Below are 55,702 nucleotides of genomic sequence, written 5' to 3'. Positions count from 1 at the left end.
GCCGCGCTCTCGGTGTAGGCCGCCGTGCCGAGCGCACCCGCGACGGGCACTGCCACCAGCACCGCCGCCACCGCGAGGAGGCGCACCACCGCTTCGAGGCGGTCGGATTTGCGCAACAACGGATTCGGGCTCCACGGCTGCGTGGACCACCAGCGAATCACCTGGGTCCACGACCCGTGGATGGGGATGGTCACGTTCTCCGACATCGCCATTCACCTCGTTCCGGCGGCGCCTGCTGTCGACTTCGAGCATCCCGTCCGGCCGCGGACGGCGGCAGAGAAGAAAGTCACCCGGTAGGCGGGCCGAGTGGCCCCGGATTCCGATCCGCCTGAACCGCCGCGGCGACGGTGGCCGAAGGTCCTCCGGTCAGCGTCGTTTCGGCACTGTGCGCCGCCGGAGCCGGGTCATAGCGTCGAGTTCAACGGTCTTCCGCAGGTGCAGAGGAGTGCGAGATGCGGTCACGAGTCGTCTACGAATCCATGTTCGGCAACACCGCCGCCATCGCCGAGGCGATCGCGGACGGGCTGCGCGAGTACGGGCCGGTGGAGGTGCTGAACATCGCCGCGGCCGCCAATGTGCCCGCCCCGGCGGTCGATCTGCTGGTGGTCGGCGGCCCGACGCACGCACTCGGCCTGAGCAGGCAGCGCACCCGGCTCGACGCCGCCGAACGCACCGATGCGCCGGTCGTGGTCGACATCGGCATCCGGGAATGGTTCGACGCGGCGCTGCCCGTGCCCGCGGGTTGCCGCGCCGCGGCGTTCGGCACCAAGGCCGCCAAGCCGCCGTGGCTACCCGGATCTGCCGCGCACGGCGCGGGAAAACGATTGCGGCGCTTAGGTTATCAACTCGCGGACGAGCCGATGGACTTCCTGGTCGACGGAATGACCGGGCCACTCAGCGAGGGCGAACTGGCCAGGGCGCGGGCCTGGGCCCAACGACTCGCCCACGTCGAGCAGGACCGCATCGCGCACCTGCACTGAGCTTCCCGCCGCCGACTGCGTCCTTTGGACCTCCGGGTTCGTGACCAATGACCGGCGTGGCGGACGGCATCCGATTCCTACCGTACAGACATCGCAACAACCGACTCGAAGGGGCGCCAGGCGCATGGCTACGCACAACAATGACGACGCACATGACATCGCCACGGCCGCAGTGGTCGTCGGCGTCGACGGATCCGCGGCCGCCGACCTCGCCGTCCGCTGGGCCGCCGAGACGGCCGCCGCTCGCCATCGCCGGCTGCGCATCGTCACCGGCCTGAATTTCGCAGCGACACAGGCCGTTACGGGCACCTACGACCTGATGATCCCCGCCGTCGTCGAGGCGATCCGCAGCCATGGCGCCGAGTGCGTCGCCGCCGCACGCGACCTGGCCCTGTCCGTCGACCCCACGCTGACCGTGGAAACCGAAGTCTCCGAGGGCAATCCGGCGCGACTGCTGATCGAGCACTCCGAATCGGCGCACCTCGTCGTGATCGGCGCGTCCAGCGACGGCGGAACCATCCGCCACCTCGGATCCACCCTGCTCGCGGTGGCCAGTCACGGCCACGGATCGATCGTGGTCGTCCGCGGCACCGAACGGGCCACCGGCAGTGCGGGTCCCGTCGTGGTCGGCGTCGACGGCGGCCCGGTCAGCGAAGCCGCGATCGGCGTCGCTTTCGCCGAGGCCAGCAACCGCAACGCGGATCTGGTCGCCGTGCACGTATGGAGCGACCTGTACTTCGACACGTTCGGGGGCACCATCACCGATCCCGCCATCCACGAGCACGCACAGGCGACCCTGGCCGAGCAACTGGCCGGCTGGCAGCAGAAGTACCCGGACGTCGAGGTCACCCGCGAGGTATATCAGTCCGGACCGCGCCACTACCTGATCGAGTGGTCCAAGACCGCGCAGCTGCTCGTCGTCGGCAGCCGCGGCCGCGGTGGTTTCCGCGGCCTGCTGCTCGGCTCGACCAGCAACGCGCTGGTCCAACGCGCCCATTGCCCGGTGCTGGTCGCCCACGCGGACTGACCCCCCGCCCATACCTAGAAAGGCACCACCATGTCCGTCAACCCGCTCAACCCGCCGGTCATCGTCGGCACCGACGGTTCCGCCGTCGCCACCGACGCGGTGCGCTGGGCCGCGTGCGACGCGGCACAGCACGGCGCGCCGCTGCACATCGTGTACGCGATCGGCGCGCCGATGGATTTCGGTCCCGGCCTCGCCTTTCCCCAATTCGACTACGAGACCTATCGGCAATCCGGCGAGATCATCGTCGCCAAGGCCCGTGAAGTCGCGGCGGCCGTCGCCGCCCCGCTCGGCGACCTCGACATCAGCACGTTCGTTGTCGACGCACCGCCGATCCCGGTGCTGCGCGACCGATCGGCGAACGCGCGACTGCTCGTCGTCGGTACGCACGGCTACGGCGCGTTGCGCCGCGGCCTGCTCGGTTCGGTGAGCACGTCGCTGGCCAGGCACGCGAAGTGCCCGGTCGCGGTGATTCCCGAGGCGAACGAGGGAACGCCGGTCGGCGCCCACGGCCCGGTCGTGGTCGGCGTCGACGGATCGGCGGGCGGGGAACTCGCGCTCGAGGTCGCCTTCGATGAGGCGTCCCGGCGCGACGCTCCCCTGCTCGCGGTCCTCGCCTGGTCGGAATTCAACCGGTACATCCCGCGCACCGAGATGCAGAAGGAGGGGGAAACGCTGCTGGCCGAGAGTATCGCCGGCTATCAGGAGAAGTATCCGGACGTCCAGGTGTCCCGGCTCGTCACCGAGGCCCGCCCGGCCAAGTGCCTGCTCGGCACCGCCGAGCTCGCTCAGCTGCTCGTGGTCGGCAGTCACGGGCACGGCGGCTTCCCCGGGATGACCCTCGGCTCGGTCGGGCAAGCGGTGCTGCACGGCGCCGACTGCCCGGTCATCATCGCCCGCGCGGCGAGCTGACCGACTCTATTCGGCGGACCCCGAAATCGTCCGACTCTACTCTCATGCTCGCCGAATTCGATTGCGCGGCAGGCGATACCGACGACGAAGCAGCGGGCTCGCGGTGGATTGTCACCGACGCTTTCCGCGAGCTGTGTTCCCCGGGCCTGCTGGAGCATCTGTTCGCCCGGTCGCCCGCCGCGCTGACTCGCATCCTGCTCGAGGGCGCAGCCGACCCGATCGGCAGCGGGGACTGTATCGCCACTTCGTGCATGGATCCCAGTGTGTCGGCCGCCCGCCGGGCGGCGAAGAGTCGAAAGACGATGCCAGAAGTCCCTATCCGCCGGTATCCGTGCGCTCCGGTGACTTTGTGCCCTTCGGGTCGGGCTCAAGTCCCGTATCTGCTGCCCATGGGCGGGGCCGACACTCGATGCATGACCGACAGTGAGGCACTTCCCGAAACGTTCGTACCGGATCGACCGACGATCACGGCCGCCGTGCGGCTGGCCGGGCGGGCGCCTTCGGTACACAACACCCAGCCGTGGCGGTGGGTGTTCGACGGCACGCGGCTGCACCTCTATCGCGACAACGAGCGGTTGCTGACCTCGAGCGATCCGCACGGCAGGCAGCTGGTGATCAGCTGCGGCGCGGCGCTGCACCACCTGCGCACCGCGTTCGCCGCGCGCGGCTGGCACACCGACACCGTGCGGCTACCCGACCCGGCGCGGGCCGACCATCTGGCGGCCATCGAGTTCCGCCCGTGGCCGGACGCGCCGACCGGCGTGCAGGCGCGCGCCCGCGCGATCGAGACGCGCCACACCGACCGACTGCCGATGCTCCCGCCGCGGGGCTGGGCCGAACTCGTGCACCGGGCGCGGATGCTGGCGAACCCGCACGACATCGAACTCGATGTGCTCGACGCCGAGGCGGGACCGCGGCTGGCGGCCGCCTCGCAGCACGCGACCGCGCTACGTCGCTACGACATGGAGTATCAGACCGAATTGCATTGGTGGACCGGGCATTCCCACGTGACGGAGGGGGTTCCCCGAGAGGCGCTCGTCTCGGACGCGGAGTTCTCCCGGGTTCCGGTGGGGCGTACCTTCCCGTCCGCGCCGCATTCCGCGCGCCGCGGTACGGCCGAGGACCAGGCACAACTGATGGTGCTCAGCTCCGACAACGACGCGATGCTCGCCTGGCTGCACGCCGGAGAGGCGCTGTCGGCGGTCCTGCTGGAGTGCACCGTGGCCGGGCTGGCGAGTTGCGCGCTGACCCACATCACCGAACTGCCCACCGCCCGCAAGATCATCGCGAGCCTGCTCCGCCACCCGGTGGTCCCGCAGGTCGTGATCCGCGTCGGCTCGGCGCCCGACGGAGAGGCACCGCCGGCCACGCCGCGCCGACCGGTCACCGACATCCTTGTCTTCGATCAGGGATAGCGGTGCCGGAAACCGGGTACGGCGGCGCCCGTTAGCCGTCGTACCCGGGTTCAGCGCTCAGGCCCGTGCGCGTTCTCGCGCCAGCAGCCGATCTCGCTGCTCTTCGAATCTGGGAATCCGGACCTGCTCCAGGTCGTCGAGATGGGCCGCGAGCCGCTCCCGGACCTGTTCACCTCGCGCGCTGAAATCATTGCGGCCGAAGATATTCCATTGCCGCAGCACCGGAGTCAGCACCTCCTCCAGGTGCTGGCGAAGATCGTAGACACCGTGTTTGGCCATCAGCACACCGTGGCGGCGGAAGTTCGGCATGCCGGCCCCCGGCATCTGGAAGTTCCGCACGATCGCGTCGATGGCCTCGATCGCCTGATCCGGCGCCAGATCGAGGGCCGCACCGCAGACCGTCCGATAGAAGATCATGTGCAGGTTCTCGTCGGCCGCGATGCGCTGCAACAGCTTGTCCGCGATCGGGTCCGCGCAGACCCGGCTGGTATTGCGATGGGTGACCCGGGTGGCCAGTTCCTGAAAGCTCACGTACGCGACCGAATGCAGGAAGCCCGCGCCGCTGTCCACGTCCGCGGCCGTCGCGCCGGAGGCGAAACCGTTGGTCATGTGGATCATTCGCGCCTCCTCCAGCGCGATCGGGTCCACCCCTCGGGTCACCACGAGGTAATCCCGGATAACGGTGCTGTGCCGCATCTCCTCCGCGGTCCAGCGACCGACCCAGGTCCCCCAGGCGCCGTCTCTGGAGAAGTTCTCGGCGATCTCCCGGTGATAGGAGGGCAGGTTGTCCTCGGTGAGCAGATTGGTGATCATGGCCGCCTTGGCCACTGTACTGAGCCTCGATTGCTCGGCGTCCCAGTCGATTCCGCCGAGCATGGCGAAATTGCGCCCCTCGTCCCACGGAATGTAGTCGTGTGGGTGCCAGTCCTTGGTCATCGAAAGGTGCCGGTGCACACAGTCTTCGGCGATCGGCTCCAGCTCGGTCAGGATCTCGCGTTGCTTCAGGTCGCGCGGCAATTGGTTGCCTACCCTTCTCTTTCGACGGATTCATCGGGCGCGATCAGCGCGAGGTCGCCGTCGTACCGGCGATAGAACAGCCGGCCACGGTTGTCGCGCGGATCGGTGCAGAACAGGAACGGTAAGCCGTAGCGGCACAACCGATCCGCGGCCTCGGCCGCGCTAAGGTACGCGGTCGGAAGCGGATTGACGGTGAGCGCCAACGCTTCCCCGGTGGCGGGCAGTCCACGACGGTGCTGCCGGGCAAGCCGGACGCCCCACGGGCCGGCGCGGTGCACGACCGCGTCCATTCCGGTCTCCAGGTCGGTGAACAGGTGAGCGTCGTAATCCATGGCCTCCAGCGCCACGGTCGCCTCGGCCACCGGCACTTTCCGAATCGCGCATACCTTGCGGCGCACGATCGGCCGCACCTCGGTCGGCACCGCCAACTGCGGCCGCCAGGGATCGGGCCAACGCGGCCGCACCGCGCCCGCGGTCACGCCGGCGAGTATCCGATCCAGCCGCTCGGCGGCGAACGCGGTCGCGAACGCGCCCGGTCCGACCGCTTGCGCCCGGACCGGCGTCTCGCCGAAATCGAGGTTCACCTGCACCAGTACCGGCCCCTCGGCACACGGCGCGGCGCTGATCCGCACCCGCGCGTCGTTGTGCGCGTGGTGCCGGCGCATGACTCGCTCGACGGTATTCGCCGCCTGCGCACGCTGCGCTTCGGTCACCGGTCCGGAAGTCGTGACCAGTATCGATGGAGCTTCCGCTCGGATAGACCTCAGTTCGGAAACTGTCATCGGGCCCCGCTTTCGGCTAGTCCGGCATTCTTCGGCGGCCCCAATGCCACCATCGGACGGACCTGCCGGGCAGGGTCCAACGTCCCTCGGGTACAGGGCCGGAGTGCCCGACAAGGTCCTTCGCGCAGCGACGCCAGAACCGGTGACGTTGGACCTCGGATCCGGGGCGAAAAGGCCATCACGACAACCGGCCCGGTGCCCGACACTCCGCGATTCGGCGGGCGACACCGAGTGGGGGCCAATGCTCAGCGGAGCATCGTTTCGACGTCGCCGGCCATCCGGCGCGACGTGCGTGGCAGCGACCCGGCGTTCGCGGGCGCCCAGCCGATCCGGATGACGGACTGCGGATAGCCGCGGTTCTCCAGCACGCTGCGGCGAATACGGCCGCGCAGCTCGGGGCTCTCCAGGGGTTCGAGGAGGGCGCAGGACGCCAGATCCACGTTGGTCGCGGTGAGCAGTACCGCGCTGAGCGCCTCGCCCGCGGACAGCCAGGCCGATTCGTCGTCGGTCGGCGTGCTCAGCACCAGCAGTTCGGTGGAATCGGGTTCGCCGTCCGCGGCCGGCTCCGCCCCGACGTCCCGCAGCGCCAGGGCCACCTGCCCGCGCGTCCCGGCGGCCAACTGCTGGACATGCGCGCCGAGGGTCGTCGCACGTTCATTCGCCAACCCGATATAGCCGTACGGGATCGGCGAGCCCAATTTCCTGGTGTCGCTGTGCCTGCGGGTAATCGCGTTGCTCAAGGACCGTTCGAGCGTGGTGGGACGATGCGGTACCAGTTCGATGGATGCCAAATGGTCCCGGTCCGCCGGCTCCGGCAAGCGCCGTACCACCGCCGACCAGCCGGCCGCGGCGAGCGCGATCCGCAGATGATGCAGCGCGGCGCCACAACTCACCACGGCGGCCCGCCGCATCGCGTCGGTCGGCGGTCGCACCCGCGTCGGGTCGAGGTACACGCCCACGCCTCGATCGCTGATCCGGAACCGCCAGGGTTGCGCATTCTGAACCGACGGCGCCCGCACCGCGAGCGCCAACGCCGCCCGCAAGGTGTGATCGTCGGGCCGTCCGTAGCTCATCGTCTTCACCGTCCTTCTCGTCGTCGGGTTCCACGCTGCCACCGACCCGGCGGTCCGGGTAAGAGGAGGATGTCCCCTGGTCGAGGGACTTCGGGAAACGGTCCGGAAGTCCCTCGACAGCGATGACCTTCGGCCGTGACCGGGGCGGCGCCCGGTGCGCGATCCTGAGTACCGGAATCGGACTTCTCCGCGAAAGGCTGTGTCCCATGCCCGTTTACGGATCGCCCGCCGAGCTGCGGGAAACCCACACCGGGCTGGTGGTGCTGTGTGGCAACCCTCGCCGAGCAGCAGGACGACGTCGGCGACGGAGTTCCTCGGCTACTCCGCGCTGAGTGACCAACTGCTCACCGACTATCGGCTGATCACCGCCGATCCCGCGCCGCGGTCCCTACGTCAAGGGACTTTGGTCACCGATCCAGCGACCAACTCCGTGTCGCCGACCAGAAAAGATTCGTAGGCTGAACTCACCGCTCAGGGAGGTGCATCCGAATGGTCAAAGTGTTCCTGGTGGACGATCACCACATCGTGCGACGCGGGGTCGCCGATCTGATCGACGCCGAAACCGATCTCGAGGTAATCGGTGAGGCAGGCAACGTCTCCCAGGCGCTGGCGCGCATCCCGGCGCTGCGCCCGGACGTCGTGGTGCTCGACGTGCGCCTACCCGACGGCAACGGGATCGAACTATGCCGGGAACTGCTCGATCACCACCCTGAGCTACGTTGCCTGATCCTCACCTCCTTCACCGACGAACAGGCCATGCTCGACGCGATCCTGGCCGGTGCCAGCGGCTACGTGGTCAAGGACATCGGCACGCTGGAACTGATCGATGCCATCCGGGAAGTAGGCGCCGGACGTTCACTGCTCGACAATCGCGCGGCCGCCGCACTCATGGCGAAGCTCCGGGAGGAGACCGAGGCGAAGACCGGCCCGCTGGCGAGTCTGACCGATCAGGAACGCACCCTGCTCGAACTGCTGGGTGAGGGGTTGACCAACCGGCAGATCGCCGGGCGCATGTTCCTGGCCGAAAAGACCGTGAAGAACTACGTTTCCCGACTGCTGGCCAAGCTCGGTGTCGAGCGGCGAACGCAGGCGGCGGTCATCGCCTCCAAGCTCAACACCGCGCAGCCGAAGGAATGAGTCGCTCCCCGCTTGCCGCGCCGGCACCGCCCGATCGGTCTGTGCCCCCGGCGATCCGGCCGTGGAAAGATGACCGGCATGAACGGCAAGGCCAGCACGCCCGGCGAACCCGGTCACAGTCCGGTGATCGAGACGTTGTCTCAGCTGCGACTGCGTGAGCTGCTCGCCGAGGTGCAGGAGCGGATCGCACAGATCGTCGGCGTGCGCGATCAGATGGACCGCCTGATCGAGGCGATGCTGGTCGTGACGGCGGGCTTGGACCTCGACAACACGCTGCGCACCATCGTGCACACCGCGATCGAGCTGGTCGATGCCGGATACGGCGCGCTCGGCGTCCGCGAGACCGACAAGGACAGCTTGCAACTGGCCGAATTCGTCTACGAAGGGATCGACGACCGCACCCGGGTCATGATCGGCGACCTGCCGCGCGGCCACGGCGTGCTCGGCGTACTCATCGAGGAGCCGAAACCCATTCGGCTGATCGATCTTTCGACCCACCCCGCCTCGGTCGGCTTCCCCGAGCATCACCCACCGATGCACACCTTCCTCGGTGTTCCGGTGAAGGTCCGCGACGAGGTGTTCGGCAACCTCTACCTCACCGAGAAGGCGGGCGGTCAGGAATTCACCGAGGACGACGAGGTCATCGTCCAGGCGCTCGCCGCGGCCGCGGGCACCGCGATCGCCAATGCCCGCCTCTACGAGCAGTCCCAGACCCGCCAGCAATGGCTCGAAGCGACCCAGGATGTCGCCACCGAACTGCTGGCGGGCAGCGAACCAGGCGAGGTACTCGAGCTGGTCGCCGACCGGGCCCTGCGGCTCACGCAATCCGCCGTGGCGTTTCTCGCGCTGCCCGAGGATCCGGATATCCCGCACGACGAGGTGACCGAACTCGTGATCGTCGCCGCCGCCGGTGTCGGCGCGGAAGAGCTTCCCGGACAGCGCATTCCGGTCGACCGATCACATTCGGGCACGGCCTTCCGGTCCGGCCGGGTGGTGGTCAGCGACAAGCTGATGTTCCGTCCGCGATTCGGCGACGCCACCGAGTTCGGCGCGGCGCTGGTTCTTCCGCTGCGGGCCGAACAGACGGTCATCGGGGTGCTGGTCACCCTGCGTCCGGCCGACGCGCGCGCGCTCGACATGGCCGGGCAGGCGATGATCACCTCCTTCTCCGACCAGGCGGCCCTGGCCCTGCGATTGGCGGCGACCCAGCGGCGGATGCGCGAACTCGACGTGCTCTCCGACCGCGACCGCATCGCCCGTGACCTGCACGATCACGTCATCCAGCGATTGTTCGCCGTCGGCCTGTCGCTCCAGGGCACGGCGCAGCGAGCCCGCGCACCCGAGGTCAAGACCAGGCTCACCGAGACCATCCAGGACATCCAGTCCATCGTGCAGGAGATCCGGCACTCGATCTTCGACCTGCACAGCAGCACCGCCGCGGACGCGCCGACCCTGCGCAAACGGCTGCACGCGGTGATCACCGAGATGACCGCGGACACCGGCCTGCGCACCACGATCCGGCTGGCCGGGCCGGTCTCGGTGCTGGCGCCGCCGCTGTCCGAGGACGTCGAGGCGGTGCTGCGCGAAGCGGTCAGCAATGTGGTCCGGCACGCGTCGGCGACCACGGTGTCGATCAATCTGTCGGTGCGCGACGACGTCACCATCGAGATCAGCGACGACGGCCAGGGTATTCCCGAGAATCTCTCTCGCACAAGTGGTCTGACGAACCTGGCGGCGCGCGCCGACCGCTCAGGGGGCAGCTTCGGGGTCGAACTCGGCGCCAATGGCGGCACCATCCTGCGCTGGTCGGCGCCACTACCCGACCAGCCACCACGCGACACCTGACGACCGGCAACGCACTGCGGGATCAGGCTGCGGCGCTCTGGTCGCGCCGGTGCCCGATCCGGGGAAGGCGCGACGCTCCTCTGGCTGAGGCCATTGGTCCCTCCACCCCGGGTATCACGGCTCTGACCTGTGCATGTGCTCCTGAGCCAGGCTGGGAACATGGAAACGAAACCCACCAGGATCGCGATCATCTACGCGACCGCACAAGGATCGACCCGCGATATCGCGGAGTTCATCGGCGCGGAGCTCACCGAGCGCGGCGCCACCGTGGAATTGAGCGACTTCGAGCACGCGCCCGAGCTGTCCCGCTTCGACGGAATCATCCTCGGCAGCGCGATCCACAACCGGGACTTCTTGCCCGCCGCAACGGCTTTCATCCGCACGCACCGCGACGAGCTGCGCAAGTCCGACGTGTGGATGTTCAGCGTCGGGCTCGGTCCGGCGCTGCGCGGGCCGATCGGCCGGCGCATCGGCAACACCGTGCCGAAAAGGATTGCGGGACTGTGCCGAGCGGTCAGTCCCTGGGACTATCGACCTTTTGCCGGCCATTACGAACGAGCCGGCGTGTCCTGGCAGGCCAGGATGCTCTACCGCCTGATGGGCGGCGGTCGTTATGGCGACCTGCGCAACTGGCACGCGATTCGCACCTGGTCCACGATGGTCGCCCAATCGCTCGGTCTGCCCGCGGCCGGCGCGACCACTATCCACTCGTAGCCGGGATCGGAGCCGAAATGAGTGACTATGTGGCGGGATTCGGCGAGTTGCGGCTCGCCGACACACTGAGCGCCTACCGCGAGCTCGGCTGAGACACTGCCTCGGCGGTTCGGTCCTCCGCCGTCGGCCAGGACGGGGCTCCCTCTTCGTTCGCCGGTATGAATATCTCCCGCACCAACATTCGGGGCGACGACAAACTGATCTCCACCGTCATCGATTGCTGGGCTTCACTTTTCACCCTGCTCGTGGTGTGACCTACCGAGCCCGATGCCCACCTGCAGGCTCGGCATCACCTCGTCGCTGTGCGGGCAGGCACCGTCGAACCGTCCGGAGTTCACCGAACACCTTGTGCGCATGGGCATTACGTCGATCTCGGTGACCCCGGACGCGGTGCCTGCGGCTCGCCGCGCGGTCGCCGCGGCGGAACGACGGCTGCTGCTCGATCGAGCACTCGCCGACGAAACGGCACCGCCCGTTCCGTAGTCCGGCCTCGCTCGCCTCGCCCGGCCCGGGCCGACCAGACGACCTTGGTCCGGCCCGGCCGGGACCAACGGCCCTGCCGGCGGGAGCGTCGCACGGGCAGATTGTTCATCGGGTCGCGGTGTCCCCCCTGGCCGCGGCCCACCCTCGACAACCACCGGAGGATCCGCGTGCGCGACACGACCTACCACAGCAAGCCCGGCGAGAGCCTCGCCGATACCTACAACATCCCCGGCATCGTGCTGTTCATCGGTGGCGTGGTCGGCCTGGCCTGCACCCTCACGGCCGCCGGCTACGGCTTCGCCGGGTGGGTCGCGATCGGCGCGAGCGCAACCGCGCTGTCGTTCCTCGTGAGCATCACGCTGTTCGTGCTGGAGCACGAACGCCTGCGGCGACTCGCGCAACGTCGGGCGAGCCTCCCGTCCGTGGCCGGACCACCTGCCCGCTCATGACCGCGACACACGCTGCCCACGACACCGGGGAACCGGCCGTGCCGTACCCCGTCTCGGTCGCCCACTCGACGCCGCAGACCGTTCTCGGACTGCGCCGTACCGTGCGCATCGACCACGCCGGAGACGACATCGCCGCAGGCATGGGTGCGCTCTACGCAATGGCCGCCGCCACCGGGTTCGCCCCGGCGGGACCGCCGTCGACCACCTATCTCGGCGAGTTCCGCCCCGGCGCCACGACCGAAGCCGATTTCGGTCTGCCGGTCGTGCCGGAGCCGTTCACCGGCGCGAACGAGGAGGTGACGCTGCGGCGCACCGATCCGGAGCTGTTCGCGCACGTCACCCATCGCGGTGACTATCACCGCATCGGCGACGCCTATCGAGCCCTGGACGAATGGATCCGCGGCTCGGCTTTCCGGCAGGCCGGGCCACCGACCGAGGTGTACCTGGTCGCACCGGACGAGGCGCTCGACCCCGGCGATCTGCTCACCGAGATCCAGGTCCCGGTCGCCCTCGCCGAACTCGCCGTCCGGGTCTCGGCGCCGTTCGCGCAGACCGTGACGCTCGTCCGAGAGGCTCTGTCCGAGCAGGGATTCGGCGTGCTCACCGAGATCGATGTCCGCGCCACCCTGCACGGAAAACTCGGCGTCGAGATGGAGGACTACCGCATCCTGGGCGCCTGCAACCCGAGTCTCGCGCACCGAGCGCTCGACATCGATCGACAGATCGGACAGCTGCTGCCCTGCAACGTGGTGGTCCGCACCGAGGACGACGTCACCATCGTCGAAGCCGCCGACCCCGAGCTGCTGCTACGCGACACCGGCACGCCGGAACTGGGTCCGATCGCGCAGGCCGCGCGGGCCCGTCTGGCCGCCGCGCTCGCCACGGTCGCGCAACGCGCCGACGCCACCCCGTAGGACACACCACGCGTCTGCCCGGGACCTCGGACGGTCCCGGGCAGACGCGTGCGCGGGCTCGATCTGCGACTCTTACTGTCCACATTCGTAATCCGAGCAGGCGCAGCCGACACCGGCCGCCAGGTGGATCGGAAGCACCCGGCGGCCGGTCCTGCACCGCTGATTCGGGGGTCAGCGGTTGCTCGAGGGCTCGAAGGGATCGAGCACGTCCGCGACGGCCCGGCGCGGCGTGGCCGGCAGCGGTTCGGCGCTGGTCGGCACCCAACCGATGCGGATGATCGCCTGCGGGTAGGCGCCGTCGTCCAGAACGCCGACGCGGACGTCGCGGCGCAGTTCCGGGAGCTCGAGTGGTTCGGTGAGCACACAGGTGGCCAGTCCCACGTTGGTGGCGGTGAGCAGCACCGCGCTCAACGCCTCGCCCGCCCGCAGCCGGGACATCCGGTCGTCGGCGGAGGTGCCGAGCACCAGCAATTCCGCGAAATCCGGCTCGTGCGCCGGGTCGTCGAGTTGCGGAGCGACGAAGGCGCGAGCGGGTAGCTCGTCCTCCGGGCGCGGGCTCGGGGTGTTACGCGCGGGCACGCCGTCGTCCGTGCTGTGCCTGCCGCTCCAGTTCGCCAGCTCGAATCGGTACTCGGGGTCCATCGCGTGCCGGACGGCGGCGGCCCGAGTCGCCACAATCAGGTGGTCGCGCGCCCGGTCCGAGGCCTGGCGAACCAACGCGCCGAGGGCGGTCGCGCGCTCGGCGGCCAGCCCCAGGTATCCGGGTGGGATCTGCCACGAGGTGAAATGCCGGCGATCGGTTCGCCGGTGCGAGATCGCCGCGCTCAGCGCGACTTCGGCCGGCGTGGGCCGGTGCCGCAGCAGTTCGACCGACGCCAGGTGATTCGGGTCCGCCGGATTGGGCAGCCGATGCACCACGGCCGACCAGCCGAGGGCGGCGAACGCGACGCGCAGATGGTGCAGTGCCGCGCCGCAACTCACCACCATGTCCCGCTGATCGGGGTCGGTGGCCGGCAACGCGCGGGCCGGATCGAGGTACAGGTGCACGGATCGGCTGCCGATCCGCCAACGCCATGGCTGAGAATTGTGCACCGACGGCGCCCGCACCGCGAGCGCCAGTGCTGTCTTGACGGTGTTGTCGTCGGGCAGTCCGTGGTCCATGTCGATTCCTCCGTGGTGTTTCGTTCCACCGTCTCACCGGCGCGTGGCCGCGGAGAAGAGCCGGACGGGCACCGACGCGGACCGAATGGCCCTCGGCGTCAAGGACCTTCGGCCGCCGCGACCGGCCTGGTCGCCCCTGGTTCCGGAATCCGCCGGTCGACGCGGCGAGTGCGGACCGCGCGATGTAGCGCGTCGACCGTCGCCGGGTCGAAAATCTCGGTGCCCGGCCGCAGGACGGTGGCCGCGGCCGCCGCGACGCCGTACTCGCAGGCGCGCAGACAATCCGCACCCGTGGCCAGCCGATAGGTGAACGCACCGACCAGGCTGTCCCCCGCACAGGCGTCGCTGCGCGCGGGCGAGGGTGGTATCGGGCCGGAAATCCTATGGTGGAAACCGGAATTCGAGTAGACCGCGCCCAGCGCGCCGACCGTGGTGATCGCGTGGCCGGTGGCCCCGGTCTCGATCAGCAGATCGTTCGCGGCCTGGGCATCGGCGAAGCACTCGATCGGCCTGCCGATCAGGACGGTGGCCTCGCGGCGGTCGAGGCGGATGGCGAAGGAGTTGACGTTCAACACCTCCCGCAGCTGGGCACCGGCAATGTCGAGCACGACGCGGGTCGCGGCCGGGTCGATGCGCCGCACTATCCGGGCACAGAAGTCCGCCGGCAGCCCAGGTGGCACGCTGCCGGTCAACACCAGGTACGGAAAGCGTTGCGCGGCAGCGACGATCGCGTCGGCGCAGCGATCCCGCTCGGACGCCGCCAGGCCCGGACCCGGCGGCACCAGCTGGTAGCTGTGCCAGACGCAGGTCTCGGCGACGACCACGGCTTCCCTTGTGTCCGAACCTATCTCGATGCCTTGGTGGGCCAAGCCCTCTTCGTCGAGCAGCCGGTTCAACCGTTGCCCGACCTCCCTGCCGTACGTGTGCAGCGCGAGCGCCGAACCACCGAGCCGACCGACACAGCGGGCGACATTGATGCCCCCACCGCCGCCCTGCACCGACCGCACCCGCGCGCGATTCTTCCCCTCGTCCTTCAGCCGATCCACTTCCAAGCTGATGTCCACGGTCGGGTTCAAGGTAACCGTGAGAATCGGCGGCGGCACAAGCATCGAGGACTCCTCACCGGGGGCGGTGATTCACCTTCCCCCGGCGACACCCGGTTGCCACAGTGGCGAAAGTCCCGAATGACAGGCCGTCAGCAGTTGGTTCTGGCCCACTTTCCGTGACTAAAGGTGTTCTGCCGCAGCGTCACATGTCTGCGATGTCATCGTCGTGCGGCCGTGAGAAGCACTCGTTTGCGTAGTAGTGGAAGGCCAGCTCGGCCGAACATCTGCCTCTTGATCATTTGATGTGATTGACACGCCCCTCGACCGGGCCGGAGTTCGAGTGCATGGTCAGCCCGGCGGTGACGGCGTTCAGGTCGGATCTGAGTCCGGTGGCGAAGGAGGTCCGGCCAGGCAGGTCATCGGCATGGGCGGTGGCGATCCATCCGAGTAGATGTCGGCCCTGCAACATGGTCAGCATTTCGCCGAGGGCACGGACGTGCCCAGCCGTGGCTCGAAGTTCTGGGCACTGATCCAGCACTACTTTCAAGCGTGGTCGGTCATCCCGGGTGAGCTTGTCGGGGTGGCAGGTGAGCCACCTTGTGACCTCTCGGGCGGTCGGTGGCGTTGGTGCGATGGGGTCGGGCCTGCTGCGGCGCTGTTCCAGGTGGGCGCGCACCCGTCCATAGCCGCCGGAGTAGTCGAGTGCAGTGATCTCGCGGTGGAGTTGTAAGGCGTTGTGGCAGCCCGATTCCCAGCGTTGCTGTAGATAGGGTTTGAACCGGTCGAGCTTGCTGAGACGCGGGTCTTTCCATTTGCCATCGACCAGCTCCTGCCATGTGGCGGCGTGAGCGTAGCGCTGCACGGTGCGCTGACCCAGCCCAGCCCGCGAGCGATCCCGCGGATGCTGTGTCCCTGGGCCAGTAGATCGTGCACCGTCGCGTGGCGTTCCTGCGCGCGCTGGGCGGACCTGCCGACGGCTCTCCGCTGGAAGGCCGAGAGATTGTCCGATCGGCCGGCGCAGGCTCTGTGACGTGAAGACAGTCGCGATGGCGAGCCACGCAGCGCTCGATGGCCTTGCCCAAGTTCTGCCAGAGGTGAAATCTGTCCGCGACCTGTATCGCCTCGGGGGCGCCGAGACGAGCTCCCTCCGCGTACGACCCGGAACGGTCTCGGCATACCATCTCCACCCCAGGGTGTGTGGCCGGCCAATTCGCCAGTGTCTGAGCGTCCCTGCCTGGCAACAACTCCAGTGGTGCGCCCGTCTCGCAGTCGATCAGCACGGTGCCGTAGTCCTGGCCGCGCAGCACTGCGAAGTCGTCGACCCCCAGCACTCGCGGCGTTTCCGCCACGGGATCGGGCAACGCCGCCAGCAGCCGCAGCAGAGTAGACCGGCTTACCGACACGTGCCGCGCGGTGGCCAGGCGCGCACCCGCCCGGCCTGCCAACGCGACCGCGATGCTTTCCAGCATCGCCCGCAGTAGTGGCGTTCGCCGCCCGTGCGGTACCGTAACCCCCCTCGATCTGCTCCACGAAGGTATTTACCTCGCAATGTGGCTGATCGCAGAACCAGCGCCGAACCCGAAGCCGGAGCACGAGCCGTCGTCCACCTACCGGCGCGTCGGCCAGGTAGCGTTCGTAGCGGCTGTGCACCCTGGTCGAGTCATACCCGCAGCGAGCGCAGGCCGCAGTCGCTGTCTGCGCGGCTGCTCGGATGCACACCACTCCGCTGGACTCTGCGACTTCCTCAACGGCCACCCCGGCCAGGTGCGGGAACAGAACAGCGACCAACCCAAGATCAGAACACCCGAACCATGATCAAACCTCAAGCAGCGGAACGCATTTGTCACCGATCGTGCCAGTCCGACCAACGCACGAAAAGTAGCCGAGTTCCGGGGCGTTCGGACGAAGGTGACCAGAGGGCTACGACCGATCTCGCGAGGGCTTCTCGGTAACGAAGATCAGCAGGGTGCCAATCGCAGCCGTTTGCATCAACAGCTGCCCCACAGGGTCGGTAAAAACCGTGCCTGTACGGATGATCGACGTGATGATGCCCGCCGGAGCCAGGGCGGCCACGAGCAGCGCGACAGCCATTCTGCTCTTCGAGCGTCGTCTCCGCGGACCAACTGCCACGCCCATTTCCTGCCCGAGTGAAATCAAGCCAAGCAGGCCAGTAACGACACCAGTCAGGCCGAACAGACGACTTGCGGTCAGGTCACCCCAATCCTCACTGACAGCCAACCTGGTCAGGGCAACAATGTAGAGGCCGATGATGACAACGGCGGCGCCCCCTCTGAACTGTGCCCATCGCTTCTTCCGGCCATCTGCGGCAACCGATCCCGCCCCCTGTGTGCTCACAGCCGGAGAGCCTACAAGTCCGATGGTTGCGCCGCCTGGTGTGCGGTGCACGCTCGTGCCGCGGAGCGCGCGATCCCAAGGCCGCGCCCTCAGTCGATGAACGCACTCAAATGCCGAGTTCCGTGCGTTTTCAAGCGAGTTGTGCGCGATCAGACGTGCGGTGATGCCTGAGAGGATGGATGTGGATGATGCCGGTTCTGTGGATTCGATCATTTCCGGGTGGGATGTATGCGGTTGCGTCTATGTTGATCCGGTCTGGTCGGTATCGCTCTGAGGGGGTAGCCCATGTTCGGCACAGCAGGTCCGATCCCGTTCGTGACCCGGATTCCGCAGTGGCCTTCGATGCGATCGCTGACTGCCGCCGCACTGACCGCGACGGTAGTGACAGCACCGCTGGCTCTGGCCGCGAGCGTCTCGGCCCAGCCCACCGAATCCTGTGTCAAGGCCGGTCAACTGATCACAGACGACAGCAACCCTCAGATCTTCTACGAATGCGACGCCGCTCTCGAACCCGACCTGTTCGAATGCCCAAGCGACCTGGTCTTCAACCCGGTCATCCGTGACTGTGACGACCCGGGGAACGTCTCGTCACGTCCTCGCTGAACGGTTCCGTACGCCCTGCCCTGGTAAGTGATTCGACCGGGTGCAGCGCCGGCCTTGAACTCGTTCGATGGCTTGCCAGGAATCGGTCAACGAAAGCCCGCAGCGACCCGGGGCGCGTCGCGCGGTGTCTTCGTGGCGAGCTGGCACGAGATCGACCGCGCCACAGAACATCCGGACATGCCGCTGGGCGGGCGTTCTGCGTGGCGAGATCTACTGCCGCGCAGAACATCCTGTATTGGCTCCCCTTTAGGTCAAGCCCCTAGCAGTGGTCTTGGGGTTAATCTGTTTGATGGGTCCGGGTTGTGGCTTGTCCGAAGGATCGGTGTGCGGGGTCAGGCCGGTCGCGCTGGAGTCAGTAGTCGTTCCCGTTTGCCCTCCCGGGCCCGCTAATTCGTTGCGTTGCTGGTCGGTGAGCATGCGCGTGTAGACGACGTTGGACAGTCGTCGTTTAAGGGCTCGTAGTGCTTCCTTCGAGGTTTTCCCGCTGGTTCGCCGCCCGTCGTAGTAGACGCGGCCGGCGGTGTGGTGGCGTAGTTGGACCACGGCCATGATGTGGAGGACTCGGTTGATTTTGCGGTTGCCGGCGCGGGAGAGCCGATGGCGTTGTTGCTCGCCGGAGGAGGCGTCCAGGGGCGCGGTGCCGTTCCAGGACGCGAAACGGTCCCGGTTGCGGAACCGGCGAATATCACCGGTATCAGCCAAAAGCCTTGCCGCTGAGGAAGGTCCGATGCCGTTGAGTTCCATCAACGTCGAACCGCGCTCGGCCACCAGTTGGCGCAGTTCCTTGTCCGCGGCCCGTATTTTGCGGTCGATGGTTTCGAGGTCCTCGATCAACTCCTCGACCAGGCGCAGGCGAATCCTGACGACCGCGTCCTGGGGTGTGATCGTGTCGATCAATGCCCGTGCTTGCATCGAGGAGAGGAACTTCTTGGCTCCGCCGGGGATCAACTCGAGCAGTAATCGGTGTATCCGGCACAGGGTTTCGGTGCGTGCGCGCCCGAGTTCGTCGCGCCGGTCAGAGAGCATGCCCAAAGCGATCAATTCCGGATCCGCGGTGACTCGACGCAGGTCAGGTGCGTGCAGGGCGGCCAGGGCGACCGAGTGTGCGTCGACCGGATCGGTTTTGCGGCCATTGCCGGTGGCGAAGACCCGTACTTGGGCGGAGAGTTTCGCGGGCACGTCGATCACGGTTTGTCCGTCATGGACCAGGCGGTGGGCGAGGTGGCGGCCGATACCGTTGCAGCCCTCGACCGCCCACACCCGATCGGTGAATCCTTGTGTGGCGGTGAGCATTTCCGTATAACCAGCGGTGTCGGTGCCGTATCTGCCGGTGGCTAGAATCCGCCCGCTCGGATCGATGACTTCGATGGTGGCTGAACGTTTATGCGGATCCATCCCGATGATGACAGTCATCTCGCATCTCCCATACTCGGCAACCAGTGGTGTCCGTGCGGGAGGGCACCGCTAGTTCGAGCCGGGCAAACCCCTTTCCAGCCACTCCCTGCACGGCACCCGGTGGGAGGCAAGCCATTAACGAGCCACACCAATGACAACGGTGGGCAGCCGATTTGAGAGCACCCCACCGGGCACCTAGACCAAATCCTGGCCTGGATCCGGTCCTCACACCAAGTGTCTAACTAGCCGAGTTGAGGATCTTCAGGGCGGATCGGCGAGGACCAACCAACACGACTGGTCGCCGAATATCGTTCGGCAGCTGCCTATCCGGACCTCGCGAACACAGTCACCGAGCTGCTGGCACTGCTACCTTTTCCGTGAAAGATCAACTGCCCGTGTGCGATAGAGGGGACCAACCATGAGTACCGCCACCATTCGCGCTTTGTCCGGTTACTCGGAGCCGCAGCACCTGGACGCCAAGACGACTGCCGTGCTGATCATCGACCTTCAGAACGAGTACGTCGCGGGAGCCGACTACACAGGCAAACTGGCCGTGCCCGACGCCACTACCGTGCTGAGCAACTGCAATCGACTTGTCCAATACGCCGATCATAAGAACCTCCCCGTGTTCTGGACTCGGCAACTCGGCCCCTCGGGCGCTCCTGTGTTCGCTGAGGGCACGAAGGGAGCCGAATTCCACAAAGACATGAAGATCACCCAGCGCCACTCGGTGATCACTAAGGCCACTCCGAGTGCGTTCGTAGGCACCGACCTGGACAAACAGCTGAAGCGGCTGAATATCACGAGGTTGGTTGTCGGGGGCTTGCCGACGCACCTGTCGGTCGATGGCACGGTGCGTGACGCTGTTCCGCTCGGCTACGACGTCATCATCGCCGAAGACGCCTGTGCAACGCGTGATCTGGACGACCATGAAGGAAAGGTACTCGGTCACGATGCGCTCCATCGGAGCACGCTGACCGCACTCGGCGATGTCTACGCCACTGTCTGTCCCACGCAGCGAATCATGAGTATGCCCATCGCTTGAAATAGGCCACTCGGCCTCGGCCACCGATATCGAGTGAACGCACTCGGTGCTATAGGGCGCGGGATGATCAATCGGCCGAATCTTTTGGACGACAAACCTTTCCAGCGCACTCGGGTTTCGCTGCCCTGCGCTGTCCGAACCAGGCAGCGCAGGGCAGGGGACGATCCACTGGCCGTATCCGTCCGGGCCTACCCGGACGCACCCTCATGCCGCGGCCCGCGCGTCCGGACCCAGCCCCACGCTCGGCCGGCGAGTGCACGCAAATGCCGAAGAGCGGGCATTTGATCGGCATTCGAGGTCACCTGACCCTGCGGTGTGGCGAGTTCCTGCTCCCGTCCCGACGAACCGCTCTTTCACGGTCGCGTTGTCCTGATAGAGCCGTTCCACAGCAGTCAAGCCGGTATCTTCTGGATTCCTCCAATGCGCAAGTGATCATCGATACAATGAATCACATTGTGCTGGAGAGTGATTGGGGTCTGGGATGGTAAGCGACGAGCACTACCAGGAAATGCTGTTTCGTGCGCAACTCAGCGCCATCGCCGAACGGTATGACGACATGGCCAAAGAAGTGGACCATGCTGTGCGGTGGGCCTATGCGGAGAAGGTGCCGTTAGAGGCCAGTCTGCGCAGCCTGTTCTTCGACGCCGCACACCGACGGATCGGTGCCCGCAGGATCGGCTGGCGGCGGCTTGGCGCCGAGAAGTACAAGTACAGCTCCGCGGCGGAGGAGTTGCTCGCGATAGTGGTGGAGAAGGCCGACTTGATCGCCGGCGAGATAGTCAGTCTGTGCGCCGAGACGGTGGAGATGATCGACACCTATGTCTCGAGCATCGCGGAGAACCGTTCTGCCGAGTCCGAGGCATTCTTCCTGAGAATGAAGGCGGACTGCTGGCGATACACAGCAGAGGTGCTCACGGGTCAGGACCGAGAGACCGCTTCTGCGAACGCATCCGGCTGTTATGCCGACGCGGCCGAAGCCGCGCAGACACTCGCAGCGACGCATCCTTTCAAGCTCGGGGTCGCGTTGAACTCTGCCGTCTTCCGCTACGACACGCTCGGTGACAGCGTGCAAGCCACCCAGATCGCCACGACCGCCTTCGACGCCGCGGTCGCCGCCATGGACTCGATGTCGGAAGAGCACTACCGCGATTCGACCCTCATCATGCAGTTGCTCCGGGACAATATCGCCCTCTGGCAGGACGGGCCCGGCGCTGAAGAGTCTCAGGAATATCGGGCCGCCAAGGACTAGCTACATCGGTTATCGGATCGAATACAACAGTCGTAGAGACCAACGCGAGAAACGCAAGTAGCCGCTGAGCGCTCGGCCGACGCCGCGGTGAGACGCACTGAAGTGCCGCTGGGCGTCCGTTGGTCGGCTGCCCGAAATCTGACTCGGATCGATTGCGTGGCAGGGACCTTCGCTCGCATCCATTGAGTTGCGGCGGGTTAACTCACATTGACCCTCCGAAGCGCCTGGGTCTATCCGCTGATGCCCAGTGCGACACTCCGGTAGGGCGCTTGACCAGCGTCTTTTCGTGATCGGATCGTGCCGTGACGGCAGTCACAGAATCGGTTGACGGGCTGGTGTGCTGCGGTAGCGTCAGTACTTCACCGAAGTGACTGTTACTCACGGTTACGTGTAGTGGTGAATCTGATGGAGATCGCACGCAACCACCCGCTAGGACGCGGCCCATCCATCGCGCCGCGCCACCGACGACACGGAGGTAGCTCGATGACCAGACCGACACGACGCACCACCATCGCTGTCACAGCGGTGGCTTTGATATCCCTGGGGGCCGTGGCCGGTGCAGGCTCGGCCGGCGCGGAGACACCCCAAAGCGCCGAGCAGGCCCGCGACGGCTGTATCTCGCTGCTCACACAGACAATCAGGGCCTTGCCCGCAGGAACATCGCTCGAGCTCAGGAGCGGCGGAGCCCGCCAAAACAACTGGACCGACCCGGTCAACATGCTGATCCCGCCGCTGCGGACCGACACCTACAGCGCCGAGTACGACGTGCGCGAGTATCCAGGCAGCCCGGACTACGCCGAGGCCACATCCACAGCGTTCACCGACTTCGGCTGGTCTGCCGACACCGAGGTCTCGGCCGACAGAGTCGTCATCAAGGTCTACGCCACCGCACCCGACGGCTACCAGCTGACCGCCACCTCCAGCCCGTATGTCACCTGGTTGTCCTGCACCGCCCCTGCCTACATGGGCTTCGGCCGTGGAGATATCGGCGGCACACCCCAGACCATCACCCAATAACCAAGACCCGCAACCCTTCTCCACGCCATGAGAGGGCGGCATGAGCGGACCAGCCAGACGTCCGCTCTTGCCGCTGGTCGCTCGTGCTGCGCGGTGAGATCGACTGAGCCCGCACCGATTATGTGTCGTTGTCTGCGTATACGTGCACCGGTGCGGGGCTGGAGAATGTCTTGGGTCGACCCGGCGGCAGGCTGCGATGGCGAGTCCGGTTGTCGGGTGCCTCGTTGTGAGTCAGCTGTGAGTGTTTCGATCCCAGCCGGCATGTTCTCGGAACCGAATAGGACGTGAGCGGATCGCTGGCCGTGCTGCTGTCTGGCGATCGGCGTTGCACTACGCCGGGGGCGAGTCTCGACCCGCTCGGCTTATTCGTTCACGACTGGCCGAGATGCGTCATCGGCGATACCGCACAGATTACTCCCGCGGGCGAGCCTCATATAGCCTTGCTCACCCCAGCCTGCGCCCCAACTGTTGCGGACGATCCAGTAGGAATCGCTGTAGCCGACGACGACCACCGCGGAATTAGGGGAGCCCGCACAGGGACCCTCGAAGATGCCGCCTCGGTACCGCTGGGCCTGCTCGCCGAGGTGCATAGTCGCTCGCGTGGGACCTGCGGCGACAGTGGACTGTAGCGCTGCCTCGTCCCCCTGACGGATCTGCTCCCACCGTTGGACGGTACCGGCGGCGGGCGCCTCCTTTTGGTAGGCATCACATTTGGGTGTCCTGGAGCCGCTCTTGGCTTTCGCCTGGTCGTACACGTAGACATAGTTCGGCAGGCTCCCGGACTTGATGGCAACCGCTGATTCCAGCGTTGCCGCGGTGGCGAAGCCCCACGAGTCCTCGCAGTCGGCACCTTGTGTACGGACTGGTGCGACCTTGCCTTCCTCGCGCCAATCGACGGATATCGGTGGCGCGGCCGAGGCGGGTTGAACGCCACTCACTGCGGCGATTGCAGCTGCGAAAATGGCCACAGCAGTCGATCGGGCGCCTGGGCCGGTCCGCGCAACAATGATGCTGTGGTAAGCGCGAGTGTCGGTGAACGCCGCGATTCGAGCACGCACAAAGCTCACAGGAAGTCCTATCTCCTGACGTAGGCCAGGTATTGGTTAACGCTACGTCCATGTATTCGGAGCTGCGGTAACTTCGGACGGGAGCATCATGACGACGTTCGCGCGACGCGGTCCCCCGTATCGACACCTGCATTGAGAATCACCCTCGACCTGTACGTCTCCATCTGCTGACGGGACCCTATCGAGTGCGTCATCGAGATCGATCTGACACTTCCGCAGTCGACGTATATCGACATCTGTTGTGAAACAGAGAGATACGGATCCTGAGCCGGTGACGCCTCGCCTCTCTACTCGACAGCATGGATCCGCGCCTGAGAACATCCGATATTGCCGCGTGGCGCGCTGTCTGGAGTAGTCACGCAGTGGCTACTGTCGGCGTAGGTGCCGGAGATAGACGGTGGGTGTGACTCCGACGACGTGCTTGAAGTCGTTCAGCAGGTGCGTCTGGCTGCTGTAGCCGGTATCAGCGGCTAGGTCGGCCCAATCCGGGCGTGCTGTTCCGGCGGTCGCGCCGATCGCCTTCAGCAGACGTTGGCGTTTCAGCAGCCATTTGGGGCCGACGCCGACATGCTCGGCGAAGGTCGCCTGGAGACTGCGTTCGCTGCGGAAGAGCTCCGCGGCAAGGGCGCTCACGGTGGTGGGGCCGTCCTCTCGCATGATGGCATCGACGGCGTCCGCGATGAGCTGTAGGTGCTGGAGGGAAGGCTGGACCGGCCTGGAGCGCAGGAGTCCGTCCAAAGCATCCGCAATCTGCTCCTCGGGCTCATGCAGGAGCTCGCTGTGCAGACGGGTGCCGGCGTCCGGGAACACAGTGCTCAGGTCGATGTGACCGACGCGCAGTTGACTCATGGGTTTGCCCCAGTACGGCGCGAAACCGCCGGGCTTGAACGCGATCCCGGCCATGGCGCCGACACCGGCCGTGTCATAGCTGAGGGCGCCGTCGGTGATCCCGTGCACGAAAGCGCCCTGTGCGGTGACGAAGGCGTGCACCATCGGCGTGGGGAGCACCTCGACCGGTCGATAGGTCACGTTGTAGGGCAGCCGCCACCGCATGACCCAGTAGTGCGACACGCACGCTGCCAGGTCGGCGGCGGGCTCGAACGCTCGAACGGAGAAGTAGCGGTCGAACATCTCCGGTTCCAGCAGCCCGCCCTGCAGTAAGACCCTGTTGCGGTCGGGCGAGCCTGCGGATTTCTGAGATATCTCACCCACTCGTCTTTTCTACCGTAGGAGGCATCATCCGAGACGAGAGGAAACCACGATGAACGACACCAGTCCGGCCCCGGCACCCAGCCCGGCCATGCAGTCGCTGGGCCGTCTGATCGGCACCTGGCAGCTCTCCGGCGACAGCACCGGCACCGTCAAGTACGAGTGGATGGAAGGCGGCTTCTTCCTCCTTCAACATGTCGACATGCACTTGTTCGGCAGCGATGTGAAGGCACTCGAGGTCATCGGCCACCTCCAGCCCTTCGGTGAGCCGCCGAGCCCCGAGGTCCGCTCGCGCGCATACGACACCCGGGGCAACACACTCGACTACGTATACGAAATGGACGAAGACGTCCTGACCATCTGGGGCGGCGAGCCCGGTTCTTCGTCCTACTACAAGGGCACCTTCGTCGACGAGAACACCGCGGTCGGCCAGTGGACCTTTCCCGGCGGCGGCTACACCTCGACGATGCACAGGATCGCCCGCTGAGGTGCTTTCGCTGGCCCGCTGTTCCTGACAACCGTCCTGCTCCAGGAGGCCAACCGAGTCGGGTTCGACCCGTCTCGCCAGCCGCTCAGTGCCCTTAGTCTCGGCGACTTCGGCTGGATCCACACCGCACGTCCGGTCATGCCGATTACAGCGAGGGCACCGGCTGTCAGGGCAGGCATCGCGTGAGTAGTCGGTGGATCTGTTGTCGGGTGGGGGGTGTGGTGGCGGCCATCCCGCGCAGCGTGATGCCTTGGGCGGAATCGGCGAGCAGGGCTGCGGTCTCGGGGTCGGTGTAACGGGAGTAGAGGGCGCGGGTGGTCTCGGTGAAGCGGTCCGCGATCGGCCGCAGCCCGGGTCGGCGGATCGCGGCGACGTACAGCTCCAGTTGCACGGTGGTGATCGTGCGGTTGCTGGTGAAGCAGTCGATGAGCGCGTCTGCGGTCCGGTCGATGAGGTCCTCGATCCGCAGGTCCGGGTTCGCCCCTGGGATCTCGGCCATCATCGCGGCGTAGTCCGCGACGCAGATCTCCAGGGCGGCGGCCAGGAGGTCTTCTTTGTCTTTGTAGTGGTAGGTGGTTCCGGCGATCGGGACGTCCGCGGCTTCGGCGACCGCGCGGTGGGTCAGCCCTTCGACTCCGCGCTCGCCGATCACCCTGATCGCGGCGTGGGCGATGCGTTCACGCCGGTTCGGATCGAATCTGCGTCGGCGCGTGGGCTTGCCCGAATCAGTGGCCTCGACGGCCATTCATGCCTCCCATAGAGCTGTTATCGCTGTTCAAACCATCTTCAGGGTACATATGTACCTAATGCGACGTGCGTCACTGAAGGGTATGAACTCACCTGAGTTTAAGGTACAAATGTACTTATCAAGTCGTAGCAAACACTCAGTCATCGATCAGAAGGAGCAGGAACATGCCGTTCGCACCCTGTCTCGGAGTGAAGGACCCCGTCGTGAGCAAGGCGTTCTACGAGAAGCTCGGCTTCACCGTGGACTCGCGCACGGCGACCGAGGACAACGACATCCACATGGTCCTGTTCAACGACACCTTCTGCGGGATGATCTACCGCAACGCCCAGCTCGAGAACTGGCTGCCGCCGCTGAAGGGCCAGCCCATCGGGTTCACTGGCATCCTCTACCTAGAAGTCGAAGACTTCCAGGGCATGCTCGACACCGTCGGCGCGGTCACCGAGATCGTGCGCGGCCCCTCGGCCGATCACACCGGCACTCGCGAGTTCTACTTCGCCGACCCCGACGGCTACATCATCGGCATCAACGACGCCGCCTCACGCCAGAACAGCGACCTGGTCGGCGATTTCACCGTCTGACCCCGACCTCGATAGGGAAGCCGCCGATGTCCGCCCCGATCTTCACCTTCCGCCCCGCCGGCGCCCACGATCAGCCCTTCCTGGAACTGATGCTCCTGGAAGCGGCGAACGCCTCGGGAAACACACTGACCCGCGACACCCTTCCCGGCGATGAGCACACCTACCGCTACGTCGCCGGATGGGGACGCGAGTCCGATATCGGAGTCGTAGCCCTGGACGAGCACGGTGCGCGGGCCGGGGCGGCGTGGGCGCGACTGTTCGACGCCACCACTGCCTCACCGGCATTCGTCGGCGAGGCGATCCCGGAAATCACCATCGCTGTGGCTCCCGCGTTCCGGCGCCGCCGTCTCGGTGCGGCCCTGCTCGCCGAACTCGCCACCCGCGCACGCGCCGCCGGGATCACCGGCCTGAGTTTGGGAGTGGAGACCAACAACGTTGCCGCCCAACAGCTCTACCGCCGCGACGGCTGGAGCCTGCACCGCACCGCCGGGGACTACATCATCTTGGTCAAAGACCTGCGAACACCTGCCTGAACGAATGACACACCCCACGAAAGGAATACACCCCATGAGCACCACCGCGCATCCGGTCGCGACAGTGGCCTCCTACGCCATCTGGGCGTCAGACGGGCGCGCGCTGGCCGAGTTCTACGCCGCCGCACTCGGCAGCCACATCGCTCAGGAGTTCCCCGACGACACCGGCACCTCGGTCGCGTTCCTCGTCCCGGCCGGGAACGTGGTCTACGTGTTCTACACCGCCAAGCAGTTCACCCCGCCGAACTGGCCCGCCGACGAACTGCCCTTCCACCTGGACCTGACCTTCCCCGACATCCGCGCCGGAGAGGCCCGACTGCTCGAACTCGGCGCGAGCAAGCCACAGTTCCAGCCTGGCGGCGACCGGTGGACTGTGCTGCTCGATCCTTCCGGCCAACCCTTCTGCATCAGCTCCGCCACCTGAACCGTCGACCCGACGAAGGATCCCGCCAAATCCGCCTCTTCGTTCATCACCCCGCCAAACAAACGGACACATCCGCACATGCCGCATAGCGCTCGGCCGACGGGTGAGATCGGCTGCGTCTCGGGACGTCTGCTCATGCTTGCGGATTCAGGCGGTCGGTACCCTTGGAGTCGATGGACCGACCGGATCAGAGCTCTGCGGGGTACGGCGCCTGCCTTGTCTCGTAGCGAAGCAGATTGAAGAAGTCCGTCATCGCGACGGCGACGGGCGCGTCGCGAGTGAGGATCGCGGTGGCGGTCTGCGGGATCCCGGAGGCCGCCTGACCTGACGCGTACGCACGCAGATAGGACTCGCGCTGATCGCGGCCGGGACCGAAGAGCTCGGTCACCAGCCATTGCCCCGTGTACATGGCGGCGTAGCAGCGGTCGTAGTTACGGTGCCGCTCGAAGAAGGCGAGTTCGTTTTCCGCCAGCTCGAAGCGGGACGAGATCGCGAGTCCATAGTCGGCGAAGTAGAGGCGCTCGCCGTCGGTGAGCAGGTTCTGGAAGTGAGCGTCGAAATGCAGCAGGCCGTTGGCGTTCATGAACGCGATACCTGCCGCTAAATCCTGATCCACCATGGTCAACGCGCGGTCGGCCGCGGCATTGTCGGCCCGAAGCTGCTCACCGAGCCAGTCGAACAGGTTCTGCGGGATGTATTCCAGGAACAGCGCAATGCTCGCCGACGATGAGCGCTGCTCCTCGAGGCGCCGCCGGACCTGTGCCCTGCCTCCCCAATAGTCGACGACCCGATCGACATCGGCCAGCTCCTCGGGCAGCGGCGTCGTATCCGGCAGGACTCGCCAGTGGTACATCAGCGGGAAGCCCGCGAACTCGCCCGCGAGCGCCCAGTTGGTGGTCATGACATGCGCGGCGAGTTCGCGCCACGCTCCGAACGCCGGGCCGCCGATGCCGTAGTGGCAAAACATTGGCAGCTCGAAGAGATTGGCCGTGGAATGGACGTTCTCGGGCCGCAGTTCCAAGTCCGTCAGCGGTATGCGCTTGACGAACACCTGCCTCCCGACGACCTCCAACAACACCGACTTCCCGCCGATACCCGATCCGACCAGCTCCGCAGCGTCCAGCGCCTGCTGCAGCGCGCGATCGCTGAGCAAAGCCAGGGTCGTAGAGACGGAACCATATGCGGCAAGCCGCGTTTCGGACAGTGGGGAGGGCATGGACATCAGACTGTAGTAGCGCTCAGCAACGGTGCACGCTGAACTGACACACGCTCTTGCCGCATCCCACGCGGATAGCAGCGGCCGGCGGGACCAACGGAAGATCAACGGCCTCGGGGCATCTCGGTACCGTCGAAGTATCCGCTCCTGCCGACGAGCGTACGTTCGCGTTTGACCGCTGATAGGGGATGGAATCGGGTGTGCGGAGCAATGTGGGGCGTGTTTCCAGGCCGATCGCGACGCGCTGCCCAGGGTCCGAGTATCCACGGTCCTCGGCGGTAGATTTTTCGGGCCGATACTTCCCATCCGAATGACTCGATCCATCGAATAGTCAAGAGGCGGTGGCCCGGCTGGGCTCGACGCCGCTGGTCGATCCTTCAGAAAGGGATACGCATGAAACGTGTTTGCACACGTACCGCTGCCGCGCTGTTGTCGGCCGCCGCCGTAGGTTCTTTGTATCTCAGTGTCGCTCCCGTCACGAGCGCTGCGGAAAATCCCGGTTACAAATGCCAGCTGGTCTACCGGCCTGACCCGAGTGGTGGATTGTTGTACGGGCACCACTGTGTCGCGCAGGGCGGAGCGCCGGATGCTGGATCCAAATCCGGCAACATCACGATCACCGATGTCCTCAACTCTTCCAAGGAGGGGGCTTTCATCTGCGGCGAGGTGTACGTCGACACAGGCGACCTTGTCGGCCGGCGTTGCTATCTCAAAGACCAGTCGGACGACTCCAGGTAGTCGTAAAGGCAGAGCTGAGGCCGCCATTTCCAGGCCGCAGATGAACTGCTGGCCAGCTGGAGGACCACGGCGGCCCTTCAACGCGCGTCGGGTGGACGGTCGGCCCCGAAGATCGTTGGGGCCGACCGGCGGCCGGCACCACTGTCAAATCCACATTCGTTGCCGCAGACCTCCTGAATGGGAGCGCCACCCGCACGATGCGGCTCCGCGAACAACGGCTCCTCGCATGCTGAGCGAGCCGGGCGCGGCTGCGGATCGTCGACACGCCAGAACTCTCACAGGGCCTCGGCGTCGCAGACTGAGGCCAGCTCGCTGCAATCACACCACGACCCGCCGATCAACGAACGTCCGCACATGCCGCGGAGCGCCCGTTGTGAGCGATCGGTGGCCGGCCTCGAACCGGTCTGCCATCAACGCTTCTGGGACATCCTCTTCTGCCGATTACCGTGCGCCTCTCCTGCACCACCGCCGCCGTCGTCGTCGAGAGGATTAGGCCGGGAGCGGTCAGTCGGAAACTATGGGGTAGTCGGCTTGCTTTGAGATGCCACAGTCGCCAGCTGGATCTCGGGTGACCTTGATATAGCCGTGTTCGCCCCAGTCGGGACCGAAGCTGTTTTTTGCGATCCAGTAGTTTTTCCCGCCTTCGGTGCCATAGCCCACGACAACCATGGCGGTGTCGAGCTGCACCGTGGCACAGCGGAAGATTCCAGAAGTGTATGTGGGCAGATCATTGCCTGACATCCGCACACGAACGGGACCGTGCTTGACCACCGCCGTTTTTATGGCCTCCTCGTCGGTATCGACACCGGTCCAACCACTGACAGTGCCTGCTCGAGGGGCGGGCCACTTGGTGCGGAATTCCGCACACTCCGATGAATCCGAGTAACCCTCGGTCGGTATGTACCCGTAATCGGGCGGGGTGGTTTTGCGTTTGATCGCAACTGCGGATTCCACTGCCGCCGCAGCTGCGAACCCTAGGCTGTCTTCGCACTGTCCCTGGTCACGCACGGGTGTCACCTTGCCCTGTTGTGTCCAATTCCAGGAATCCGGCACCTTGGGTGCGGCCTGCGCCGCTCCGGCTCCGGCCGCGACCAACAGAGCTGCAGCCGAGGCAACGAGGACAACCGTTGTTCGCAGAGCGGGCATCCGTGATCCCATCTGTAGAGGCAGACCGGCGGTCCGATCTACCGTAGCTCCCGGTATTCGGACCTGCGGACTGCGCGGATGGGGACGGAGTGTCGCGTGTGATCCGATCGATACAGCAAATGTCCGCAAATGCCGCTAGGCGGGCGTTGGCCGGTCGCCCAGAATGGTTGGCTGGCACAGCCTCTCAACGTCCGCCCTTAAGTAGCCGCTGTGCCCGCTGAGCGAAGCGGTCACGCGGAGATGGCCGGCAACGCCGGAGCCGTTGAGGCGGACGAGCCGTTGGGTACGATATGGAGCGTTCACGGCGAGCGTCGGTGAGGGGGATCGGTGAAGATAAACACGACCACACTGCGTAATGCTCTATGAACGATGCTGCTTGCGCATACGTTAATCACCTCGGCGGGAGCGAAGACTTGCCACCGCTCGACTGGCGAGTGGATGCCTCAGCACATTTCGGCCGAATGCATGGCCAAACCGGAGGACCGGTTCTGCACATCCGAGGCCAGGTGGGTCCAGAGTTCGTCGAAGGGGAAGCAGCTCGCGTTGCCGAGCAGTGGGCTACCGCATTGGGTCTTGCTGAAGACGACAGAGGGCCTGACTTTGCCGGTGCTCTGTTCTACGTGGGTGTCGTTGAGCCCTGACCGAATCTGGCTCGGATCGTTTGGGCGGCACGGAACTTCGTCGCAGCCATGGACTGGGCGCTCGTCCGGGTGCCGCGGCTCTAGACCTGATCACGGAAAGTGGGCCAGAGCCTAGCAGGAGCATCGCGAAAGAATCGCCATCGCATCGGAACTCGCTCAGCTCGCACCGCCGAAGGTCAGCACGACCAGCGGAATCGGCCGATCGACCTTGGACTGGAAATCCGCGAGCAGCGGGTTGGCGGCCAGCGCCCAAGCCGCGAACTCCGCGTAGTCCGCGCCCTCGAGCACGGTGCCGGTCGCCGGGTAGGTCTTGTCCCGGAACTCGATGGTCACCTGCGGGTTCGCCTTGATGTTGTACCACCAGGCCGGGTACTTGCCCTCGATGAACGAGCTCACGTACATGATGTCGTCCCGGAACAGCGGTCCCAGCGGCGTCGTGTGCCGCTTGCCGCTCTTGGCGCCGGTCGTGGTGAGCAGGATGAGGTCGCCGCCCGCGTACGCACCACCCACCTTGCCCGCGTTCTCCCGGAACTCCTTGATCACATCGTCGTTCCAGTCGGCGATGCTGACGTCCTGGTCCCACGCCTGGTTCCACGGCGCGTTCGGATCGTTGAAGTCGGTGATCTCGGCCTGGTCCCGCTGTCCCGCAGTAGCTTCGGTTTCGCTCATGATCCCAGTATGCCGTGGCCCTAGGACAGTTACGGTCCTAACTAGACAGCGATCTTCCCTCAATCTGCGTTAGATTTTCTGTGGCAGCTGCTTGCACTCTCCTGCCGAGAGTGCTAAAACAAATCTATACCAGATGACAGAGGTTATCTGGTTTCTACTACACAGAACGGAGTGTGTGAGAAGTGGCGACCATGCTGATGCGTACCGATCCTTTTCGTGACCTGGACCGTTTCACGCAGCAGGTGTTCGGCACGGCGGCGCGGCCCGCGGTGATGCCGATGGACGCTTGGCGTGACGGGGAGCAGTTCCTGGTCGAGCTGGACCTGCCGGGAATCGATCCGGCATCGCTGGATCTGGACATCGAACGCAATGTGGTGACGGTGAAAGCCCAGCGCCCGCAGTTGGATTCGAACCGATCGATGATCGCCGCGGAACGCCCGCGCGGCGTGTTCAGCCGTCAGTTGTTCCTGGGCGAGGGACTCGATACCGACCACATTCGCGCCGACTACACCGATGGTGTACTGCGCCTTGTGATTCCGGTCGCGGAGAAGGCCAAGCCCCGCAAGATCGAGATCGAACGCGCCAACGGCAAGCAGGCGATCGACGCCTGACGCAGCCCCGCCCAGGCCGCCTGGGCCGACACCCGGCTAGCGCGACGGACCGCCCCGGGGCGGTCGAGCCGGAAGCCGCGTCGGCCCACGGCTGCTCACCTGACCACGCGAAACGGCCGCCCGCCGGGGCGCCGTGCCGGTACTGTTGGGCTGGCAGTTCGGCCTCCGCGTGGGAGAAGTGTTGGCCAGGGTATTCATCAGTCACGCGCGCGTGGACCACGAGTGGGCCAGTGAGATTCGCGGCTGGCTGGTGGCCGACGGGCACGAGGTCTTCCTGGATCTGCACCCGGTCGACGGGTTGATCGTCGGCGAGGAGTGGGAGCGCGAACTCTATCGGCGGCTGCGGTGGGCCGATGCCGTCGTCTGTGTGGTCACCCGGGCCTATCTCGCGTCGGTCTGGTGCGCGGCGGAGGTCGGGATCGCGAAGGCCAACGGCAGCATGCTGCTGACGGTCCGGGTCGAGGCCGACGTCGTGCATCCCCTGCTGAAATCGCTGCAGCAGTCCGATGCCGCGGCCGAACCCGCGCTGGCCAGGCAGCGGCTCACGGTCGCCCTGCGCAGGCTGGACGCGGGCGGCGGCCTCGGCTGGTCCGACGACCGATCGCCGTATCCGGGCCTCGACGCCTTCGACATCGGCCGGCATCGGGTGTTCTTCGGCCGCGCGCGCGAGGCCGCGGAGATCGCCGAGCTGTTGCGCAAACCCGCCACCCGCGACGAACCCGCGATCCAGCTCGTGATCGGGCCGTCGGGGTGCGGGAAATCCTCGCTGGTGCGGGCGGGCGTCATCCCGCGCATCGCCGGGGAACCGCTCTGGTCACCGCTCGAACCGATCGTTCCCGGCACCGACCCGGTGGGCGCGCTGGCGCGCTCGCTCGCGACCGCCAGAGGACGCGCCGGCTTGGATCGGGAAACGCCGTTCCAGCGCGAACGACTGACCGGCAACGGTTTTCGAGACGCCGCCAATGAACTCCTGTTCGCCGAGCAGGCCGGCGCCGACCGCAAGCTGCTGCTGGTGATCGACCAGTTCGAGGAGTTGCTCCGGCGCACCGCGGCGCCGGAACGCGCCGAATTCGTCGATGTGCTCATCCCCGCCATCGGCGGGCCGGTACAGGTCCTGGCGACGTTGCGACCGGAATTCCTGAACCCACTCGGCGCCGACCCCGCGCTCGCGCGCATCCCGACGCGCACCCACCGGGTGCTGCCGTTACGGAACGAGACATTGCGCGAGGTCATCGAGGGACCGGCCAGGGTCGCGGGGCTGACCATCGAGGACGGCCTGGTCGACGCGCTGCTGGCGGACACCGGGACCGGCGACGCCCTCCCGCTGCTCGCGTTCACCCTCGAACAGCTCGCGTCCGGGCTCCGTCGTGGTGACCGGCTCTCGCATCAGCGCTACACCGAAATCGGGGGTGTCCGAGGCGCACTGGCCCGGCAGGCGGAGACCGCGCTGGCCGAGGCGCGCACGGCGACCGGGCTTTCGCGCGCGGAGATCATCGCGACGCTGCTGCGCATGGTCACCGTCGACGAGCGCGGTGTCCCGACCCGCGACCGGGTTCCACGCGCCCGTTTCGCCGAGCCCGCGCAGCGGGCGATCGACGCCTTCGTCACCCACCGCCTGCTGGCCACCGCCGAGGAGGACGGGCAGATCGTCGTCTCCCCCGCACACGAAGCGTTCCTGCGGAACTGGATGCCGTTGCGCGACGCCGTCGCTCGCGAGGGCGATGCGCTGCGGGCCCGGCGCGCAGTCGAGATCGCCGCGACCGAATGGGCGAACGACAACCACAAGCCGCAGCGGCTGTGGGAACGCGACCGGCTCTCGGTGGCGATGAAAGATATGGGCGCGCGCCTGCGACCGATATCCCGGCCGAACCTGCGGCAGTGGCCGCCCCGCCTGCGCCGCCTCAGCACCACGCGGGTCGAAATAAGTTCGCGGGCGGGGCAATTCCTCGAACGCAGCTACCGCAGGGACCGGTTCCGGCGCGGACGGGCCACCGTCGTGCTTTCGGCGCTGCTGTGCGTGGCACTGGTGGCCGCGGTCATCGCGATCGTGCAACAGCAGCAGGCGGTGGCGCGCCAGCACACCGCGGTCGCGCGGCAATTGCTGGCGCAGGCGGACCAGCTACGCAATCTCGACCCGCGCATGGCGATCCGCCTCGGCCTCGCGGCCGATCGGATCGATCCGGGCAACGAGACGCGCCAGTGGTTGATCAATATGCTGTCCACGACTCGGTACGCGGGCACCCTCGACGGTCCGCCGAAAAGCGTGTCCCGGCTGGCCTTCTCGCCGGACGGGCGGACGATCGCGGTCCAGCAATCGGGCGGGACGGTCGCGCTGTGGGGCTGGTCCGACTCCGGCAGCGCACGGCAACTCGGCGAGCCGCTCACCGAGGTCAGCGACATCACCGACATCGCCTTCACTCCGGACGGCAAGAGTCTCCTCACGGGCGCCGCCCAAGACCTGAACGCCGTCTACGTGCGCATGGGGCTGTCCCCGTCCGACGAGGCCAAGCACAATTCGTCCAGCGTGGACGGCGTGATCCAGTGGGACATCACCGATCCGGCCCGCCCGCGCATCAAAGCGCGCGCGGCCCTGGACATTTGGGAGAAGCTGAGAATCAAGTTCGCGCCGGCGACGATGCTGGCCATCGGTTACGCCGACAAGCAGCCGACGCAGTTGTGGGACCTCGGCGACTTCGAGCATCCGGTGCCGACGGCGACGCTGTCGCCGCCAGAGGAGACGGTCGACAGCGCCGAATTGTCGCCGGACGGAAGACTTCTGGTGATCGCGGCCCGCAACGCCAGCACGCTGTGGGATGTCTCGGATCGGCATGCGCCGCGCTCGATCAGCCGCCTGCCGACCGGGCCGGGGATCACCCAGGATCTCGTGTTCTCCCCGGATGGCGGTCAGCTGGCCGCGTCGGTCTTTCCGGGCGGTCTCACGCGCTGGGACGTCACCGATCCGGTCCATCCGCGCCTGTACCCGAACTCCGGCTCGAGTATCGGTGGCAGTTTCGCCAAGCTGGCATACGGACCCACGGGCACCGAGCTCGCCATCGCGCCCGGGTCCGGCAACGGGGTCGGGCTGTACGAAATCCCCGCTGACGAGAAAACCGCTCGGCTGCGGGCACGGCTGATCGGCGATGCCACCACCGCGACCGCGATCGCGTTCTCGGCCAAGGGGATCGTCGCGGCCGGCGGAGCAGACGGGCGGACGACGCTGTGGACGATCGACGCACACACCCAACCGCAGCCGGTGGGGCGGCCGTTCGCCGGCGAAGTCGACCAGGTCGCCGGTGGGTGCGGTGTCGCGACGCGCGGCGACCTCGTCGCGGCAGGTGGCAAGAATGGGAAGGTCGATCTCTGGGAAACCGGACGACCCGACGGACCGGTGCGCACCGCATCCTTCGACGCCGAGCATCTCGACTATGTCAACGATATTCGAATCAGCTGTGTCGCACTGTCCTCCGACGGCAAGACGTTGGCGACGGGCGGCCCGGATCGCACCGTGTCGCTGTGGGACATCGGTGATCGCCACCACCCGCGGCGGCTCGGTCCTCCGCTGACCGGCCTCGACGGGGTCGTGTCCACCCTCGCGTTCGCGCCGGACGGCACCCGGCTCGCCGCAGGCAGCTACCAGAACTCGCTGGTGTGGAACATCGAGCAGCGCGAGGCACCGAAGCGACTCGGACGCGGTATCCACGACGGACCCATGGCCCAGGTCTCCTTCACCGCCGACGGCCGCCTGCACGCCGTCGGCTGGGTGCACCGGATGCTGACCCTCTGGGACCTGACCGACGCCGACCATCCGGTGCCGCGCGGCGCGATACCGCTCGAGCAGCGCACCCAGATCGCGTACGCACCGGCCGCCGGCGTGCTGGTGGTCATCGAGCACGGCGCGGGCCAGTTCTGGGACGTATCCGACCCGGCACACGCCAAGCCGGTCGGCAATGCCGTGCTGTCCGGAATCGGCAGTGACTTCCGCGCCCAATTCGACTCGACCGGAACGATACTCGCCACCTTCGGCAACGATCAGGTGCAGATGTGGCTGGTCACCGATCCCGCGCATCCGACGCAGATCGGTGAACCTCGCGATATCGGGGCCGGCGACATCGCGGCCGCCACCTTCACCGCCGATTCGGGCCGGCTGCTCACCGGTCACGACAAAGGGGCCGTGGTCGAATGGGATCTGCGCCGGCTCCACGAACTTCGCCGCGGCCCGGCCGAGATCGGCTGCACGACAGTGGGTTCCAGCCTCTCCGCGGAGGGATGGCGACAATACATCCAGGAACTTCCCTATCGCGACACCTGCCGATGACCGGCGGTCATCCCACCGGCGCGAGCCGCACGACCCGGGACGGTTCGCTGTCGGTGTAGTAGATGGTGTCCGCCGCGTCCACCGTAATGCCCCCGATCTCACCGAGATCGGTATACGGCAGCCGCTGCGGTGTCGCCGCCTGTGGCTCGAGCCGCCAGATCGCGGCGGTCCTCGTCGACGTCAGTTCGCCGTTCTCCGAGGCGAATGCGAGCGCGTTGTCCGCGAGCAGCCGGTTGCCCCGATGATCGATCGCGATCGCGTCGACGAACTGCAGGCCGGGGACCGGGGTCGATACCGCGGGCGCCGCTCCGCCGCGGAAGGTCAACAGTGACGTCCCCGGCCCCGGAGCCGGGTCCGACACGAGGGCGACGAGATCGCCGTCGCCGGAGACGGCGAGCACGGGACGCACATGCTCGACGGTCGCCACGACCTCGAAGGAAGCCGCACCCGCGGCCAACTTCAACACCCGCGAGCGGTCGATGTCGGTGACGAAGAGAGTCCCCGAATGATCAACCGCCACACCGATTCCGAGCGATGTTTCGGTGGCCGTCGAGTCGGGCAACAGAAGCGGCGTGATCGTTTTTCGATCCGCCGAGATCTTCAGTACTCGCCTGGTTGTGTACTCGCCGACGTACAGCTCGTCGGCCGGACCCACCGCGACCGCGAAGGGACTCTTCAGCCCTGGAACGGGAAGACGCTCGGGATGAAAGCCGCCGGACGGCAGTCGCTGCACATAGCCGGCTTCCGGCACATACACGTCCCCGTTGCTGCCCACGGCGAGCCCACGCGGGCCCGTCACCAGCATCGGCAGGTCTGTCTGCACCTGCCAGCCGGTGGCCCGCTCCGCCTCGGGCGCGCTCGGCCAGCAGACCCACGCGGCGATCAGCACCGCGGCGACCGCGGTCACGCCGATTGCCCACCGGCCCACCAGTTTCGGCTGCATACGCCGATTATCCGAGCGCGCGGGTCCCTTCGCGGCGGATCGCCGCAACGCCCCGACTGTTCCTAGTTGGGTTTATCCCCCTGGGCGGCCAGATCGTCCACGGCTCCCCCGTGCGTGCGGCGCAGCGCCTCGGTTGCCTCGGTGGCGGTGTCGTAGACGCTCAGCAGATCCGTCAGGCCGGTCACTTGCAGCGGCCGCAGCGTCGCCGAGCGGTTGGCCACGAGCGCCATGCGCTGCCCGCCGGTCCTCGGCTGCGCGCCGGCGGCCAGCACCGCCAGTCCCGCGGAGGCGAGGAACGTCACGGCGGACATGTCCACGACGACGCCGCAGCGGGGCTCGTCGCCGTCCGCCGACAGCGCCTGCTCGATGGCTGCGTCCAAGTGCGGAGCGGTCAGCACGTCGATCTCGCCGCTGACCCGCAGGACGGTCACCCGATCGAGCACGACGGCCTCGATCGACAGCTGTGTCCCGGCCGAACGGGCAGTTCGCGCAGCTGACGGGTCTGAGTCGAAGTCGGTCACACAGCGAGTTTACATTGTATCCTCGCCGCACCGAGTTCAACCTCGACGGCCGAACGGTTCGGTCAGTCGACGGCGAGCATGAGTTCGATCCGGTCGAGCAACGCTTCCAGCGCCTCCTCGAACTCGATGGCGCTGCGGTCCTGCGACAGCTTCGGCTGCAACCGGAACAGCTGCGGAAACTCCGACAACCCGTCGACCGGCGAGCGCTCCGCCTCCCCGGTCGTCGCCGGACCTCGGGCGGCGACCTCCAGCAACAACTGGCCCAGCAGGAATGTCGTGTAGGAGCGGTACGCGCCGACCGCGGCGTCGTCGTCGAATCCGTAGGACAGCAGGGTCTCGAGAAACGTCTCCATCCACCGCAAACTCCGCAACGGCGGCCGCACCCACGGCGCTTCCGGCGGGCGGGTCGCGGTCAACGGGAACAACTCCGGATGATCCAGCGCGATCTTGCGCACCCCGTGCGCCAACCGCACCAGGAAATCCTGCCAGCCGTCTTCCTTGCGGCGGGCGGCGAGCTGGTTGGTGTGCAGATCGCCGATCAGCACATCGACCATGCCGCCGAGCAGATCTTCGCGGCTGTGCACGTAGCGGTACAGCGCCATGGCCTCGACCCCGCAGGCCGAGCCGAGCCTGCGCATGGTCAGCTTGCGCAGGCCTTCCCGATCGACCAGATCGATGGCGGCCTCGAGGATCAGGCGTCTGCTCAACGGTGCGCGCGAGTCGTCGCGCTCGCTCGACTCGGAGTCGCGAGAGTCAGGCGTCGTCGCCGAATCCTCTACGCGATCGTCGTGATGTTCACCCACCGGGACATCCCCTCACCGCACGCGTTGAAGCAAGACCAAAGGCCAGCCTATTTCACCGTGCACCCGGTTGACTCGACCAGGAACGGGTACCGCCTGAGCATACGGTCGTGCGTACGGGCATGGACGAGTCGACGCGCACAGCGGAGGTGCGAATGCGCGAGCGAGAGACGGTGCAGAGTCAGATCAGCGAGGTGATCGCCACCCGGGTGGTGGCGAACGGGGACAAGCGGCTGTTGATCGAGGTGGGCAAGCCCGGACTCGGTCCGGACTCGGGAACGGTGTGCCCGTACCGGATTCAGGATTGGGGTGAATCCTCCGCGGTCGGTGTGGACGCGATCGCGGCGTTGTACTGCGCGCTGGCCGATATCGGCGAGGTGCTGGCCCGGGCGAACGAGGAGGGTCACGCGTACACGGTTGCCGGCCCGGCGCATCTGGGCTTTCCTTCCCCGCACATAGACCGGCTCACCCGGTCGCCCGCCGCGAGCTACGCGCTCGGGGAGTTGATCGCGATCCGCACCTTGACCACCGCCGACGGCCCGCGAACGATCGCCATCGGCAGGCCACTGCGGGCCACGGAGGGCGAGTTCTATCTGTGCCCGTTCCGTATCGACGGCCACCCGCACGCGATAGCGTCCGGTCAAGACGAGATTCAAGCGGTGCTGACGGTGCTGCGCATGATCGGCGCCTGGCTGCACCTGCCCGCGGACTGGCCGCTGAGCCGGGTGTCGTGAACGTCGCGCCGCGTCCCTAGTCCTCGGCGCGGCGGAGCGCCGTCGCCATCTCCACGACCGTGCCGGACGACCCCGGCGTGATAGTCACCGAATCCATCAGGGCCTCCATCACGGGGAGCCCGCGACCTCGATACGTGTTCGCCGGCGCGGCCGGCGGCTGCCACCGGCCGGTGTCGGCGACCGTGACCCGCAGGCGGTCGTCCTGTATCCAGACGCGCAACCGGATCTCACCGCCGTCACCCCGGTGGCCGTGTTCGACCGCATTGGTGCACGCCTCACTGACCGCCAGCACCACGTCGACGCCCTGATCCGCGCGCACCCGCGAACGGTCCAGCCACTCGCGCAGCGCGGCGCGGACCGCGGACAGCTCAGCGGCGTCGGCCGCGAACGCCAACTCCAGCGGAGTCGACGAACCGGACGGCGCCGCTCCGGATGCCGGCGCAGCGTCCGCTGCACGCCGCGCCTCGCCGGAACTCGATGATCGAGGTTCTTGGATCATCGTCGGTGCAGACCTCCTTATCGCCACGCGAAGGTATGCACCGATCCCCTGTGCATTCGCGTGGTAGCGATCTACCACATATCCGCGGTTTCAATCACGAGCAATCACACAGCGCATCCGGCGAGCGCTGCCGTCAGGGTTGCTTCGGCGGTCCCGGCGCCTCGATCACGTGGTCGAAATGGGTACGGAGCGAGGCGATCACCGCGGTCAGCACACGGTGGGCGGCGTGCAGATCCTGGTCGGGTAGCTCGGCCATGGCCGAGCGGGTGCTGGCGCCCACCGGGAGGAAGAAGTCGCGGGCGGCGGCCATGCCTTGCTCGTCGTGATAGAGGATGACCCGCCGGCGATCCGTCGGATCGATCTCCCGGCGTAGATGGCCCGACTGGATCATCCGTTCCACGAGGTAGGTCACCGCGGCGGAACTCATGCCCATCAAGCGGCCGAGCTGCCCCGGCGTGAGCGGCCGGCCGGCGAATTCGGCGGTGGCGATGTGCAGCAACGCTCGGAAGTCGTTGGGGCGCAGGTTGTTCGATCGGGCGAAGACGTGGCCGAGTTGGTCGGAGATCGCGGTCAGCGCGCGGATGTCGGCCGCGATCTCGGTCTCCAGCGATTCGCGCCGCCCGTCCCGCGTGGAGGCGGCACCGGTCGCCGGCCAGTCAGATCCTGTCACGTCGGTAAGACTAACCCGGCCGGTTACCTCCATTGCTTAAATATTAAGTTTCTGAGAGAGGCGTCAAGGGTACCGCGCCGATACGGGCGCCGCCACCCCTGCCGACCTCGATCTCCGGTCGATTTCCGCAGCCGGCACCAATCTCCGGAATGCATCGATTTTGCATCGTTTGTTCGCTACGGTGGGAGAGGTACCGCGCCGGGATGCGCCGGCGCGGTGATCCGCAACCGCACAACAGATTTCGGCGTGACCGCCGGGCTGGACGCGCGCATCGGCCCGGTGAAACCCGGTGGCCACACCGCAGGAGACACCATGAACATCTCATTCACTCGCCGCAGTGCCGCAGCCCTCCTCGGGGCAGGTTCGGCGGCGTGCGCCTTGGCGCTGGCGGCCCCCGAGGCCGCGGCCGCCGACACCGCGTGCCCGGCACCCGGGGCCGCGGCCACCGCGGTGACGGCCGGGGGCGCGCAATGCTCCGCGACCAGCGCCGGCGGCGCCGCCGCGGCGGCGTACGGCCTCAACGGCTCGGCGTCGGCCGACGCGGCACCGACCAGCCTGTCGCTGGCCATCGCGCAGAACGGCGGCTCGGCGACTTCGCGCTCGGCGACGCTGTCCGGGCCCGCCGCGATCGCGGTGGGCCCGGGAGCCACCGTGACCACGGTCGGCGTCCGGCCGGGCCTGGCCATCGGCATCGCCGGACCGGGCGCGAGCGTGGTCGTCGACGGGGTCACCGGCCCCACCTGCTCCGGCGGGGTCGGCTTCGCCGGCGACTTCCAGACCTTCCAGGGTTGCCTGTCGCTCGGCTGACGCCCGAAACAGGTTGCCGGCGGCCCCGTTGTCGCCGGCAACCCGCTCCCCCGTCAGGGGGCTGTGGGCGCCTGCGCATCCCGTCGACGCAGCTGGTACCGGCGTTCGGCGTAGGCCATATCGTCGCGCCACAACCGCGTGGCGGCGTGGTTCATCAGCGGGCGCAGTAGCGGAAGCGCGTGGTGGGCGAAGCGGAATCCGGCCCGCTCGGAATCGGCGATCACGGCCTCGACCACGGCGGTGCGGGCTTGTCCGTCCGGTCCGGAACCCAGTGGCGTGGCATGGGTTTCGACGACGCTGCCCTTCCCCTCCCCCTCGACGATACGCATCACGATGGTGCGCGGATCCGGGCAGGTGAACTCGGCCTCGACCGGGACGCCCAGGCGGCGCGTCACCCGAAAGGTCACCGTGAGCAGGAAGCGGTGCGTTTCCTCGGTGATGCCCTCGCGCGGCGGCGCCTGCGTCACCTCCAGACGGGCAAACGAATAGGGATGGAACCACGCGCCGTGCCACGGGTCCAGGCGGTTGGCCATGATGTCGCGCGGTTCGCAGGTGCCGGTCAACCGGGTCACCGCATGCACCGTCGAATCGGCCGGGCGGGCGCCGAGAATCGGTGCGTCCGTCGGTGTTTCGCCACCGACCGCATCCAGTCGCACCCACGCCAGCACGCCGTCGTCATGGCTGGGGAACGGACACCAGCGGCCGGTGCCCCCGTCCGACCCCACGCGCAACCCGTGCCAGCGGCAGATCAGTGCGGAGCCGTCGACCTGCGCGGCGTCCAATGGCGCGCCCAGGTGCGGACAGGCGCCAGGACCCACGTGCAGCGCGCCCGCACCGTCCCGCCACGCGACGATCTCGACGCCGGCGATCGTCGTGCCGAACGGCCGATCGCCACGAATGCTCCGGCTCGCCGCGAACGCATACCAATTACCGCTCGGCAACTGCTGAGACCACCGCAGGGCGCTCCCGATGATTCGCGGGTCCGCATCCTGGAAGGTGGGCCGCTGCCGCGACCACTTCTCCGGGGAAAACCGTTGCAGCGGTGAACCATTAGCCATCATGACTGCCTTTCCGCGAGGCTGCGCAGCAGCATCGATCGGCCGCGGGCCGGGACGGTCTGCACGGAATGCCCGGCGCCGCCCCACTCGCCGGACAGGAGGTCGGCGGCGAGCCAGCCGGTGGTCGCGGCCCGCTCCATCAGCGCGACCGGCAGCTCCACCCGGATCCCGTCACCGGCGAGCATCAGCCGCGGATGCGGGGTGCGAACCCCTGGGCGGCGCGCGAAATCACCGGGTGCGAACCGCGGACAGTCCTGCCGCCACAGCATGTGCTCGCCGACGATCTCGGCACCGGCGGATTCCGGGTAGATATCGTGCAGACGGGCCACCAGCTTGTCCCGGATCGCCAGCTGCGCCGCGGGTGCCGGCGTTCGCTCGGCCGCGGCGTAGGCGTGCAATTCGACCACGCTGCCGCCGTGGTCCCGGGCCCACTCCGTGGCCGTGCGCTCGTACCGATCCAGGACGCTGATGTTGTCCAGCGGATCCAGATTCCCGGTCGCGAGAAAGCCGGGCCGGTCCGCGCGCAACGGTCGATTCAGCCACAGCCGCAGCACGGCGAACGCCGGCGCACTACCCAATTCCGCTACCCGAGAACGCCATTCGGGATCGCCCAGGGACGGCGACCGGGCCACCAGCGCGCGCAACGCGGCGGCGTCGACGGCGAGCACGACCGCGTCCGCTTCGAGCGTGGCGCCGGTGTCCGCGGTCAGCCGGAACCGGGGGCCGCTCGATTCGACCTCGGTGATGGCCACGCCGGTGTGGAACTCGACCCGGCCCGGCCGGTGCGGCGTCGGTTCGCCGGTGAGATGATCCGCGAGCGGCGTCCACAGGGCGGCATCGAAGTTGTCCCGCGCGACATCGAACACCAGACCCTCGCTGGAGCCGAGGAAATAGATGTGGAACATGGTCGCCAGCTCGGCCGCGGACATGTGCTGCGGCTCGACGAAGAAGCTGCGGGAGAACACCTCGAACGCCAGATGCCGGGCGGCCTCCGGAAAGTTGATGCGCCGCAAGAACGTTTCGGCGTCCACCCGGTCCAACCGGTCATAGATACCCGGCACGGACACCGCCGCCAGCGGCGCTGCCGCCCGCGCATCGATGCGAACGAGGTCGCGCAGCCGGAAGGTGGGGCTGCGCAGCGCGAAGGCGAGCGCGTTCCACGGTGGGGTGCGCGGCAGGTTGCGGAAGGTGTCGCGGCGGCCCGCCGCGTCGATGAGCGGATAGTCGCCGATCCGGTGCAGCGCCGAGAGCGTCGGATCGCTGCGGGACAACAGCTTGCGCAAGTTGTAGTACTGGGCGAAGAAGGCGTGGAAGCCGCGGTTCATGCCGATCGGGGTGCCGTCGGCGAGCCGCTCGGTCCAGCCGCCCACGCGGCCGCCGAGGTATCGCTCCCGCTCGACCACCTCGACCCGGAACCCGCGTTCGGCGAGACCGGTGGCCGCGGCCAGCCCCGCGATGCCGGCGCCGACCACGACCGCCACCGGGCGATGACCGTTCTGCCCGATGTCGCGTCGGCCCGGCCGGGCCGGATAACGCACGCGGCGCGGATCCCGGCCGAGCGGTGCTGCCGTCATGTCCGCTGTCCTTCCTGGTGCTGTCGGGCACGTTCCCAGCTCAGCAGCACCGCGGTCACCAGGGCGAAGCCGAACAGGAAGTCCTCGATCGGGATGTCCCACGGAAACCGCAGGCCGAGAATGTGATCCGGGTTGTAGCGAACGGTCGGCGCGTCGAGCCGGGTCAGCCAGCCGTCCACCGGGATCTGGAAGCCGAGGACGATGAGCATCGACAGCCAGTACGCCCGCTTGCGCAGCAGTCCGGTGCGCAGAACCGTCAGCTCGAGCAGGCAGACCAGCACGACGGCGAGCACGGCGGGCACGGTGTAGCCGATCCCGGCGATCATCGGCTCGCTCCGCGGTCCCTGGTCCGCGCCCGGGCCGGGCGTGCGCGCGCGAGCAGCGTCTCCACGGCGCCGAAGGTCAGCAGCCCGCAGAGCGGAATCACCAGGAAGAACAGGAACTCCTCGACCGGCATGGATCCGGGCAGCCGCACGCCGAGAACGAATCGCGGGTCGTAACTCCAGACCCCGCCGGCGATGGCGAGCAGATCCCACACCACGAACACGACCAGCGCGGGCGCGATCGCGGCCAACAGCAGCCGTGGGCGCCGATAGACGCCAGGGCCCAGGAACTCCAGCGGTGCCGTCAGCACCAGGCAGAGGGCCAGGATCGAGAGATATTGCCAATGCGCCATCTCGGCTCCTAGGTCCGCTCGGGCTGCTGCGACATATCCGGTGCGAGGGGCGAATTCGATGGCGCGTGCCGGGCCCACCAGGCGCGCGCCACGCCCGCGACGCCGACGCGCGCCCGGCGGGCGGTGCTCACCCTGGCCCGCCGGCCGAAGACCTCGAAATCGGCCTCCTCGATGCGCGCCAGGATCTCCGCGTACAGCGTGGACGCGGTGGCCACACAGGGACGCGAGCGCGGCGCCAGTCGCTCGATGCCGCCGCGCGCGAATCGATATATCTCCCTGGTGATTTCGTGCTGCTCGGCCAGCGCTCGGCGGACCCTGGGCTCGGCCTGCCGACGGCGGCTGCACCAGGCAAGCAGGTCTCGGTCGACGCCGTGCGCGGCGAGTTCGTCGGCGGGCAGGTAGACCCGGTCGCGCGCCAGGTCCTCGTCGACGTCGCGCAGAAAGTTGGTGAGTTGGAAGGCTTTCCCCAGCGCGGCCGCGTACGGCGCGGCGTCGGCGATGGATTCGGTGACGCCGAGGATCGGCAGCAACTGCAGGCCGATCACCTCGGCGGACCCGTAGACGTAGGTGTCGAGCGCGGCGCGGTCCGGGTAGTCGGTGACGGTCAGATCCATCCGCATCGATGCCAGGAACGCATCGAACAGGTGCGCGTCGATGCCGTAGCGGTCCGCCGTGTGCAGCACCGCGGCGAGCACCGGATCGCCGCCGCTGTCGCCGCTGACGAATTGCCCGGCGAGCGCGTCCAAGTCGGCCGCCCGATCGCCGGCCGTGCGGGCGGGATCGAACTCGTCGAGGATGTCGTCCGCGCGGCGGGCGAATCCGTACAGCGCGTGCACGCCCGGCCGCTGGTCGGGGGCGAGCAGTCTGGTCGCGAGGAAGAAGGTCTTGCCGTGCTGGGCATTCAGCGCACGGCAGCATCGATAGGATTCTCGAAGCGACGGATCGGTGATGCCCGCCGCGGCTAGTTCCCTGCGCGTCATAGTCTTCCGATCAGGACGAGGGGCGGATGGGTGAGGCGGCACGGCGCCGGATATCGGTGCGTCCGGTAATGCGGTCGGCGGCAAGGCGACCGGAGATCAGCACCGGCGGGATCCCGACCCCCGGCACGGTCGAGCCGCCGGCGAGCACCACATTGTCGAGGCCGCGAATCATGTTGGCCGGGCGGAACGGCCCGGTCTGGGCGAAGGTGTGCGCCAGCGCGAACGGGCTGCCGTCGAGCATGTCCTGCTCCGCCCAGTCGGCCGGCGTGACCACCCGCAACACCTCGAGCTCCGGCCAGCGAGAACCTGTGCGGCGCTGCGCGATATCCAGGATCTGCTCGGCGTAGGCGCCCTGCCGGTTCGCCCAATCGATGTGTCCGCGTCGCAGATTCGGCGCCGGCGCGAGCAGGAACAACAGGTCGCGGCCGGCCGGGGCCAAGGCCGGATCCCCGGCGGTCGAGCGGGTCAGCAGCAGCGACGGGTCGGACATCACCTGCCCCTCGTCGATGATCTCCCGGAACGAGTTGGCCCACTCGCGGCCGAACAGCAGCGAGTGATGCGGCAGATCCGGCTGACGGTCGCAGGCGAGGTGCAGCACCACCGCCGACGGCGCCGAGCGGACCCCGCCGGGACGTCGCGGCCGGTGGCCGAGCAGTTCGTAGGTGCGATGCAGTTCGGTGGTCAACACCACTGCGTCACAGGCGATCCGATCGCCCTGGTCCGTATGCACCGCGGTCACCCGGCCACCCGAGCGCTCCAGTTCGGTGACCGTGCTCCGGTAGTGGAACCGCACACCCGCGGCGGCCGCCGCGGCGGCCAGCGCGTCGGGAACCGAGCGCATCCCGCCCTGCGGAAAGGAGACCCCGGACATCGTGTCCATGTGGGCGATCACCGCGTAGGCCGCGAGCGCCCGGTCCGGGGCGACCCCGGCGTAGAGCGACTGGAAGGTGAAGACTCGGCGCAGGTCCGGATCGGAGATGAAGTCGGCGACCTTGCGGTCCCAGCGGCGAAAGCCGCCCAACGCGGTCAGCCGGGCCAACGCCGGTGTCAGCATCGACAGCGGCGACTCGAAGTTGGCCGCGATGAACCGATCGAACTCGGCGCGATACAGCCTGCTCAGCCAGTCCCGCAGTCGCCGATATCCCGCTGCCTGCTCGGCGCCCGCGAAGTCGGTGACGGCCTGTGCCATCGCGTCCGGGTCGCTGTGCACGTCGAGGGTGCGGCCGTCGGCGTAGACCGCGTGATAGGCCGGCGTCACCGGGTGCAGGCTCAGCCGGTCCCGGGTGTGCTCGCCGACCGCGTCGAACACCTCGTCGAGCAGCTCGGGCATGGTCAATACCGTTGGGCCGGTGTCGATTCGATACCCGTCCAGGTCGAGGCGGCCCATCCGCCCGCCCGGCACGGCCGCGCGTTCCACCACCGTGACCCGGCGACCCCGTCCGGCGAGATGGATGGCCGTGGACAGCCCGGCCAGGCCCGCGCCCACGACCACCACGTGGTCGCTGGATCCGGTCACTGTACGCATTGATCCTCCTCGTCACTGTTGCCGTGCGGTGCACAGCAACGCCATCTGTTCCAGCGCCGAACATCCGTCCCGGTCGAGCCCGGCGTCGGCGAGCGCGGCGCGCGCCTCGGCCACGCGATCGGTGATCATCGCTTCGATCCGGTCCGGGGCGCCGGAGGCCGCGATCAATTCGCGGCATCGGGCAATCGCGGGGGCGTCCAATTCGGGCAGACAGAGCAATTCGGTCAGTTCCCGCCGGACCGTGACATCGCCGGTGTCGAACGCGGCGACCACCACACTGGTCGCCTTGTGCTGCCCCAGGTCGCTGTCCTCCGGTTTGCCGGTGGTCGCGGCGGATCCGAAGATTCCGAGTAGATCGTCACGGAGCTGGAAGGCCTCGCCGATCCGAGTTCCGTAGCGGGCCAGCATCATCAGCGTCCGCTCCGAGCATCCGGCCATGGTCGCGCCCAACTCCAGCGGTCGCAGCACGGTGTAGTTGCCGGACTTCGCGCGGGCGATGGCCAGCACGGAATCCATGGTCGGCAGGGCGCGCACGTCGTTGGTCAGATCGGCGAACTGGCCGATCGCCAGCTCGATCCGCATGGCGTCGTAACCGGCCCACACCCGGCGCAGCGCGGCATCGGAGATGCCGCTGTCCCGCAGCATCTGTTCGGCCCACACCAGGCACATATCGCCGAGCAGGATGGCCGCCGATTCGCCGAACCGGGAGGCGGAGCCGGGCAGGCCGCGCCGGCGGTAGCCGTCGGCGAGGCGCACATGCGCGGCCGCCGATCCGCGCCGTAATACCCCGTCATCCATCACATCGTCTTGCAGCAGCGCGAAACCGTGCAGCAGTTCCAGAGACGCGGCCGCACGCAGCGCGGCCGGATCCGGCTGCGCACCGCAGAGCCAGCCCAGATACATGAACGTCGAGCGCACGCATTTGCCGCCGACCGCGTACTGCCGCAGGATCGCGTCGACACCGGTGTCGCGCAGATCCTCGATGTTCACCTTTCGCAAGAAGGTGTCCAGCTCGTGCAGCACCTTGGCTCGGTTGCTCGCGTACCAGGCCTCGAATCCCGCGCCGGGCGTCAGCGCATCGCCGACGGACGGCGAGCTGGTGTCGAACGGCTTGGTACTCATAGCGATTCCCCTCGCTGCCGGATCGCGATTGCACTGTCGGCGGACACCGCGTGCCGCGACGCGCCTGCGGAAGGCCTGATGTCGTCCAGCACCGCGGCGATGGTCTCGAACGGCGAGTGCCGCGCCATTTCGGCGGCGAGCCGACCGGCCGCGGCACGAAAGCTGTTGTCGCGCACTATTCGATCGACGGCCGCGGCCACCGCGGACGGACTCGGCGAGGCGCTGTCCAGATTGATGCCCGCGCCGGTATACGCCACGCGCGCGGCCACTTCCGGTTTGTCCGCGGTCTCGCCGGCCACGATCAGCGGGATCCCGTGCCGCAACGCCTGCTGCACCCCGCCGTAGCCGCCGTTGGTGATCATCACATCGACGTGCGGAAGCAGACGCGAGTACGGGACGAAGTCGCAGGCGACGGCGTTGGCGGGTAGCGGTCCCACCGGTGCCGGAGAGCCGCCGGTGCCGGCCACGATCAGGACATCCGAGCGATCCCCCAGCGCGGCCAGCGTGGGCCGCAGCAGCTGACCGAGATCGCCGTTGTCCCAAGTCCCTTGCGTCACATGGACGACCAACCGCCGTCCATCGAGCACACCCCACCACGCGGGCACTTCGTGGTCGGCGCCGAGCGAACTCGGAATCGGTCCGGTGAACACCACCGACGCGGGCAGGTCGCGCCGCGGGTACTCGAATCCGGGCACGGTGAACTGGAGCAGGCGGTCGGCCAGCCGTGGCCAATCGAGCAGGAAGACCGGTGCGGACGGCAGGCCGACGCCGTGCAGGATGGTGTCCAGCCGCGCCTGGTCGGCGCGGAAGAGGACACGCCGGACGAACCAATTCATCCGCGAGTGGTCACGCTCGGGCCAGGGCGGCCTGCCCACCCCGAACGGTGCGCAGTCGGCGCTGCACAACGTCAACGGACCCACGCCGCACACCACGATCGGCGGCCGCGGCCGCTCCGACACCAGCAGTGGGATCGCGCCGGTGAACATCGAATCCACCAGCACCGCATCGAATTCCGCGCCCGCCAGGGCCGAGCCCAACGCCGTGTACTGCGCGGTCAGCGGCGCCAGAAACACCGACCGCAGTTCGGCGCGCCCGATTCGCCAGCGCCGCACCGCCCCCCGCCCGCGCCGCGGCCCAACCGGCGCCACTTCGGCGTCCGCCGGGAGCGCCGACATCGCGAGACCGCGAGCGGTCACGTCCGCCCGGAACGCCGCGCCGGTCAGCACGTGCACGTCGTGCCCGCGGCGGCGCAGTTCCTCCGCGACGACGACCATGGGCGCGACGTGTCCTGGTATCGCACTCACGCCCAGCAGATACCGAGCCATCCTCACAATCCTTCACTCGTCCGGTAGCGGGATTCGGCCCACGTCGTCATCGAGCACGCGACCTGATCACTTCCGTCGCAACGCATCTCGGCACCGCCGACGGACGCCTGCGGCACCCCTGCGGGCCACAACGCCCGGTGCGGCCCGACTGCACACCGCGCGCGGCATCGACTCGTCCGGGGACATCCCCGCGCGAATCCGGTCACGAACCATCGTACGTCAAATGATGCAGAAGCGATGCACACCATCGCGACTATTTCAGAAACTTAACAAATCGACAAGCGCGCGGGGTGCCCGACACTCGATCACGCCGACGGAGCTCAGCGGGCGCCGACCGCGTCCACGATCTGCTCGACCGCGTCCTCCAGCGAATTCACGTGCCGGGCCCCCGGCGGGACATCGCTCCCGTACCAGCCCGGCCCGGCCAGCAACACGGCACTCGAACTCGCCAACGCGACCCGAACCGCCCCGGGCTGCGCGGTCAGCACCGATTGCGACCACAGCACTACCAACGGCGGCCGAGCCTGCCGGGACAAGGCATCCGCCAGGCCGCTGTCCGGCATCGAGGGCCCAAGGAACACCGCGGCGAGACCGCGCTCCGCCAGCGCGGCCCGCAACGCTTCCAACGGCAACGCGTGATTCTCCTCAGCGGTGCAGGCCAGCACGATCCCCGTGCGCTCGGCCCCGCGGCCGGGCATCGGGACGGTCCGGTGCAAGCTGGTCGCGACCGCCCAGGACAGCAGGTGTTCGACATCGATGAGCCCACCGTCGCGCGCCTGGCGGCCGACGATCTCCGCGAAAGCGGGGCGGCACAGCCGGTTCCAGGTCGCTACCACCCCGTAGCGGGCGAGGTGCGCGGAAATCGTGGCGAGCAGTTCCACGCCGTCCAGCCGTCGCCCGGCGGCCAGCACCGGCGCCACGTCACCGAGCACCGGCGCGACGGTCGCGCGAGCGGCCCTGGCCGCGCTCGCCGGGCTGGCGCCTGTCCGCACCAGGTCCACCATCCGCCTGATCATCGCCAGGTCCTCCGCGGCGTAGTGCCGATGCCGGCCCGGCGTGTGTCCCGATGGCCCGAGCCCGTACCGGCGATTCCAGCTGCGCAGCGTCGCCACCGGAATGCCGAGCCTGCCCGCGACCTCGCCCACGGTGTATTCGGCCGCCGACTCGTCGACGTCACTGGAGTCGGTCACCCCGCGCTGCCGAGCGCTTCCGGCGACCCACGTGAGGAATCCGCGGCCGATTTCATGAACCGATCATAATAGCGATGCATAATCGGTGCATCGAAACGCGTACCGGCGCGTCGGCCGACACGGGTCGCCGAGTCCGCGTCCGGACCGGCGTCGCGCGGTTGCTCCGCACCGGCCGCATTGACCCAGTGCTTGTGGCAACCACCCAGCACGCGGCGCCGAGGGGTAGCAGGCGCCCGCACAGAGCGGACCGTCGACCTGCACCGATCGACGGCAAACCGCGCAATTCGGAACAACTTCCCGATCGACGCATAGTTCCCATTTCCGGCCGAATTGCGCAGCGTGGTACGGAGTTTATGAAACCTTTCACCGGCCCGCACCGGTGTGGGTACTATCGCGCGGTCGGCCGACCAACAGTGAGGAATCATCCTGTGATCGAAAACGAGCCACCCCCGTTCGCTCCGGCTTCTCCTCCCCCCTTTCCCGACGTGCCGCCCGCCCAACGGCGTATCGGGCGACGCAAGTTGGCAGCCCTCGTCGGCGTGGTACCGCTGAGCGCCGTCGCCCTCGGCGCGACCGCTGTCCTGCGCAATCCCGGGGACGCGAACTCCGTCGCCGCCCAGGTGGCCACCACGGCCACTACCAGCACGAACACCCCCACCAGCAGCGCGGCCGCGGCAAGCACCATCACGACGAGGAGCGTGCCGGCCGCCGACCTGCCCCAGGAGATATCGCGCATCGGCAGTCGCCATATCGCCGCTCTGCATTCCATTCATAACTACATAAATCACACCTGGACTTATCATCCGCAAGCACTCGACGAATATTTTGCCGGAGCAATTGATTCGGCGACCGGTGCGCATCGCCAGCAACTCATCGATACACAACGAGCGACCCGCGATTATCTTTTCGCCACCAATAGCCGGAGCGAGGTGATCGAATTCAATTGCGGATTGCGGGCGATCACCGGCACCACCGCACTCGGCATCGGTTATGTCAAACAGTCCTCGACCAGCGATCTAGCGCCGAACCCGGCGCTCGCCCTGATCGCGACCGTCGTCACCGCCGAGGAGCAACCCGACGGGCGCTGGCTGATCAGCGATCTGCAACGCATTTCGACCTAGCAACCCGGAGGTGACGAATAGCCGCTCCGTGCCTGGGGTGTGACAAGCGATGCATGATTGATGCGATAACGGGTTGTCCTGAGTAGCGTGGCACATGCGGCTCGCCCAACCCGGCAGCCGCCGACTCCACGCCAGAACTACGGACAGGACACTCTGATGACAGTGCTCGTCGCGGGTTCGACCGGCTTCGTAGGTAAACGTCTGTGCCCGGAATTGGCCGGCGCGGGCCATGCCGTCCGCGCCATGACCAGGCACCCCGAGTCCTATCGCGGCATCGGCACCCCGGTCGGCGCGGACGTCGCGGATATCGCCTCGCTGCGCACCGCCATGGCCGACTGCACCGCCGCCTACTATCTCGTGCACTCGCTGGCGGAGGCCGATTTCGAGCGCAGGGATGCCGAGGCCGCGCGCAACTTCGGCCGGGCCGCCGCCGACGCGGGCGTGCGCCGGATCATCTATCTCGGCGGCCTCGGCGAGGACAGCGACGACCTGTCCGCGCATCTGCGCAGCCGGCGCGAGGTCGAGGGGCTGCTCGCCGCGGCGGGCGTGCCGGTCACCACGCTGCGTGCGGGAATCATTGTCGGACACGGCGGTATCTCCTGGGAGATCACCCGCCAACTCGTGGAGCACCTGCCCGCCATGGTCACACCCCGCTGGGTGCGCACCCGAACCCAGCCGATCGCGGTCGACGACGTGGTCCGCTACCTGGTCGGCGTGCTGGACAAGCCCGAATCCGCCGGACGCACGTTCGAGATCGGCGGTCCCGACGTGCTCGAGTACGCCGACATGTTGCGCCGAGTGGCGAAAATCGAGAAACGGCCGTTGGTGGTCGTGCCCGTGCCGCTGCTCACCCCGCAGCTGTCGTCACTGTGGCTGTCGTTGGTGACCGATGTCGACACCACGACGGGACGCACGCTCGTCGACTCGATGTCCAACGAGGTGGTGGTGCGGGACAACAGCATTCGCGCACTGGTGCCCTTCGAACCGCTCAGCTACGACGACGCCGTCCGGCGGGCCCTCGACGAGCGCACCGAAGCCGAACAGACCGCATGAGCCGCAGCTTCCGACCCGCCCGCCCGCTCGCCGCACGACGACGCCGGGTCGCGGCGGTCGCGGTCGCCGGCACCGGACTGCTCGGTGCCTCGTTCGCCGCCGAACCCGATTCCGCCCGGTTCTACCGGCTCACCCTCGCCACCGCTGCGGCCTGGACGCTGGGCGGTGGCATATCCCGGGTCGAGGACACCGAGCCGCGCTCCCCGGTGCTCGGTCCCGTCCTGATCGGCGCCGGGACATTCGCGGTGTTCTACGGCTGCGGCCTGATCTCCCGCCGAATCCCCTTCCTGCGCAGGGCGATCACCAGCGTCTTGAGCTACGCCGAACAAGGACCGACGCCGCGGGTACTGCTGATCACCCTGGCCAACGGGGCGGCCGAGGAGATCTTCTTCCGCGGGGCCGTCTACTCGGTCGCGGGCAGGCACCCGGTCCTGGTCTCGACCGGGATCTACGCCTGCACCACCGCCGCGACCCGCAACCCGGCCCTGGTCTTGGCCTCGGTCCTCATGGGCACCCTGTTCGGCCTGCAACGCCGCGCCACCGGCGGCATCCAGGCGCCCCTGTTGACCCACCTCACCTGGTCCGCCCTGATACTGCACTACCTGCCGCCGCTGTTCCGGGACCGATCGCGGACCGATCCGAGCGACAGGCTCGCCTGATCCGCGGCGTCAGCGGTTGACGTAAGCCGCCAAGCCGCCGAGTTCCTCGCTGGCGATGAACACCGAGCGTACGTTGAGGATGGCTTCCTCGACGTGCGAGGTGCACCCCCACGCCGAGTCGCCCCAGGAGTCGGCGATCTTCAATTCCGCTGCCCCGGTGCATTTCTCGGGACCGCCGAGTTCACAGCGGTCCGGGTGCGGCGCACCGGCCTGCGCGGCCGCCGCGCTGCGCATCCGCGCGGCGAGTTCGGCGGCCGCCTCGGCCCGCTGCTCCGCCTCGGCGCGCAACGCGCTCTCCGCGCGCAGCGCCTGGGTCAGTTCGTCACGGGCGGCCTCGGCGCGCGCCTCAGCGACCGCCTTCGCCTGTTCGATGTGGTGGCGTTCGATGGCCAGCGACGCGGTGTCGGCGAAGACCCGGGCGAGGGCGAAGTCGCTGTCCTGCGGAACCCGCGGGACACGGTGGTACATGGCGAACGTGCCGAGCAGGCTGCCGTCGCGGGCCAGGATCGGCGTCGACCAGCACGCGGCCAGGCCCGCCCGAACGGCCAACTCGCGGAAGTCGTCCCAGAACGGATCGGTACCGATGTCGGTGACGATGACCGGTTCCCGGCGATGCGCGGCGGTGCCGCACGAGCCGACACCCTCGCCGGTGGCGATGCCGTCGATGGCCTCGTTGTAGAACTCCGGCAGGCTCGGCGCGGCACCGTGCCGCAGGTGCTCGCCGTCGCGATCGGCGAGCAGCACGGACACGAGGACCTGATCCGGCGCGAGCGCTTCGATGCAGCGCGCCATCCCGTCCAGCACCTCGGCCAGCGGCGCCGCGCGCGCGATCTGCTCCACCAGGGCACGCTGTTCGGCCAGCAGCCGCTGGACCTGCTTGGCCTGGGTGGTCTCCACCCCGATCATCCGGGTCCCGATCACCGAGCCCGCGCCGTCGCGCCGCGGCTCGTAGGTGACGTCGAAGCAGGCCTCCCGCGCCTGCGCACCACTGCCCAGCACGACCAGAACATCACGGCCCGTTCGGGTTTCACCCGTGTGATAGACCTGATCCAGCGCCGCAAGCACACCCTGATCGACCAGCTCGGGCCCGATCTCGGCGAGTGCGCGACCACTGCGCGCACGGTCCTCGCCCAGCACGGCGACGAACGCCGGGTTCGCGGTCTCCAGTACCTGGTCCGGGCCCGCGAGCGAGGCGAACACCACGCGAGACTGCCCGAACAAGGCGCGCAGATCCTGCTCCGCCGCGTCCTCCGCGACGGTCCGAACCGCACCGCTCGGCCGCTGACCGGGCACCACTGTCATGTTTTGGCTCGCCTCTCCGCTACATCTAGGTCGACTGATCACTCGGACACGGACGTAACCGAGCTGGACGAAACGCTACCTGCTTGCCGCAGCGGGAATTCATCGCCATCGGCGACGGGCGCGCCGCCGCGACGGTGTCGATATC

56 protein-coding genes and 2 pseudogenes (1 of these 58 cut by a window edge) are annotated in these 55,702 nt (G+C 67.6%); 27 read left to right on the top strand and 31 right to left on the bottom strand.

Translation table 11 applies throughout. The features are described 5' to 3' along the window. On the bottom strand, positions 1-206 hold the beginning of the coding sequence (locus ACFQ9K_RS43530; RefSeq protein ID WP_378724213.1) for a hypothetical protein. The gene continues 397 nt to the left of window position 1, outside the view; only the first 206 of its 603 coding nucleotides appear in the window; it begins with the start codon at positions 204-206; the stop codon falls past the left edge of the window. 246 nt (positions 207-452) lie between these two features. Between ACFQ9K_RS43530 and ACFQ9K_RS43525 the strand changes: the two genes are divergently transcribed. From ACFQ9K_RS43525 to ACFQ9K_RS43510, 4 genes are all read left to right on the top strand, one after another. After that, positions 453-980, top strand: coding sequence for a flavodoxin family protein (locus tag ACFQ9K_RS43525; RefSeq protein WP_378724215.1), 528 nt, complete (start codon positions 453-455; stop codon positions 978-980). 124 nt (positions 981-1,104) lie between these two features. After that, a complete protein-coding gene (locus ACFQ9K_RS43520) occupies positions 1,105-2,007 on the top strand; it encodes a universal stress protein (protein WP_378724217.1) in 903 nt (300 codons plus the stop codon). 30 nt (positions 2,008-2,037) lie between these two features. After that, positions 2,038-2,916, top strand: a complete 879-nt coding sequence (locus ACFQ9K_RS43515) for a universal stress protein (RefSeq protein WP_378724219.1) — start codon at positions 2,038-2,040, stop codon at positions 2,914-2,916. 413 nt (positions 2,917-3,329) lie between these two features. After that, positions 3,330-4,331 (top strand): Acg family FMN-binding oxidoreductase, encoded by a 1,002-nt coding sequence (locus ACFQ9K_RS43510; protein ID WP_378724221.1) that lies wholly within the window; start codon positions 3,330-3,332, stop codon positions 4,329-4,331. Between the two features lie 57 nt (positions 4,332-4,388). On the opposite strand, the gene ACFQ9K_RS43505 is transcribed toward ACFQ9K_RS43510, so the two are convergent. The 3 genes from ACFQ9K_RS43505 to ACFQ9K_RS43495 form a co-directional block, all read right to left on the bottom strand. Further along, entirely contained in the window at positions 4,389-5,348 is a 960-nt protein-coding gene (locus ACFQ9K_RS43505; protein ID WP_378724223.1) for an acyl-ACP desaturase, read from the bottom strand. A gap of 8 nt (positions 5,349-5,356) precedes the next feature. Next, positions 5,357-6,061, bottom strand: a complete 705-nt coding sequence (locus ACFQ9K_RS43500) for a sigma 54 modulation/S30EA ribosomal C-terminal domain-containing protein (RefSeq protein WP_378724225.1) — start codon at positions 6,059-6,061, stop codon at positions 5,357-5,359. A 314-nt stretch (positions 6,062-6,375) separates the two neighbouring features. Continuing rightward, a complete protein-coding gene (locus ACFQ9K_RS43495) occupies positions 6,376-7,203 on the bottom strand; it encodes an NAD(P)H nitroreductase (RefSeq protein WP_378724227.1) in 828 nt (275 codons plus the stop codon). A gap of 489 nt (positions 7,204-7,692) precedes the next feature. Here ACFQ9K_RS43495 and ACFQ9K_RS43490 point away from each other — a divergent pair, with 489 nt between their 5' ends. The 7 genes and pseudogenes from ACFQ9K_RS43490 to ACFQ9K_RS43460 all read left to right on the top strand — a co-directional run bounded on the left by ACFQ9K_RS43490 (position 7,693) and on the right by ACFQ9K_RS43460 (position 12,745). After that, complete coding sequence (locus ACFQ9K_RS43490) at positions 7,693-8,340, top strand: response regulator (RefSeq protein ID WP_378724231.1); 648 nt, start codon at positions 7,693-7,695, stop codon at positions 8,338-8,340. Positions 8,341-8,409: 69 nt separating this feature from the next. Next, a complete protein-coding gene (locus ACFQ9K_RS43485) occupies positions 8,410-10,185 on the top strand; it encodes a GAF domain-containing protein (RefSeq protein WP_378724233.1) in 1,776 nt (591 codons plus the stop codon). Between the two features lie 159 nt (positions 10,186-10,344). Next, positions 10,345-10,899, top strand: a complete 555-nt coding sequence (locus ACFQ9K_RS43480; protein WP_378724235.1) for a flavodoxin domain-containing protein — start codon at positions 10,345-10,347, stop codon at positions 10,897-10,899. Between the two features lie 158 nt (positions 10,900-11,057). Next, positions 11,058-11,153 carry a hypothetical protein gene (locus ACFQ9K_RS43475; protein WP_378724237.1) on the top strand — a complete coding sequence of 32 codons (96 nt, stop codon included), beginning with the start codon at positions 11,058-11,060 and terminating at the stop codon, positions 11,151-11,153. Between the two features lie 25 nt (positions 11,154-11,178). Beyond that, positions 11,179-11,382, top strand: a pseudogene (locus ACFQ9K_RS43470) (putative PEP-binding protein); the annotation flags it as partial. 167 nt (positions 11,383-11,549) lie between these two features. Further along, positions 11,550-11,831, top strand: coding sequence for a hypothetical protein (locus ACFQ9K_RS43465; protein ID WP_378724239.1), 282 nt, complete (start codon positions 11,550-11,552; stop codon positions 11,829-11,831). Beyond that, a complete protein-coding gene (locus ACFQ9K_RS43460; RefSeq protein WP_378724241.1) occupies positions 11,828-12,745 on the top strand; it encodes a DUF302 domain-containing protein in 918 nt (305 codons plus the stop codon). Before ACFQ9K_RS43465 ends, ACFQ9K_RS43460 begins: the two co-directional genes overlap by 4 nt. 171 nt (positions 12,746-12,916) lie before the next feature. Here ACFQ9K_RS43460 and ACFQ9K_RS43455 read toward each other — a convergent pair whose 3' ends face one another. The 5 genes and pseudogenes from ACFQ9K_RS43455 to ACFQ9K_RS43435 all read right to left on the bottom strand — a co-directional run bounded on the left by ACFQ9K_RS43455 (position 12,917) and on the right by ACFQ9K_RS43435 (position 17,307). Then, positions 12,917-13,906: an Acg family FMN-binding oxidoreductase gene (locus ACFQ9K_RS43455; protein WP_378721684.1), complete on the bottom strand. Its 990-nt coding sequence runs from the start codon at positions 13,904-13,906 to the stop codon at positions 12,917-12,919. 98 nt (positions 13,907-14,004) lie between these two features. Further along, the gene (locus tag ACFQ9K_RS43450) at positions 14,005-15,015 is read right to left on the bottom strand and encodes a 1-phosphofructokinase family hexose kinase (protein WP_378721685.1); all 1,011 of its coding nucleotides are present in this window, start codon (positions 15,013-15,015) and stop codon (positions 14,005-14,007) included. 232 nt (positions 15,016-15,247) lie between these two features. Next, a complete protein-coding gene (locus ACFQ9K_RS43445) occupies positions 15,248-15,814 on the bottom strand; it encodes a hypothetical protein (RefSeq protein ID WP_378721717.1) in 567 nt (188 codons plus the stop codon). A 238-nt stretch (positions 15,815-16,052) separates the two neighbouring features. Further along, a pseudogene (locus ACFQ9K_RS43440) lies at positions 16,053-16,421 on the bottom strand (transposase); the annotation flags it as partial. Positions 16,422-16,872: 451 nt separating this feature from the next. Further along, on the bottom strand, positions 16,873-17,307 hold the full coding sequence (locus ACFQ9K_RS43435; RefSeq protein WP_378721686.1) for a hypothetical protein: 435 nt from the start codon (positions 17,305-17,307) through the stop codon (positions 16,873-16,875). A gap of 285 nt (positions 17,308-17,592) precedes the next feature. Here ACFQ9K_RS43435 and ACFQ9K_RS43430 point away from each other — a divergent pair, with 285 nt between their 5' ends. Continuing rightward, positions 17,593-17,910, top strand: a complete 318-nt coding sequence (locus ACFQ9K_RS43430; RefSeq protein WP_378721687.1) for a chitin binding peritrophin-A domain-containing protein — start codon at positions 17,593-17,595, stop codon at positions 17,908-17,910. A 246-nt stretch (positions 17,911-18,156) separates the two neighbouring features. On the opposite strand, the gene ACFQ9K_RS43425 is transcribed toward ACFQ9K_RS43430, so the two are convergent. Continuing rightward, a complete protein-coding gene (locus tag ACFQ9K_RS43425) occupies positions 18,157-19,323 on the bottom strand; it encodes an IS110 family transposase (RefSeq protein ID WP_378721688.1) in 1,167 nt (388 codons plus the stop codon). Between the two features lie 400 nt (positions 19,324-19,723). On the opposite strand from ACFQ9K_RS43425, the gene ACFQ9K_RS43420 reads away from it, so the two are divergent. The 3 genes from ACFQ9K_RS43420 to ACFQ9K_RS43410 all read left to right on the top strand — a co-directional run bounded on the left by ACFQ9K_RS43420 (position 19,724) and on the right by ACFQ9K_RS43410 (position 22,616). Continuing rightward, positions 19,724-20,350 (top strand): cysteine hydrolase family protein, encoded by a 627-nt coding sequence (locus ACFQ9K_RS43420; protein WP_378721690.1) that lies wholly within the window; start codon positions 19,724-19,726, stop codon positions 20,348-20,350. 481 nt (positions 20,351-20,831) lie between these two features. Then, positions 20,832-21,599, top strand: coding sequence for a 14-3-3 family protein (locus ACFQ9K_RS43415; protein WP_378721691.1), 768 nt, complete (start codon positions 20,832-20,834; stop codon positions 21,597-21,599). Between the two features lie 645 nt (positions 21,600-22,244). Continuing rightward, a complete protein-coding gene (locus ACFQ9K_RS43410; RefSeq protein ID WP_378984496.1) occupies positions 22,245-22,616 on the top strand; it encodes a hypothetical protein in 372 nt (123 codons plus the stop codon). A 362-nt stretch (positions 22,617-22,978) separates the two neighbouring features. Here ACFQ9K_RS43410 and ACFQ9K_RS43405 read toward each other — a convergent pair whose 3' ends face one another. Continuing rightward, a complete protein-coding gene (locus ACFQ9K_RS43405; protein ID WP_378721695.1) occupies positions 22,979-23,683 on the bottom strand; it encodes a C1 family peptidase in 705 nt (234 codons plus the stop codon). A 366-nt stretch (positions 23,684-24,049) separates the two neighbouring features. Then, positions 24,050-24,895 (bottom strand): helix-turn-helix domain-containing protein, encoded by an 846-nt coding sequence (locus ACFQ9K_RS43400; RefSeq protein ID WP_378721696.1) that lies wholly within the window; start codon positions 24,893-24,895, stop codon positions 24,050-24,052. A gap of 49 nt (positions 24,896-24,944) precedes the next feature. Between ACFQ9K_RS43400 and ACFQ9K_RS43395 the strand changes: the two genes are divergently transcribed. Beyond that, positions 24,945-25,379, top strand: coding sequence for a hypothetical protein (locus tag ACFQ9K_RS43395; RefSeq protein ID WP_357093226.1), 435 nt, complete (start codon positions 24,945-24,947; stop codon positions 25,377-25,379). 166 nt (positions 25,380-25,545) lie between these two features. Here ACFQ9K_RS43395 and ACFQ9K_RS43390 read toward each other — a convergent pair whose 3' ends face one another. Next, the gene (locus ACFQ9K_RS43390) at positions 25,546-26,124 is read right to left on the bottom strand and encodes a TetR/AcrR family transcriptional regulator (RefSeq protein ID WP_378721698.1); all 579 of its coding nucleotides are present in this window, start codon (positions 26,122-26,124) and stop codon (positions 25,546-25,548) included. 167 nt (positions 26,125-26,291) lie between these two features. Between ACFQ9K_RS43390 and ACFQ9K_RS43385 the strand changes: the two genes are divergently transcribed. From ACFQ9K_RS43385 to ACFQ9K_RS43375, 3 genes are read left to right on the top strand one after another with little or no spacing between them, the layout of a single operon-like run. After that, positions 26,292-26,705: a VOC family protein gene (locus ACFQ9K_RS43385; protein WP_378721699.1), complete on the top strand. Its 414-nt coding sequence runs from the start codon at positions 26,292-26,294 to the stop codon at positions 26,703-26,705. A 26-nt stretch (positions 26,706-26,731) separates the two neighbouring features. Beyond that, positions 26,732-27,238: a GNAT family N-acetyltransferase gene (locus tag ACFQ9K_RS43380; RefSeq protein ID WP_378721701.1), complete on the top strand. Its 507-nt coding sequence runs from the start codon at positions 26,732-26,734 to the stop codon at positions 27,236-27,238. A 34-nt stretch (positions 27,239-27,272) separates the two neighbouring features. Then, positions 27,273-27,662 carry a VOC family protein gene (locus ACFQ9K_RS43375; protein ID WP_378721702.1) on the top strand — a complete coding sequence of 130 codons (390 nt, stop codon included), beginning with the start codon at positions 27,273-27,275 and terminating at the stop codon, positions 27,660-27,662. A 187-nt stretch (positions 27,663-27,849) separates the two neighbouring features. On the opposite strand, the gene ACFQ9K_RS43370 is transcribed toward ACFQ9K_RS43375, so the two are convergent. After that, complete coding sequence (locus tag ACFQ9K_RS43370) at positions 27,850-28,884, bottom strand: protein kinase family protein (RefSeq protein ID WP_378721703.1); 1,035 nt, start codon at positions 28,882-28,884, stop codon at positions 27,850-27,852. 387 nt (positions 28,885-29,271) lie between these two features. On the opposite strand from ACFQ9K_RS43370, the gene ACFQ9K_RS43365 reads away from it, so the two are divergent. Beyond that, complete coding sequence (locus ACFQ9K_RS43365) at positions 29,272-29,616, top strand: hypothetical protein (RefSeq protein WP_378721704.1); 345 nt, start codon at positions 29,272-29,274, stop codon at positions 29,614-29,616. 504 nt (positions 29,617-30,120) lie between these two features. Here the strand turns inward: ACFQ9K_RS43365 and ACFQ9K_RS43360 are convergent. Both ACFQ9K_RS43360 and ACFQ9K_RS43355 read right to left on the bottom strand, forming a co-directional pair. Next, entirely contained in the window at positions 30,121-30,762 is a 642-nt protein-coding gene (locus tag ACFQ9K_RS43360) for a C1 family peptidase (protein ID WP_378721705.1), read from the bottom strand. 797 nt (positions 30,763-31,559) lie between these two features. After that, a complete protein-coding gene (locus ACFQ9K_RS43355) occupies positions 31,560-32,072 on the bottom strand; it encodes a nitroreductase/quinone reductase family protein (protein ID WP_378721706.1) in 513 nt (170 codons plus the stop codon). A gap of 191 nt (positions 32,073-32,263) precedes the next feature. Here ACFQ9K_RS43355 and ACFQ9K_RS43350 point away from each other — a divergent pair, with 191 nt between their 5' ends. Both ACFQ9K_RS43350 and ACFQ9K_RS43345 read left to right on the top strand, forming a co-directional pair. Beyond that, a complete protein-coding gene (locus ACFQ9K_RS43350; protein ID WP_378721707.1) occupies positions 32,264-32,683 on the top strand; it encodes an Hsp20/alpha crystallin family protein in 420 nt (139 codons plus the stop codon). A gap of 181 nt (positions 32,684-32,864) precedes the next feature. After that, positions 32,865-36,998: a TIR domain-containing protein gene (locus ACFQ9K_RS43345; RefSeq protein WP_378721708.1), complete on the top strand. Its 4,134-nt coding sequence runs from the start codon at positions 32,865-32,867 to the stop codon at positions 36,996-36,998. Between the two features lie 7 nt (positions 36,999-37,005). On the opposite strand, the gene ACFQ9K_RS43340 is transcribed toward ACFQ9K_RS43345, so the two are convergent. The 3 genes from ACFQ9K_RS43340 to ACFQ9K_RS43330 form a co-directional block, all read right to left on the bottom strand. Next, positions 37,006-37,941 (bottom strand): hypothetical protein, encoded by a 936-nt coding sequence (locus ACFQ9K_RS43340; RefSeq protein WP_378721709.1) that lies wholly within the window; start codon positions 37,939-37,941, stop codon positions 37,006-37,008. A gap of 62 nt (positions 37,942-38,003) precedes the next feature. After that, positions 38,004-38,462, bottom strand: a complete 459-nt coding sequence (locus tag ACFQ9K_RS43335) for an anti-sigma factor antagonist (protein ID WP_378721710.1) — start codon at positions 38,460-38,462, stop codon at positions 38,004-38,006. A 62-nt stretch (positions 38,463-38,524) separates the two neighbouring features. Beyond that, the gene (locus tag ACFQ9K_RS43330) at positions 38,525-39,169 is read right to left on the bottom strand and encodes a TetR/AcrR family transcriptional regulator (protein ID WP_378721716.1); all 645 of its coding nucleotides are present in this window, start codon (positions 39,167-39,169) and stop codon (positions 38,525-38,527) included. A gap of 248 nt (positions 39,170-39,417) precedes the next feature. Between ACFQ9K_RS43330 and ACFQ9K_RS43325 the strand changes: the two genes are divergently transcribed. Beyond that, the gene (locus tag ACFQ9K_RS43325; RefSeq protein WP_378721711.1) at positions 39,418-39,996 is read left to right on the top strand and encodes a DUF6968 family protein; all 579 of its coding nucleotides are present in this window, start codon (positions 39,418-39,420) and stop codon (positions 39,994-39,996) included. Between the two features lie 16 nt (positions 39,997-40,012). On the opposite strand, the gene ACFQ9K_RS43320 is transcribed toward ACFQ9K_RS43325, so the two are convergent. Together ACFQ9K_RS43320 and ACFQ9K_RS43315 are read right to left on the bottom strand one after the other, a co-directional pair. Continuing rightward, a complete protein-coding gene (locus tag ACFQ9K_RS43320) occupies positions 40,013-40,495 on the bottom strand; it encodes an ATP-binding protein (RefSeq protein ID WP_378721713.1) in 483 nt (160 codons plus the stop codon). 133 nt (positions 40,496-40,628) lie between these two features. Beyond that, the gene (locus ACFQ9K_RS43315) at positions 40,629-41,165 is read right to left on the bottom strand and encodes a MarR family winged helix-turn-helix transcriptional regulator (RefSeq protein ID WP_378721715.1); all 537 of its coding nucleotides are present in this window, start codon (positions 41,163-41,165) and stop codon (positions 40,629-40,631) included. Positions 41,166-41,477: 312 nt separating this feature from the next. On the opposite strand from ACFQ9K_RS43315, the gene ACFQ9K_RS43310 reads away from it, so the two are divergent. Beyond that, complete coding sequence (locus ACFQ9K_RS43310) at positions 41,478-41,972, top strand: DUF6764 family protein (RefSeq protein ID WP_378984493.1); 495 nt, start codon at positions 41,478-41,480, stop codon at positions 41,970-41,972. A 53-nt stretch (positions 41,973-42,025) separates the two neighbouring features. On the opposite strand, the gene ACFQ9K_RS43305 is transcribed toward ACFQ9K_RS43310, so the two are convergent. The 9 genes from ACFQ9K_RS43305 to ACFQ9K_RS43265 form a co-directional block, all read right to left on the bottom strand. Then, complete coding sequence (locus tag ACFQ9K_RS43305) at positions 42,026-43,030, bottom strand: DUF5914 domain-containing protein (RefSeq protein WP_378984491.1); 1,005 nt, start codon at positions 43,028-43,030, stop codon at positions 42,026-42,028. After that, on the bottom strand, positions 43,030-44,604 hold the full coding sequence (locus ACFQ9K_RS43300; RefSeq protein WP_378724853.1) for an FAD-dependent oxidoreductase: 1,575 nt from the start codon (positions 44,602-44,604) through the stop codon (positions 43,030-43,032). The genes ACFQ9K_RS43305 and ACFQ9K_RS43300 overlap by 1 nt, the downstream gene beginning before the upstream one ends. Continuing rightward, positions 44,601-44,927: a lycopene cyclase domain-containing protein gene (locus ACFQ9K_RS43295; RefSeq protein WP_378724874.1), complete on the bottom strand. Its 327-nt coding sequence runs from the start codon at positions 44,925-44,927 to the stop codon at positions 44,601-44,603. Before ACFQ9K_RS43295 ends, ACFQ9K_RS43300 begins: the two co-directional genes overlap by 4 nt. Further along, on the bottom strand, positions 44,927-45,280 hold the full coding sequence (locus tag ACFQ9K_RS43290) for a lycopene cyclase domain-containing protein (RefSeq protein WP_378724855.1): 354 nt from the start codon (positions 45,278-45,280) through the stop codon (positions 44,927-44,929). Before ACFQ9K_RS43290 ends, ACFQ9K_RS43295 begins: the two co-directional genes overlap by 1 nt. A gap of 8 nt (positions 45,281-45,288) precedes the next feature. Beyond that, positions 45,289-46,260: a phytoene/squalene synthase family protein gene (locus tag ACFQ9K_RS43285; protein WP_378724857.1), complete on the bottom strand. Its 972-nt coding sequence runs from the start codon at positions 46,258-46,260 to the stop codon at positions 45,289-45,291. 10 nt (positions 46,261-46,270) lie between these two features. Further along, the gene (gene crtI, locus ACFQ9K_RS43280) at positions 46,271-47,785 is read right to left on the bottom strand and encodes a phytoene desaturase family protein (RefSeq protein ID WP_378724859.1); all 1,515 of its coding nucleotides are present in this window, start codon (positions 47,783-47,785) and stop codon (positions 46,271-46,273) included. A 12-nt stretch (positions 47,786-47,797) separates the two neighbouring features. Further along, positions 47,798-48,907, bottom strand: a complete 1,110-nt coding sequence (locus ACFQ9K_RS43275) for a polyprenyl synthetase family protein (protein ID WP_378724861.1) — start codon at positions 48,905-48,907, stop codon at positions 47,798-47,800. Next, the gene (locus ACFQ9K_RS43270) at positions 48,904-50,232 is read right to left on the bottom strand and encodes a glycosyltransferase (protein WP_378724863.1); all 1,329 of its coding nucleotides are present in this window, start codon (positions 50,230-50,232) and stop codon (positions 48,904-48,906) included. Before ACFQ9K_RS43270 ends, ACFQ9K_RS43275 begins: the two co-directional genes overlap by 4 nt. A gap of 320 nt (positions 50,233-50,552) precedes the next feature. Next, positions 50,553-51,422, bottom strand: a complete 870-nt coding sequence (locus ACFQ9K_RS43265) for a MerR family transcriptional regulator (protein ID WP_378724864.1) — start codon at positions 51,420-51,422, stop codon at positions 50,553-50,555. A gap of 428 nt (positions 51,423-51,850) precedes the next feature. Between ACFQ9K_RS43265 and ACFQ9K_RS43260 the strand changes: the two genes are divergently transcribed. The 3 genes from ACFQ9K_RS43260 (at position 51,851) to ACFQ9K_RS43250 (ending at position 54,255) form a co-directional block, all read left to right on the top strand. Further along, the gene (locus ACFQ9K_RS43260; protein WP_378724866.1) at positions 51,851-52,543 is read left to right on the top strand and encodes a hypothetical protein; all 693 of its coding nucleotides are present in this window, start codon (positions 51,851-51,853) and stop codon (positions 52,541-52,543) included. A gap of 156 nt (positions 52,544-52,699) precedes the next feature. Then, positions 52,700-53,596, top strand: a complete 897-nt coding sequence (locus tag ACFQ9K_RS43255; RefSeq protein ID WP_378724868.1) for an NAD(P)H-binding protein — start codon at positions 52,700-52,702, stop codon at positions 53,594-53,596. Further along, positions 53,593-54,255, top strand: coding sequence for a CPBP family intramembrane glutamic endopeptidase (locus ACFQ9K_RS43250; protein WP_378724869.1), 663 nt, complete (start codon positions 53,593-53,595; stop codon positions 54,253-54,255). Before ACFQ9K_RS43255 ends, ACFQ9K_RS43250 begins: the two co-directional genes overlap by 4 nt. 9 nt (positions 54,256-54,264) lie before the next feature. Here the strand turns inward: ACFQ9K_RS43250 and ACFQ9K_RS43245 are convergent, their stop codons facing one another. After that, positions 54,265-55,557 carry a GAF domain-containing protein gene (locus ACFQ9K_RS43245; protein ID WP_378724871.1) on the bottom strand — a complete coding sequence of 431 codons (1,293 nt, stop codon included), beginning with the start codon at positions 55,555-55,557 and terminating at the stop codon, positions 54,265-54,267. Positions 55,558-55,702 lie beyond the last annotated feature (145 nt).

This window comes from Nocardia sp. NPDC056564 (assembly GCF_042793755.1).
GTDB lineage: Bacteria > Actinomycetota > Actinomycetes > Mycobacteriales > Mycobacteriaceae > Nocardia.
This window is presented reverse-complemented; position numbering and strand designations above follow the sequence as displayed.

What these genes read in the sequence shown, in the direction of transcription:
- ACFQ9K_RS43525 (WP_378724215.1), top strand. Translation starts at nt 453, where the DNA reads ATGCGGTCACGAGTCGTCTACGAATCCATGTTCGGCAACACCGCCGCC.
- ACFQ9K_RS43520 (WP_378724217.1), top strand. Translation starts at nt 1,105, where the DNA reads ATGGCTACGCACAACAATGACGACGCACATGACATCGCCACGGCCGCA.
- ACFQ9K_RS43515 (WP_378724219.1), top strand. Translation starts at nt 2,038, where the DNA reads ATGTCCGTCAACCCGCTCAACCCGCCGGTCATCGTCGGCACCGACGGT.
- ACFQ9K_RS43510 (WP_378724221.1), top strand. Translation starts at nt 3,330, where the DNA reads ATGACCGACAGTGAGGCACTTCCCGAAACGTTCGTACCGGATCGACCG.
- ACFQ9K_RS43495 (WP_378724227.1), bottom strand. Translation starts at nt 7,203, where the DNA reads ATGAGCTACGGACGGCCCGACGATCACACCTTGCGGGCGGCGTTGGCG.
- ACFQ9K_RS43490 (WP_378724231.1), top strand. Translation starts at nt 7,693, where the DNA reads ATGGTCAAAGTGTTCCTGGTGGACGATCACCACATCGTGCGACGCGGG.
- ACFQ9K_RS43485 (WP_378724233.1), top strand. Translation starts at nt 8,410, where the DNA reads ATGACCGGCATGAACGGCAAGGCCAGCACGCCCGGCGAACCCGGTCAC.
- ACFQ9K_RS43480 (WP_378724235.1), top strand. Translation starts at nt 10,345, where the DNA reads ATGGAAACGAAACCCACCAGGATCGCGATCATCTACGCGACCGCACAA.
- ACFQ9K_RS43475 (WP_378724237.1), top strand. Translation starts at nt 11,058, where the DNA reads ATGAATATCTCCCGCACCAACATTCGGGGCGACGACAAACTGATCTCC.
- ACFQ9K_RS43460 (WP_378724241.1), top strand. Translation starts at nt 11,828, where the DNA reads ATGACCGCGACACACGCTGCCCACGACACCGGGGAACCGGCCGTGCCG.
- ACFQ9K_RS43455 (WP_378721684.1), bottom strand. Translation starts at nt 13,906, where the DNA reads ATGGACCACGGACTGCCCGACGACAACACCGTCAAGACAGCACTGGCG.
- ACFQ9K_RS43450 (WP_378721685.1), bottom strand. Translation starts at nt 15,015, where the DNA reads ATGCTTGTGCCGCCGCCGATTCTCACGGTTACCTTGAACCCGACCGTG.
- ACFQ9K_RS43430 (WP_378721687.1), top strand. Translation starts at nt 17,593, where the DNA reads ATGTTCGGCACAGCAGGTCCGATCCCGTTCGTGACCCGGATTCCGCAG.
- ACFQ9K_RS43425 (WP_378721688.1), bottom strand. Translation starts at nt 19,323, where the DNA reads ATGACTGTCATCATCGGGATGGATCCGCATAAACGTTCAGCCACCATC.
- ACFQ9K_RS43420 (WP_378721690.1), top strand. Translation starts at nt 19,724, where the DNA reads ATGAGTACCGCCACCATTCGCGCTTTGTCCGGTTACTCGGAGCCGCAG.
- ACFQ9K_RS43415 (WP_378721691.1), top strand. Translation starts at nt 20,832, where the DNA reads ATGGTAAGCGACGAGCACTACCAGGAAATGCTGTTTCGTGCGCAACTC.
- ACFQ9K_RS43395 (WP_357093226.1), top strand. Translation starts at nt 24,945, where the DNA reads ATGAACGACACCAGTCCGGCCCCGGCACCCAGCCCGGCCATGCAGTCG.
- ACFQ9K_RS43390 (WP_378721698.1), bottom strand. Translation starts at nt 26,124, where the DNA reads ATGGCCGTCGAGGCCACTGATTCGGGCAAGCCCACGCGCCGACGCAGA.
- ACFQ9K_RS43385 (WP_378721699.1), top strand. Translation starts at nt 26,292, where the DNA reads ATGCCGTTCGCACCCTGTCTCGGAGTGAAGGACCCCGTCGTGAGCAAG.
- ACFQ9K_RS43380 (WP_378721701.1), top strand. Translation starts at nt 26,732, where the DNA reads ATGTCCGCCCCGATCTTCACCTTCCGCCCCGCCGGCGCCCACGATCAG.
- ACFQ9K_RS43375 (WP_378721702.1), top strand. Translation starts at nt 27,273, where the DNA reads ATGAGCACCACCGCGCATCCGGTCGCGACAGTGGCCTCCTACGCCATC.
- ACFQ9K_RS43370 (WP_378721703.1), bottom strand. Translation starts at nt 28,884, where the DNA reads ATGTCCATGCCCTCCCCACTGTCCGAAACGCGGCTTGCCGCATATGGT.
- ACFQ9K_RS43365 (WP_378721704.1), top strand. Translation starts at nt 29,272, where the DNA reads ATGAAACGTGTTTGCACACGTACCGCTGCCGCGCTGTTGTCGGCCGCC.
- ACFQ9K_RS43360 (WP_378721705.1), bottom strand. Translation starts at nt 30,762, where the DNA reads ATGCCCGCTCTGCGAACAACGGTTGTCCTCGTTGCCTCGGCTGCAGCT.
- ACFQ9K_RS43355 (WP_378721706.1), bottom strand. Translation starts at nt 32,072, where the DNA reads ATGAGCGAAACCGAAGCTACTGCGGGACAGCGGGACCAGGCCGAGATC.
- ACFQ9K_RS43350 (WP_378721707.1), top strand. Translation starts at nt 32,264, where the DNA reads ATGCTGATGCGTACCGATCCTTTTCGTGACCTGGACCGTTTCACGCAG.
- ACFQ9K_RS43340 (WP_378721709.1), bottom strand. Translation starts at nt 37,941, where the DNA reads ATGCAGCCGAAACTGGTGGGCCGGTGGGCAATCGGCGTGACCGCGGTC.
- ACFQ9K_RS43325 (WP_378721711.1), top strand. Translation starts at nt 39,418, where the DNA reads ATGCGCGAGCGAGAGACGGTGCAGAGTCAGATCAGCGAGGTGATCGCC.
- ACFQ9K_RS43320 (WP_378721713.1), bottom strand. Translation starts at nt 40,495, where the DNA reads ATGATCCAAGAACCTCGATCATCGAGTTCCGGCGAGGCGCGGCGTGCA.
- ACFQ9K_RS43310 (WP_378984493.1), top strand. Translation starts at nt 41,478, where the DNA reads ATGAACATCTCATTCACTCGCCGCAGTGCCGCAGCCCTCCTCGGGGCA.
- ACFQ9K_RS43305 (WP_378984491.1), bottom strand. Translation starts at nt 43,030, where the DNA reads ATGGCTAATGGTTCACCGCTGCAACGGTTTTCCCCGGAGAAGTGGTCG.
- ACFQ9K_RS43300 (WP_378724853.1), bottom strand. Translation starts at nt 44,604, where the DNA reads ATGACGGCAGCACCGCTCGGCCGGGATCCGCGCCGCGTGCGTTATCCG.
- ACFQ9K_RS43290 (WP_378724855.1), bottom strand. Translation starts at nt 45,280, where the DNA reads ATGGCGCATTGGCAATATCTCTCGATCCTGGCCCTCTGCCTGGTGCTG.
- ACFQ9K_RS43285 (WP_378724857.1), bottom strand. Translation starts at nt 46,260, where the DNA reads ATGACGCGCAGGGAACTAGCCGCGGCGGGCATCACCGATCCGTCGCTT.
- crtI (WP_378724859.1), bottom strand. Translation starts at nt 47,785, where the DNA reads ATGCGTACAGTGACCGGATCCAGCGACCACGTGGTGGTCGTGGGCGCG.
- ACFQ9K_RS43275 (WP_378724861.1), bottom strand. Translation starts at nt 48,907, where the DNA reads ATGAGTACCAAGCCGTTCGACACCAGCTCGCCGTCCGTCGGCGATGCG.
- ACFQ9K_RS43270 (WP_378724863.1), bottom strand. Translation starts at nt 50,232, where the DNA reads ATGGCTCGGTATCTGCTGGGCGTGAGTGCGATACCAGGACACGTCGCG.
- ACFQ9K_RS43255 (WP_378724868.1), top strand. Translation starts at nt 52,700, where the DNA reads ATGACAGTGCTCGTCGCGGGTTCGACCGGCTTCGTAGGTAAACGTCTG.
- ACFQ9K_RS43250 (WP_378724869.1), top strand. Translation starts at nt 53,593, where the DNA reads ATGAGCCGCAGCTTCCGACCCGCCCGCCCGCTCGCCGCACGACGACGC.
- ACFQ9K_RS43245 (WP_378724871.1), bottom strand. Translation starts at nt 55,557, where the DNA reads ATGACAGTGGTGCCCGGTCAGCGGCCGAGCGGTGCGGTTCGGACCGTC.